At 72.0% G+C, this 57,048-nt stretch carries 53 protein-coding genes and 1 riboswitch (1 of these 54 only partly in view); of the genes, 26 read left to right on the top strand and 27 right to left on the bottom strand.

Annotated elements, in window-relative coordinates; all coding sequences use genetic code 11:
• Positions 1-399: 399 nt before the first annotated feature.
• The 10 genes from V6U86_RS26260 (at position 400) to V6U86_RS26305 (ending at position 13,957) form a co-directional block, all read left to right on the top strand.
• Positions 400-1,770: an L-serine ammonia-lyase gene (locus V6U86_RS26260; protein WP_334507639.1), complete on the top strand. Its 1,371-nt coding sequence runs from the start codon at positions 400-402 to the stop codon at positions 1,768-1,770.
• 71 nt (positions 1,771-1,841) lie between these two features.
• Positions 1,842-2,669 carry an ABC transporter permease gene (locus tag V6U86_RS26265; RefSeq protein WP_334507641.1) on the top strand — a complete coding sequence of 276 codons (828 nt, stop codon included), beginning with the start codon at positions 1,842-1,844 and terminating at the stop codon, positions 2,667-2,669.
• Between the two features lies 1 nt (position 2,670).
• A complete protein-coding gene (locus tag V6U86_RS26270; protein WP_334507643.1) occupies positions 2,671-3,417 on the top strand; it encodes an ABC transporter ATP-binding protein in 747 nt (248 codons plus the stop codon).
• On the top strand, positions 3,414-5,474 hold the full coding sequence (locus V6U86_RS26275; RefSeq protein ID WP_442935012.1) for a DUF5941 domain-containing protein: 2,061 nt from the start codon (positions 3,414-3,416) through the stop codon (positions 5,472-5,474). Before V6U86_RS26270 ends, V6U86_RS26275 begins: the two co-directional genes overlap by 4 nt.
• Positions 5,475-5,488: 14 nt before the next feature.
• Positions 5,489-7,699 (top strand): bifunctional glycosyltransferase/CDP-glycerol:glycerophosphate glycerophosphotransferase, encoded by a 2,211-nt coding sequence (locus tag V6U86_RS26280; protein WP_334507645.1) that lies wholly within the window; start codon positions 5,489-5,491, stop codon positions 7,697-7,699.
• A 125-nt stretch (positions 7,700-7,824) separates the two neighbouring features.
• Entirely contained in the window at positions 7,825-9,123 is a 1,299-nt protein-coding gene (locus tag V6U86_RS26285; RefSeq protein WP_334507647.1) for an ABC transporter ATP-binding protein, read from the top strand.
• A 94-nt stretch (positions 9,124-9,217) separates the two neighbouring features.
• Positions 9,218-10,198, top strand: a complete 981-nt coding sequence (locus tag V6U86_RS26290; RefSeq protein WP_334507649.1) for a hypothetical protein — start codon at positions 9,218-9,220, stop codon at positions 10,196-10,198.
• Positions 10,199-10,260: 62 nt separating this feature from the next.
• Positions 10,261-10,725: a DUF4442 domain-containing protein gene (locus V6U86_RS26295; protein ID WP_334507651.1), complete on the top strand. Its 465-nt coding sequence runs from the start codon at positions 10,261-10,263 to the stop codon at positions 10,723-10,725.
• Positions 10,726-10,784: 59 nt separating this feature from the next.
• Positions 10,785-11,588, top strand: coding sequence for an HAD family hydrolase (locus tag V6U86_RS26300; RefSeq protein ID WP_334507652.1), 804 nt, complete (start codon positions 10,785-10,787; stop codon positions 11,586-11,588).
• Positions 11,585-13,957, top strand: coding sequence for a glycoside hydrolase family 65 protein (locus V6U86_RS26305; protein ID WP_334507654.1), 2,373 nt, complete (start codon positions 11,585-11,587; stop codon positions 13,955-13,957). The genes V6U86_RS26300 and V6U86_RS26305 overlap by 4 nt, the downstream gene beginning before the upstream one ends.
• A 73-nt stretch (positions 13,958-14,030) precedes the next feature.
• Here V6U86_RS26305 and V6U86_RS33450 read toward each other — a convergent pair whose 3' ends face one another.
• Positions 14,031-14,399: a hypothetical protein gene (locus V6U86_RS33450; protein ID WP_442935013.1), complete on the bottom strand. Its 369-nt coding sequence runs from the start codon at positions 14,397-14,399 to the stop codon at positions 14,031-14,033.
• A gap of 22 nt (positions 14,400-14,421) precedes the next feature.
• Here V6U86_RS33450 and V6U86_RS26315 point away from each other — a divergent pair, with 22 nt between their 5' ends.
• Positions 14,422-15,075 (top strand): dienelactone hydrolase family protein, encoded by a 654-nt coding sequence (locus V6U86_RS26315; protein WP_334507655.1) that lies wholly within the window; start codon positions 14,422-14,424, stop codon positions 15,073-15,075.
• On the opposite strand, the gene V6U86_RS26320 is transcribed toward V6U86_RS26315, so the two are convergent.
• Positions 15,076-16,176, bottom strand: a complete 1,101-nt coding sequence (locus V6U86_RS26320; protein WP_334507657.1) for an AI-2E family transporter — start codon at positions 16,174-16,176, stop codon at positions 15,076-15,078.
• 214 nt (positions 16,177-16,390) lie between these two features.
• On the opposite strand from V6U86_RS26320, the gene V6U86_RS26325 reads away from it, so the two are divergent.
• Positions 16,391-16,561 (top strand): antitoxin, encoded by a 171-nt coding sequence (locus V6U86_RS26325; protein ID WP_442935014.1) that lies wholly within the window; start codon positions 16,391-16,393, stop codon positions 16,559-16,561.
• Between the two features lie 68 nt (positions 16,562-16,629).
• On the opposite strand, the gene V6U86_RS26330 is transcribed toward V6U86_RS26325, so the two are convergent.
• Positions 16,630-17,235, bottom strand: coding sequence for a hemerythrin domain-containing protein (locus V6U86_RS26330; RefSeq protein ID WP_334507662.1), 606 nt, complete (start codon positions 17,233-17,235; stop codon positions 16,630-16,632).
• A 172-nt stretch (positions 17,236-17,407) separates the two neighbouring features.
• On the opposite strand from V6U86_RS26330, the gene V6U86_RS26335 reads away from it, so the two are divergent.
• A complete protein-coding gene (locus tag V6U86_RS26335; protein WP_334507664.1) occupies positions 17,408-18,721 on the top strand; it encodes an FUSC family protein in 1,314 nt (437 codons plus the stop codon).
• A gap of 10 nt (positions 18,722-18,731) precedes the next feature.
• On the opposite strand, the gene V6U86_RS26340 is transcribed toward V6U86_RS26335, so the two are convergent.
• From V6U86_RS26340 to eccB, 8 genes are all read right to left on the bottom strand, one after another.
• A complete protein-coding gene (locus V6U86_RS26340; RefSeq protein ID WP_334507666.1) occupies positions 18,732-19,385 on the bottom strand; it encodes a C39 family peptidase in 654 nt (217 codons plus the stop codon).
• A 224-nt stretch (positions 19,386-19,609) separates the two neighbouring features.
• On the bottom strand, positions 19,610-20,017 hold the full coding sequence (locus V6U86_RS26345) for a pyridoxamine 5'-phosphate oxidase family protein (RefSeq protein ID WP_334507668.1): 408 nt from the start codon (positions 20,015-20,017) through the stop codon (positions 19,610-19,612).
• Between the two features lie 29 nt (positions 20,018-20,046).
• The gene (locus V6U86_RS26350; protein WP_334507671.1) at positions 20,047-20,388 is read right to left on the bottom strand and encodes a YkvA family protein; all 342 of its coding nucleotides are present in this window, start codon (positions 20,386-20,388) and stop codon (positions 20,047-20,049) included.
• Between the two features lie 33 nt (positions 20,389-20,421).
• The gene (locus tag V6U86_RS26355) at positions 20,422-21,240 is read right to left on the bottom strand and encodes a hypothetical protein (protein WP_334507674.1); all 819 of its coding nucleotides are present in this window, start codon (positions 21,238-21,240) and stop codon (positions 20,422-20,424) included.
• A gap of 154 nt (positions 21,241-21,394) precedes the next feature.
• On the bottom strand, positions 21,395-21,769 hold the full coding sequence (locus V6U86_RS26360) for a hypothetical protein (RefSeq protein ID WP_334507676.1): 375 nt from the start codon (positions 21,767-21,769) through the stop codon (positions 21,395-21,397).
• A gap of 206 nt (positions 21,770-21,975) precedes the next feature.
• Positions 21,976-23,268, bottom strand: coding sequence for a WXG100 family type VII secretion target (locus tag V6U86_RS26365; RefSeq protein ID WP_334507678.1), 1,293 nt, complete (start codon positions 23,266-23,268; stop codon positions 21,976-21,978).
• Complete coding sequence (locus tag V6U86_RS26370; protein ID WP_334507679.1) at positions 23,261-23,671, bottom strand: hypothetical protein; 411 nt, start codon at positions 23,669-23,671, stop codon at positions 23,261-23,263. The genes V6U86_RS26365 and V6U86_RS26370 overlap by 8 nt, the downstream gene beginning before the upstream one ends.
• Positions 23,672-23,735: 64 nt before the next feature.
• Positions 23,736-25,340 carry a type VII secretion protein EccB gene (eccB, locus tag V6U86_RS26375; RefSeq protein WP_334507682.1) on the bottom strand — a complete coding sequence of 535 codons (1,605 nt, stop codon included), beginning with the start codon at positions 25,338-25,340 and terminating at the stop codon, positions 23,736-23,738.
• A 161-nt stretch (positions 25,341-25,501) separates the two neighbouring features.
• Between eccB and V6U86_RS26380 the strand changes: the two genes are divergently transcribed.
• Positions 25,502-26,689: a type VII secretion protein EccE gene (locus V6U86_RS26380; protein WP_334507684.1), complete on the top strand. Its 1,188-nt coding sequence runs from the start codon at positions 25,502-25,504 to the stop codon at positions 26,687-26,689.
• Positions 26,690-26,711: 22 nt separating this feature from the next.
• Here V6U86_RS26380 and eccD read toward each other — a convergent pair whose 3' ends face one another.
• Positions 26,712-28,109: a type VII secretion integral membrane protein EccD gene (gene eccD / locus V6U86_RS26385; RefSeq protein ID WP_334507687.1), complete on the bottom strand. Its 1,398-nt coding sequence runs from the start codon at positions 28,107-28,109 to the stop codon at positions 26,712-26,714.
• A gap of 176 nt (positions 28,110-28,285) precedes the next feature.
• Between eccD and eccCa the strand changes: the two genes are divergently transcribed.
• From eccCa to V6U86_RS26400, 3 genes are all read left to right on the top strand, one after another.
• Positions 28,286-32,251 (top strand): type VII secretion protein EccCa, encoded by a 3,966-nt coding sequence (eccCa, locus tag V6U86_RS26390; protein ID WP_334507689.1) that lies wholly within the window; start codon positions 28,286-28,288, stop codon positions 32,249-32,251.
• A gap of 205 nt (positions 32,252-32,456) precedes the next feature.
• Positions 32,457-32,765 (top strand): WXG100 family type VII secretion target, encoded by a 309-nt coding sequence (locus tag V6U86_RS26395; protein WP_030329557.1) that lies wholly within the window; start codon positions 32,457-32,459, stop codon positions 32,763-32,765.
• A 25-nt stretch (positions 32,766-32,790) separates the two neighbouring features.
• A complete protein-coding gene (locus V6U86_RS26400; RefSeq protein WP_030329555.1) occupies positions 32,791-33,069 on the top strand; it encodes a WXG100 family type VII secretion target in 279 nt (92 codons plus the stop codon).
• A 92-nt stretch (positions 33,070-33,161) separates the two neighbouring features.
• On the opposite strand, the gene mycP is transcribed toward V6U86_RS26400, so the two are convergent.
• Positions 33,162-34,391: a type VII secretion-associated serine protease mycosin gene (gene mycP / locus V6U86_RS26405; RefSeq protein WP_334507694.1), complete on the bottom strand. Its 1,230-nt coding sequence runs from the start codon at positions 34,389-34,391 to the stop codon at positions 33,162-33,164.
• A gap of 50 nt (positions 34,392-34,441) precedes the next feature.
• Positions 34,442-34,777, bottom strand: a complete 336-nt coding sequence (locus V6U86_RS26410) for a helix-turn-helix transcriptional regulator (RefSeq protein WP_334507697.1) — start codon at positions 34,775-34,777, stop codon at positions 34,442-34,444.
• 227 nt (positions 34,778-35,004) lie between these two features.
• Between V6U86_RS26410 and V6U86_RS26415 the strand changes: the two genes are divergently transcribed.
• Positions 35,005-35,706 (top strand): carbonic anhydrase, encoded by a 702-nt coding sequence (locus V6U86_RS26415; protein ID WP_334507700.1) that lies wholly within the window; start codon positions 35,005-35,007, stop codon positions 35,704-35,706.
• Positions 35,707-35,762: 56 nt separating this feature from the next.
• Here the strand turns inward: V6U86_RS26415 and V6U86_RS26420 are convergent, their stop codons facing one another.
• Entirely contained in the window at positions 35,763-36,782 is a 1,020-nt protein-coding gene (locus tag V6U86_RS26420; RefSeq protein ID WP_334507703.1) for a coiled-coil domain-containing protein, read from the bottom strand.
• Between the two features lie 4 nt (positions 36,783-36,786).
• Positions 36,787-36,917: riboswitch (cyclic di-AMP (ydaO/yuaA leader) on the bottom strand.
• Between the two features lie 166 nt (positions 36,918-37,083).
• Positions 37,084-38,454, bottom strand: a complete 1,371-nt coding sequence (locus V6U86_RS26425) for a YibE/F family protein (RefSeq protein ID WP_334507706.1) — start codon at positions 38,452-38,454, stop codon at positions 37,084-37,086.
• Between the two features lie 312 nt (positions 38,455-38,766).
• On the opposite strand from V6U86_RS26425, the gene V6U86_RS26430 reads away from it, so the two are divergent.
• On the top strand, positions 38,767-40,836 hold the full coding sequence (locus V6U86_RS26430) for a heavy metal translocating P-type ATPase (protein WP_334507708.1): 2,070 nt from the start codon (positions 38,767-38,769) through the stop codon (positions 40,834-40,836).
• A 6-nt stretch (positions 40,837-40,842) separates the two neighbouring features.
• Here V6U86_RS26430 and V6U86_RS26435 read toward each other — a convergent pair whose 3' ends face one another.
• On the bottom strand, positions 40,843-41,139 hold the full coding sequence (locus V6U86_RS26435; protein ID WP_030329541.1) for a metal-sensitive transcriptional regulator: 297 nt from the start codon (positions 41,137-41,139) through the stop codon (positions 40,843-40,845).
• Between the two features lie 93 nt (positions 41,140-41,232).
• Between V6U86_RS26435 and V6U86_RS26440 the strand changes: the two genes are divergently transcribed.
• From V6U86_RS26440 to V6U86_RS26455, 4 genes are all read left to right on the top strand, one after another.
• Complete coding sequence (locus V6U86_RS26440) at positions 41,233-41,442, top strand: heavy-metal-associated domain-containing protein (protein WP_334507713.1); 210 nt, start codon at positions 41,233-41,235, stop codon at positions 41,440-41,442.
• Between the two features lie 13 nt (positions 41,443-41,455).
• Positions 41,456-42,388, top strand: a complete 933-nt coding sequence (locus tag V6U86_RS26445; protein ID WP_334507715.1) for a hypothetical protein — start codon at positions 41,456-41,458, stop codon at positions 42,386-42,388.
• Between the two features lie 12 nt (positions 42,389-42,400).
• Positions 42,401-44,647, top strand: coding sequence for a heavy metal translocating P-type ATPase (locus tag V6U86_RS26450; protein WP_334507717.1), 2,247 nt, complete (start codon positions 42,401-42,403; stop codon positions 44,645-44,647).
• Positions 44,648-44,721: 74 nt separating this feature from the next.
• Complete coding sequence (locus V6U86_RS26455; RefSeq protein WP_036410891.1) at positions 44,722-44,895, top strand: CsbD family protein; 174 nt, start codon at positions 44,722-44,724, stop codon at positions 44,893-44,895.
• Positions 44,896-44,953: 58 nt separating this feature from the next.
• On the opposite strand, the gene V6U86_RS26460 is transcribed toward V6U86_RS26455, so the two are convergent.
• The 4 genes from V6U86_RS26460 to V6U86_RS26475 all read right to left on the bottom strand — a co-directional run bounded on the left by V6U86_RS26460 (position 44,954) and on the right by V6U86_RS26475 (position 48,712).
• The gene (locus V6U86_RS26460) at positions 44,954-45,604 is read right to left on the bottom strand and encodes a class I SAM-dependent methyltransferase (RefSeq protein ID WP_334507722.1); all 651 of its coding nucleotides are present in this window, start codon (positions 45,602-45,604) and stop codon (positions 44,954-44,956) included.
• 91 nt (positions 45,605-45,695) lie between these two features.
• Positions 45,696-46,949, bottom strand: coding sequence for an RNA polymerase sigma factor (locus V6U86_RS26465; protein ID WP_334507725.1), 1,254 nt, complete (start codon positions 46,947-46,949; stop codon positions 45,696-45,698).
• Positions 46,946-47,302, bottom strand: coding sequence for a YciI family protein (locus V6U86_RS26470; protein ID WP_244219096.1), 357 nt, complete (start codon positions 47,300-47,302; stop codon positions 46,946-46,948). The genes V6U86_RS26465 and V6U86_RS26470 overlap by 4 nt, the downstream gene beginning before the upstream one ends.
• Before the next feature lie 147 nt (positions 47,303-47,449).
• The gene (locus tag V6U86_RS26475) at positions 47,450-48,712 is read right to left on the bottom strand and encodes a DUF2786 domain-containing protein (protein ID WP_334507727.1); all 1,263 of its coding nucleotides are present in this window, start codon (positions 48,710-48,712) and stop codon (positions 47,450-47,452) included.
• Between the two features lie 48 nt (positions 48,713-48,760).
• On the opposite strand from V6U86_RS26475, the gene V6U86_RS26480 reads away from it, so the two are divergent.
• Complete coding sequence (locus tag V6U86_RS26480) at positions 48,761-49,063, top strand: DUF2243 domain-containing protein (protein ID WP_334507729.1); 303 nt, start codon at positions 48,761-48,763, stop codon at positions 49,061-49,063.
• A complete protein-coding gene (locus V6U86_RS26485) occupies positions 49,060-49,923 on the top strand; it encodes a cytochrome c oxidase assembly protein (protein ID WP_334507731.1) in 864 nt (287 codons plus the stop codon). Before V6U86_RS26480 ends, V6U86_RS26485 begins: the two co-directional genes overlap by 4 nt.
• 26 nt (positions 49,924-49,949) lie before the next feature.
• Here V6U86_RS26485 and V6U86_RS26490 read toward each other — a convergent pair whose 3' ends face one another.
• The 6 genes from V6U86_RS26490 to V6U86_RS26515 form a co-directional block, all read right to left on the bottom strand.
• The gene (locus V6U86_RS26490) at positions 49,950-50,246 is read right to left on the bottom strand and encodes a hypothetical protein (protein ID WP_334507734.1); all 297 of its coding nucleotides are present in this window, start codon (positions 50,244-50,246) and stop codon (positions 49,950-49,952) included.
• A gap of 26 nt (positions 50,247-50,272) precedes the next feature.
• Complete coding sequence (locus V6U86_RS26495) at positions 50,273-51,391, bottom strand: CaiB/BaiF CoA transferase family protein (protein WP_334507736.1); 1,119 nt, start codon at positions 51,389-51,391, stop codon at positions 50,273-50,275.
• Between the two features lie 77 nt (positions 51,392-51,468).
• On the bottom strand, positions 51,469-53,625 hold the full coding sequence (locus V6U86_RS26500) for a 3-hydroxyacyl-CoA dehydrogenase NAD-binding domain-containing protein (RefSeq protein ID WP_334507738.1): 2,157 nt from the start codon (positions 53,623-53,625) through the stop codon (positions 51,469-51,471).
• A gap of 14 nt (positions 53,626-53,639) precedes the next feature.
• On the bottom strand, positions 53,640-54,854 hold the full coding sequence (locus V6U86_RS26505; RefSeq protein ID WP_334507740.1) for an acetyl-CoA C-acetyltransferase: 1,215 nt from the start codon (positions 54,852-54,854) through the stop codon (positions 53,640-53,642).
• Positions 54,844-56,010, bottom strand: coding sequence for an acyl-CoA dehydrogenase family protein (locus V6U86_RS26510; RefSeq protein ID WP_334507742.1), 1,167 nt, complete (start codon positions 56,008-56,010; stop codon positions 54,844-54,846). Before V6U86_RS26510 ends, V6U86_RS26505 begins: the two co-directional genes overlap by 11 nt.
• A gap of 758 nt (positions 56,011-56,768) precedes the next feature.
• Entirely contained in the window at positions 56,769-56,897 is a 129-nt protein-coding gene (locus tag V6U86_RS26515; RefSeq protein WP_334507744.1) for a hypothetical protein, read from the bottom strand.
• 90 nt (positions 56,898-56,987) lie between these two features.
• Here V6U86_RS26515 and V6U86_RS26520 point away from each other — a divergent pair, with 90 nt between their 5' ends.
• A protein-coding gene (locus V6U86_RS26520; RefSeq protein WP_334507746.1) for a TetR/AcrR family transcriptional regulator crosses the window boundary here: on the top strand, positions 56,988-57,048 show its start. 596 nt of this gene lie beyond the right edge of the window; 61 of the gene's 657 nt are visible here — the first part of the coding sequence; it begins with the start codon at positions 56,988-56,990; its stop codon lies off the right edge, out of view.

The following is a 57,048-nucleotide window of genomic DNA, read 5'->3' on the forward strand; positions in this document are numbered from 1 at the left end:
CCTCCCGCGCCCGCTGCCCGCCTCCCGCGCCCGCCGCTGACGCCTCCCGCGCACGCCGCTGCCCGCCTCCCGCGCCTGCCGCCGAGGCCTTCCGCGCCCCGCCGCGCCCGCTGCCTGCCTGCCTCCCGCGCCCGCCTCCTGCGCCGGCCGCGCCCGTCGCCGGCTGCTCGACCACCATCTCGCCCGCGTGCACGCCCAGCGCGGGCGGGAGATGGTGGTCGGGCGTTCACGTCCCGGACCGGGTGGGCGGTGAGCTGGGCGGGTAGGCTGGTGGATCGGCCTTCCACACCCCGGAGGGCCGGCACCCATACCCCGGACGGTCACGAGCGGGGCCGCCAGACCGGCGGTCGCGACCCGGCCGGGTCCCGTACGCCGGGACGACGGCGAGGAAGCGCAGCCATGATCAGTGTTTTCGACCTCTTCAGCGTCGGTATCGGGCCGTCCAGTTCGCACACGGTGGGGCCGATGCGGGCTGCGCGTACGTTCGTCGGCGGGCTGAAGGCCGACGGGTTGCTCACTGACACGGCGCGGCTGCAGGCCGAGTTGTTCGGTTCGCTGGGTGCCACCGGGCATGGTCACGGCAGTGACCGGGCGGTGCTGCTCGGGTTGGCCGGCGAGTCGCCGGAGACGGTCGACACGGACACGGTTGGTCCTCGGGTCGAGCGGATTCGGGCCGAGCGGCGGATCAACATCCTTGACGCGCACGAGATCGACTTCGACCCGGATCGGGACCTGACGCTGCACCGCCGCCGCTCGCTGCCGTACCACCCGAATGGGATGACCTTCGCGGCCTTCAACGCGGCCGGCGAGGAAGTCAGGAGCCGCACCTACTACTCCGTCGGCGGCGGTTTCGTGGTGGACGAGGCGGCGGCCGGCGCGGACCGGATCAAGCCGGACAGCACGCAGGTGCGGTACCCGTTCCTGACCGGGGCGCAGCTCCTCGACGTGACCACCCGCACCGGTCTGTCGATCAGCGAGGTGATGTTGGCCAACGAGCGTTCCTGGCGCAGCGAGGCGGACATCCGGGCCGGTCTGCTGGAGATCTGGCGGGTGATGCAGGAGTGCGTGCAGCGCGGCTGCGAGCGGGACGGCGTACTCCCTGGTGGGTTGAAGGTTCGGCGGCGCGCGGCGGAGCTGCGGCGTGGCCTGGAGGCGGAGGCCGGGACTGCCGACCCGCTGCACGCGATGGACTGGGTGACGCTGTTCGCGCTGGCGGTCAACGAGGAGAACGCGGCGGGCGGCCGGGTGGTCACCGCGCCGACCAACGGCGCGGCCGGGATCATTCCGGCGGTGCTGCACTACTACACCCGGTTCGTGCCGGGGGCCGATGACGAGGGTGTGCTGCGGTTCCTGCTGACGGCGGGCGCGATCGGTGTGCTGTTCAAGGAGAACGCCTCGATCTCGGGCGCCGAGGTCGGCTGCCAGGGTGAGGTCGGTTCGGCGTGTTCGATGGCGGCGGCGGGGCTGGCTGAGGCGCTCGGTGGCACTCCGGAGCAGGTGGAGAACGCGGCCGAGATCGGGATGGAACACAACCTCGGGTTGACCTGCGACCCGGTGGGTGGCCTGGTGCAGATTCCCTGCATCGAGCGGAACGCGGTGGCTAGCATCAAGGCGATCACGGCCGCCCGGCTGGCGCTGCGCGGCGACGGTGTGCACAAGGTGTCGCTGGACAAGGTCATCAAGACCATGCGGGAGACGGGCGCCGACATGAAGGTCAAGTACAAGGAGACGGCGCGTGGCGGTCTGGCCGTCAACGTGATCGAGTGCTGAGCCCGGTCGATTCGGGGCATTCGTTCACCGACTGCTAACCTGTCGTCCGTTTCAGGAGGCGGGAGGCTGCGGTGACCTCTGGCGTCGCGGCGTTGTGGTCGCACCGCAACTCGCTGCGCATCCTGGTCAGGCGGGATCTGGCGGTCAAGTACCAGCAGTCGGTGCTGGGCTACTTCTGGTCGTTGATCGAGCCGCTCGGCATGGGCGCCATCTACTGGTTCGTCTTCGGGGTGCTCTACTCCCGGGACACCGGTCGGCACCTCGGTGAGGCGGCCGGGTCGTACCCGCTCTTCCTGATCACCGGCATCTTCGCCTGGATGTGGACCAGTTCGGCGCTGAGCGAGGCGACGAACGCGCTGACCGGCCAGTCCCGGCTGATCACCACGATGAACGTGCCGCGTCAGGTCTTTCCGATCGGCCGGGTCACCGGCCGGTTCGCCGAGTACGCGGCCGGCCTGCCGATCCTGATCGCCATCGCGGTGGTCTACGCGGCGCATGGTCGGATCCACCCCGGTTGGTCGCTGCTGTCCCTGCCGCTGGCGGTGGCCGTGCAGGCCGTCCTGCTGACCGGGCTCGCACTGCTGCTGTCTGCCTGGAACGTGTTGATGCGCGACGTGGAACGGTTGATGCGGCTGATCATCCGGGTGCTCTTCTACGCCACGCCGATCATCTATCCGCTCAGCCTGGTCCGGGAGTCTGGCCTGCCGGGCTGGTTGAAGGTGGTGTACGAGCTGAACCCGCTGGTCGGGATCTTCCAGCTGCACCACGCGATCTGGTACCCGGACGAGTTCCCGGACGCCCGGCTGCTCGCCACCACGATCGTCGGCAGCCTGCTGGTGCTGGCCGCCGGTTGGTGGTCGTTCCGCCGGTTGGAGCCCGCCGTGCTCAAGGAGCTCTGACGTGGCCGCGCCGATCATCGAGGCGGACGGCCTGGGGATCCGGTTCGTCCGTAACCGTCGCCGTCAACTGCGGCTGCGTGAGTTGTTCATCCACCGGGGCGCCCGTGGTGCGCTGCCCGGCCAGTTCTGGCCGTTGCGGGACGTGTCGTTCACCGTGCAGCCCGGCGAGACCGTCGGGGTGATCGGGCGCAACGGCACCGGCAAGAGCACCCTGCTGCGGCTGATCGCCGGGGTGCTCATTCCGGATGAGGGCGACATCCGGGTGCACGGCGCGGTGGCGCCGTTGCTGGAGTTGTCGGCCGGTTTCTCCAACGACCTGACCGGGCGGGAGAACCTGCACCTGGTCGGTGGGCTGCACGGACTGTCGACGAGCTACCTGAAGCGGCACTTCGACGAGATCGTCGAGTTCGCCGGCGAGCAGGTGGAACGGGCCATCGACACGTCGGTGCGGCACTACTCGTCGGGGATGAAGGTGCGGCTGGGCTTTGCGATCATTTCGCACCTGCCGCATCCGATCCTGCTGATGGACGAGGTGACCGCGGTCGGGGACGCGGAGTTCCGCAAGAAGTGTTACGCGACGATTGATCGTCTGCTCGGGGAGGGGCGCACCTTGGTGCTCGTGTCACACAACGAAAAGGACCTGACCCGGTTCTGCCGTCGAGGGTTGTATCTCGACGCGGGCCGGTTGACGCTCGACGGCACCATCGCCGAGGCGCTCGACGCCTACCACGCAGCGGTTCCGCGGTGACGCTGGCGATCGTGCTCGCCGCCGGGGCGCCCGCGGCGGGCCTGACCACGGCGACCGGTGAGCCGCTGGCCGATCGACTGGCCGCCCAGTTGCGCGCGGCCGGGGCGGCTGAGGTGCGCTTCGCCGCCAACCTCGACGAGCTGGCCGACCTGGTCGCGGCGGCGACCGTACCCGTGCTGATCACCGGCACGGACCTGGTGGCGCACACCGCCGTGCTGCGGCACCTGGCCACCAGCCCGGTGGGGCCCACGGTGGCGTTGGTGCTCGGCGACCCGCCGGTGCCCGGTCGGGCCGCCGTTCGGGAGGAGCGCGGCCAGGTTGTCGACGCCGGCGCGTTGGACGCCATCGACGGGGACGCCACCGGCGTGTTCGGCGGTGCGCTGCGGGTCGGCGTGGACGACCTGCCGACCCTCGCGGCGGCCGCCCGGGCCGCCGCGTCCGGGATGCTTCCCGTCGCCGCCCCGATCGGCCCGGCCGGCGACGTGGCACCGCTGCCGGCAACCGCCGGGGCCGGTTCCGGGGGGTCGGTCGCGGCCGGTGGACCCGGGTCCGCCGTGGACCGGCTCTTCGCGGGTCTCGCGGGGCTCGGCACCCTGATCTTCGCCCAGCGGGTACGCCTGCTCGTCGCCCACCGGGTCGAGGACACGGCCGGGCTGACCGCTGCCGAGGCGGCGGTGACCGCGGTCGACGAGGACCGCGCCGAGTTGCGGTTGTCGGTGAAGGAGAAGGACGACTTCTTCTCCACCTACTTCGTCAGCACCTGGTCGCCGTACCTGGTCCGGCTGTCGGCGCGGCTCCGGCTCACGCCGACCGGGGTGACGGTGATCTCGGTGCTCTTCGCGCTGGGAGCGGCGGTACTGTTCGGGGTCGGTGGGCGACCCGCGCTGGTCGGTGGCGCGGTGCTGCTCTATCTCGGCTTCGTGCTGGACTGCGTGGACGGTCAGTTGGCCCGCTACACCAGGCACTTCAGCGCCTGGGGCGGCTGGCTGGACACGATGGCCGACCGGGCCAAGGAGTACCTGGTCTACGCCGGGCTGGGCTTCGGGGTGAGCCACGCCGGGCTGGGCAACGGGTGGGCGCTCGCGATCGCCGCGATGACGTTGCAGACGGTCCGGCACATGACCGACACCTGGTATGGGGTGCTGCACGACGAGGCGGCCCGTCGACCGCGTACGGCGACGAACGCCAGCGGCGGGATCGGTGACCGGCTCAACGCGGCGTCGACCCGGGTGCAGGCGGACACCGGGTCGGTGTCGTACTGGCTGAAGCGGACCGTGGTCTTCCCGATCGGTGAGCGGTGGGCGCTGATCGCGTTGACCGTGGCGCTGTTCAACCCGCTGGTCAGCCTGATCGCCGTGCTGGTCTGGGGCGTGCTGGCGTTCGCGTACACCGGGGCGTTGCGGACGCTGCGGGCCCGCTGGATGTGGGTGCCGGTGCTGGACACGGTCGATGCCACCCTGCACCGCGACGATGGGCCGTTGGCCCGCTGGTTGCCGGTGGTCCGCCCGATGGGGCCGCTGACCCTGGCGGTGATCGCCGCGCTCGGCCCGGCGGTGCTGCTGGTCGGGGCGTTGCTGAGTGACGCGCCCGAGGGGCTGCGCTGGGCGGTGCCGGTGGCGCTGCTGGTGCTGCTGGTCGGCGGTCTGGGCGCCGGGGCGGCGCACAACGGCCCGTTGGACTGGCTGGTGCCGGCGGCGTTGCGGGCCGCCGAGTATCTGTTCGCCATCGCGGTCGGGGTGGTCGGTGGGGCGCCCGGCTGGTTGATCTTCGGGTACGTCTTCGTGCTCACCGTGCACCACTACGACCTGACCGCCCGGCTGGAGAAGCGGCAGGCGGCACCGCCGCTGCACGCGGCGACGCTGGGCTGGGAGGGGCGTTCGGTGCTGGTGGCCCTCGCGGCGATCGCCGGTATTGCGGGTGTCGGTCTGGCTACACTCGGTGCGTACCTTCTCGTGGTTTTCGTGGTGAGCGTCGTCCTGGCCTGGTTCGTGCGACCGGCCCGTAGCGCGCGGGCGTCGGTCGCGCCGGCGGGCGCTGGAGGTGCCGCGCCGCGCTGACGGAGGGCGGCCGGATGACCCTGATCAGCTTCGTGGTGCCGGCTTTCCGGGTGCAGGGATACCTGCGGGAATGTCTGGACTCCATCCTCGGTCAGCCGGAGACCGACATCGAGGTGATCGCCGTCGACGACTGCTCGCCGGACGCCAGTGGCGACATCATCGACGAGTACGCGGCCCGCGACCAGCGGGTCCGCTCGGTGCGGTTGCCGGAGAACGTCGGCCTCGGTCCGGCCCGGAACATCGGGCTGGACCGGGCCGTCGGCGAGTACGTGTGGTTCCTCGACGGCGACGACTGGCTGGCGCCGGAGTGTCTGATCGAGGTCGCCGAACGGTTGCGGGTCACCCGTCCGGACGTCCTGCTGGTCGATCACGTCCGCACCCACTGGAACAACACCGCCACCCGCAGCGCGATGGCGGAGGTGTTTCCGGAGTCGCCGGGCTCGGGCACCTTCCGGTTGCGGGACCGGCCGCAGGCGATGCACCTGCTGCACACCGCGTGGAACCGGCTGGTCCGGCGGGATTTCCTCGTCGACCTGGGGCTGCGCTTCGCGCCCGGCTGGTACGAGGATGTCTCGTTCAGCTACCCGGTGCTGATGGCCGCGCGGCGGATCGGCGTCCTGGACCGGGTCTGCGTCAACTACCGCCAGCGGCGGGCCGGCGCGATCACCCGGACCCGGGGTGACCGGCACTTCGAGGTCTTCCCGCAGTGGCACCGGGTCTTCCATCTGATGGATTCGTGGGGGCCGGCGACCGAGGCCCTGCGGCCGGTGGTCTTCGAACGGATGATCTGGCACTACCTGACGGTGCTGGGCAACGGCCAACGGATCGCGCCGGAGCTGCGGGAGGCGTTCTTCGCGCAGATCACCGCCGACTACGAGCGCTGGCTGCCGCCCGGCGGCTATCCGGTGCCGGACGGGGTCGAGGGGATCAAACACAAGCTCGTCGCCACCGGCCGGTGGCGTACCTTCAGCGCGTTGCGGGCGGCCAGCCGGGCCCGCGACGCCGCCCGCCGGCGGGCCCGCACCGCCCGGCGCAAGGTCGGCCCGGTCGCCCGGCGAGGTGCCCGGTCTACCCGCGACCGGCTGCTGCGCGAGTACTACCGGGCCGAGTTGCGGCGGCCGATCGACTCGACTCTCGCGGTGTACGCGGCGTACTGGTATCGGGGTTACTCCTGCAACCCGGCGGCCATCTACGAGGTCGCCCGCCGGTTGGCGCCTGGGGTGCGCGGGGTGTGGATCGTGCGCCGGGACCGGGTGGACGCCGTGCCGGCCGGGGTGGAGTACGTGGTCGCTGGCACGCCGGCGTACTACCGGGTGCTCGCCCGAGCCCGGTGGCTGGTCAACAACGTCAACTTTCCGGACTTCGTCCGCAAGCGACCGGAACAGGTGCACGTGCAGACCCACCACGGCACGCCGGTCAAGGTGATGGGGCTGGATCAGCAGCGCTACCCGATCGGCGCGGGTCGGATGGACTTCGCGGGGTTGCTGCGCCGGGTGGACCGTTGGGACTACAGCGTCAGCGCCAACAGCTTCTCCACCCAGATGTGGGACCGGGCGTACCCGGCCACGTACACGACGCTGGAGGTGGGGTACCCGCGCAACGACCGCCTGGTCACGGCCGGCCCTGACGAGGTGCGCCGACTCCGCGCGGAGTTCGGCCTCGACCCCGACGAGCAGGTCGTCCTGTACGCCCCGACGCACCGCGAGCACCTGCCCGGCTACCGGCCGCCATTCGACCCGGACCGCTTCGTCCAAGCGCTGGGTGGTTCGGGTCGGTTGCTGATGCGCAGCCACTACTTCCACGACCGGGATCGACGTCCCGGTCAGCCGAAGGACTGGGAGCGGGTTCGCGACGTCAGCGGCCATCAGCGGGTGGAGGATCTCTACCTGGTGGCGGACGTGCTGCTCACCGACTATTCGTCGGCCATGTTCGATTACGCGGTGCTGGACCGGCCGATCGTGCTCTACACCCCGGACTGGGAGGCGTACCGGCTGGCCCGGGGGGTCTACTTCGACGTCACTGCCGAACCGCCGGGCGCGGTGGCCGCCACCTTCGCCGATCTGCTCGACCTGTTCCGCACCGACGCGGTGCGCTCGGACGCGGCGACCAAGGCGCGCGCGCATTTCCGGGCCCGTTTCTGCACGATGGACGACGGGCGGGCGGCGGAGCGGGTGGTGCGCCAGGTGTTCCTCGGGGAGCCGGGCGAGCGGTCGACCAGCTGTTGATCGGGCTTCTGTCGCTTAATAGCAGCGACATCGATTGAACATAAGACGTTTACCCGATGTCCTAAATCCATGATGCTGGTCACAGTCTTGGGGGGTTCGGCCGACGCGCGCTGGGGGGGAAGACGGTGAGCACCGTCACGCTCAAGGATGTGACCAAGGTTTTCCGGGATGGCACGCTTGCCGTTGACAACATCAATCTCGATGTCAACGACGGCGAGTTCATGGTGCTGCTTGGGCCGTCCGGGTGCGGCAAGTCGACAGTGCTGCGAATGATCGCCGGGTTGGAAGATCCCACCACCGGTGTGGTCATGCTCGACGGCGAGTTGGCGAACGACCTCCCCCCACGGGACCGCAAGATCGCCATGGTCTTCCAGGACTTCGCTCTCTACCCGCACATGACAGTTGGCGACAACATCGCGTTTCCGCTGCGGCTGGCCGGGATCGAGCCCGAGCCGAGGGGTGAGCGGGTCAGTGACGTGGCGAGCGCGCTGGGCATCGGTGACGTGCTGGCCCGCAAGCCCGGTCAGCTCTCCGGCGGGCAGCGGCAGCGGGTGGCGATGGGTCGGGCGATCGTCCGCCGACCCGGCCTGTTCCTGATGGACGAGCCACTGTCCAACCTGGACAGCGGTCTCCGGGCCGAGCTGCGTGCGGAGATCTCGGGCCTGACCCGTGAGCTGGGCGTCACCACCGTCTACGTCACGCACGACCAGGCTGAGGCGCTCACCATGGCCGACCGGGTGGCCATCATGCGCCGCGGCGTGCTCCAGGATGTGGGCACACCGACCCAGGTGTACGGCAGGCCGGCGACGCTCTACGTCGCGGCGTTCCTGGGCAGCCCACGGATGAACCTGCTGGAGGCGTCGGTCTACGTCCACCTTGACCGGTACGTCACGCTCAACCTCGGTGACCAGTCGCTCTACCTGCCCTGGAACGACATCCGCAGTCGGGCGGTGGCGCACTACCACGGTGAGCGGATCGTGGTCGGCATGCGGGCCGAGGCGCTCACCCCGGTCGCTCCGGACAGCCCCGGCGACGTGCTGCGCGGGCGGATCCGCTACCTGGAGCACCACGGGCACGAGTCGTTGGCGTTCCTCGACATCGGCGCCACCGCGATCATGGTCGACGAGATGGGCGCGCCGCTCGAGACGCCGCCGGTCGGCCAGCGTGGCCTTCGCCGGTTCGGCTCGGTGATGCAGCGGCTCACCGGTAAGCCGGTGGAGCCGCAGGAGCCCACTGTCGGTGGCGTCCAGACCAGCGTGCTCCCCGACCCGGGTCGGCACCACCGACGCCCGGCGGAGCTGGCGGTGCGGCTGGCGCCGTACCCGGCGGTCAGTGCCGGTCACCCGCTGGCCGTCTCGGTGCGGATGGATGCGCTGCACTTCTTCGACGAGCGTGGCGACCGGATCGACGTTGGTTGGCGCTGACGACGCGCCGGAGCGGGGTGGCGGGCTCGCCACCCGATGTCCTACCGTCTGCCCACCCAGTCCGCTGTGAAAGACCATCGAGAGGGGTCCACCCGTGTCGGGTGACCGTCCCAGCCCGCTCGTCATCGAGCGCATCCTGCGCGATCGCGAGGGCATCTGGCAGCAGATCGTGGCCGAGCGTGACCTCAACGCCCTGACCGGGCGGATGCTGACCAGCTCCGCCATCGCGTTGGCCTGCTACGGGGCGGTGCTGGGCTTCTTCCACAGCCCGCTGATGGCGCTGACCTCGGCGCTGAAGCTGCCACTGCTGTTCCTGGTCACGTTGGCCATCTGCCTGCCCACGCTCTACCTGTTCAACCTGGTCTTCGGCGCCCGGCTCTCGGTGCGGCAGTCGTTGGCGCTGGTGATGGTGGCGATCACGGTCACCTCGATGCTCGCGGTGGCGTTCGCGCCGATCAGCCTCTTCTTCCTGATCACCGCCAACGACTACGGGTTCTTCAAGCTGCTCAACGTGGCGATCCTGACCCTGTCGGCGCTTGTCGGGTTGCGCTTCCTGACCGGCGGCATGCAGGTGCTCAACGACCACGGCCTGCTCGCGCCGGAGGCTGCCAAAGCCACGGTCAACGAGCAGGTCACCGCACCGGCGCCGGTCCAGGCCGTGCCGGCCGCGGTGCCCGCCGGGGCGACGCCGGTCGCCGCTCCGGTCGCGGTGCCCGCCGCAGCGACGCCGGTCGCCGTGCCGGCCGGGGCCGCGGTGGCTGAGTCGACGTCGAACGGTGCGGTGACCACCGCGCCGGCTCCGGTGCCCGGGCAGCCGGCCGGTGCTTCGTTCCCGCCCGGCTACGGGCCGCAGCGCCCATGGGACGGCCGTCCGGTCCGCCGCGCCGAGCCGACCCAGCGTCCGGCCAGCATGACCCTGCTCTACATCTGGATCCTGCTGTTCGGTTTTGTCGGCACCCAACTGGCCTGGACGCTGCGGCCGTTCTTCGGCGACCCGGGCCAGGACTTCGCCTTCTTCCGCAGCATCGATGGCAACTTCTACGCCGAGATCCTGCGCACCATCGCCAACCTCTGAGCGTGTTCTCGGCGGCGAAATTGCTGGTTGCCGGCCTCGTTACCGGTTAGTAACGTCAGGCCATGACTATCGACTCCCGCCAGGTGGTGGCCGGCATGCTGGAAGCGGTGCCGTTCGCTCGTACGCTCGGTCTTGAGTTCGTCGAGGTGGCCCCCGAGGCGGCCGGGGGCGTGCGGGCAGTCGTCCGGCTGCCCGACTCGCCGGCCACCCACAACCACATCGGCGGTCCACACGCCGGCGCCATGTTCACCCTCGGCGAGACGGCCTCCGGCGCGGTCGTGCTGGCCGCCTTCGGGCAGCTGTTCGACCGGGCCGTGCCGTTGGCCGTTCGGGCCGAGATCGCCTACCGGAAAGTCGCCATGGGTCCGGTGCTGGCCACCGCGCGACTCGGTCGACCGGCCGCCGAGGTGATCGAGGAGTTGGAGGCCGGGCGACGGCCGGAATTCCCGGTCGCGGTGGAAATCGCCACCGAGGACGGCAAGCCGACCTCGGAGCTGACCGTGATCTGGACGCTGCGACCGAACTGAAACGCCTCGGGGCAGCCGAAACGGGTTTGCGGGCCCAACAGGGTGGATAGATTCGTAGCGTGCTGGGCCTACCTGCTCACGTGACCGCCTGTCTCTTCGATCTGGACGGTGTGCTGACGCAGACCGCCCGCGTACACAACGCCGCCTGGAAGCAGACGTTCGACGAGTTTCTTCGCCAGCGCGCCACGGTCTCCGGCGAGCCGTTCCAACCATTCGACCCGGGCCCCGACTACAACCGCTACGTCGACGGCCGACCCCGGGCCGACGGCGTCCGGTCGTTTCTCGCCTCCCGGGGGATCGTGCTGCCCGAAGGCGGGCCGGACGACCCGCCGGAGGCCGACACCGTCAACGGCCTGGGCAACCGCAAGAACGTCCTGCTGCTGCAACGGCTGCGCAGCGCTGGCGTCGAGGTCTACCCGGGCTCGGTGCGGTATCTGAAGGCGGCGGCAGCCGCCGGCCTCCACCGGGCCGTGGTCACCGCGAGCGCGAACGGGGGTGAGGTGGTCGCCGCCGCCGGATTCGAGTCGCTGCTGCAGGCCCGGGTCGACGGGCTGGTTGCCCGCGCCGAGGGGCTGCGCGGCAAACCACACCCCGACACCTTCCTCGCCGGGGCCAGGCTGCTCGGCGTCGACCCGACGCAGGCCGCCGTCTTCGAGGACGCGCTCTCCGGGGTGGCCGCCGGCCGCGCCGGCGGCTTCGGCTACGTGGTCGGCGTCGACCGGGTCGGGCAGGCGGACGAGCTGCTCGCCCACGGCGCCGACGTCGTGGTGAAGGACCTCGCCGACCTGCTCGACGTCGCCGAACCCCCGGCGCCGACCCGCACCGCGACCGACCCTCTCGCCGCCCGACGAGGCTCCGCATGATTCGTGAGCGCGCCTACCCGGTCGAGCCGTGGCATGTCCGGGAGATCCGGCTGGACATGGACGTGCTGGCCCAGTCGGAGTCGGTCTTCGCGCTCTCCAACGGGCACGTCGGTCTGCGGGGCAACCTCGACGAGGGCGAGCCGCACGGCCTGCCCGGCACCTACCTCAACTCGTTCTACGAGCTGCGTCCGTTGCCCTACGCGGAGGCGGGCTACGGCTTCCCCGAGTCCGGGCAGACCATCGTCAACGTCACCAACGGCAAACTGATCCGGCTGCTGGTCGACGACGAGCCGCTCGACGTGCGCTACGGAGAGCTGCTCGCCCACGAACGGATCCTCGACCTGCGGGCCGGCACCCTGCACCGGGAGCTGCACTGGCGCTCGCCCGCCGGCCGGGAGGTCAAGGTCCGCAGCACCCGTCTCGTCTCGTTCACCCAGCGTTCCGTGGCCGCCATCAGCTACGAGGTGGAGGCCGTCGACGGCCCGCTGCGGCTGATCGTGCAGTCCGAGTTGGTGGCGAACGAATCGCTGCCCGCGCAGAGCAAGGACCCCCGGGTCGCGGCGGTGCTGGAGTCGCCACTGCAGGCCGAGGAGGAGCTGACCACCCCCGACGGCGGTCAGCTGATCCACCGCACCAAGGTCTCCGGTCTGCGGGTCGCCGCCGCCATGGAGCACGAGGTGCACGGCCCGGACCACACCACGATCGAGTCCGAGGGATACCAGGACTGGGTGCGCACCACCATCGCCTGCGTGCTCAAGCCCGGCGAGAAGCTGCGGGTGATCAAGTATCTGACGTACGGCTGGTCGAGTCGCCGGTCCCTGCCGGCACTGCGCGACCAGGTCGGAGCGGCGTTGGCCGGCGCCCGGCTCGACGGGTGGGACGGGCTCCACCGGGAGCAGCGCAACTATCTCGACGCGTTCTGGGACGCCTCAGACGTGCTGGTCGAGGGTGACCCGGAGGTGCAGCAGGCGGTCCGCTTCGGCCTCTTCCACGTGTTGCAGGCCGGCGCGCGCGCCGAGCAACGGCCGATCTCGGCGAAGGGATTGACCGGCCCCGGTTACGACGGCCACGCCTTCTGGGACACCGAGATGTTCGTCCTTCCGGTGCTCACGTACACCCAGCCGACCGCGGTGCGCAGCGCGTTGCAGTGGCGGCACAGCACACTGGATTCGGCGCGGGAACGTGCCGAGACGCTCAACCTGCGGGGTGCCGCCTTCCCCTGGCGGACCATCGAAGGCCCGGAATCGTCCGGATACTGGCCGGCCGGCACGGCAGCCTTCCACATCGCCGCCGACATCGCCGACGCCGTGCGCCGCTACGTGATGGTCACCGGGGACACCCAGATGGAACGCGAGATCGGGCTGGAGCTGCTGGTGGAGACCGCCCGGCTGTGGCGCTCGGTCGGCCACCACGACCGGCACGGGCGGTTCCACATCGATGGTGTCACCGGCCCGGACGAGTACACCGCCGTGAAGAACGACAACATCTACACCAATCTGATGGCGCAGCGGAACCTGCTCGCCGCCGCCGACGCGGTCATGCGTTACCGGGACGAGGCGTTCCACCTCGGGGTCACCGACGAGGAGGCCGCGAGCTGGCGGGACGCCGGCACCTCCATGCACGTGCCGTACGACGAGGAGCTCGGCGTCCACCAGCAGGTGGAGAACTTCACCCGATTCGAGGAATGGGACTTCACGCACACACCGGCGGAGAAGTACCCGTTGCTGCTGCACTACCCGTACTTCGAGTTGTACCGCAAGCAGGTGGTGAAGCAGGCCGACCTGGTCCTCGCCATGCACTGGCGGGGGGACGCCTTCACCCCCGAGGAGAAGGTACGCAACTTCCTCTACTACGAGCGTCGCACCGTACGCGACTCGTCGTTGTCGGCCTGCACCCAGTCGGTGCTCGCCGCGGAGGTGGGCCACCCCGAACTCGCGCACACCTACCTGCGTGAGGCCGCGCTGATGGACCTGCACGACCTCAACGAGAACACCCGCGACGGCGTGCACATGGCGTCGTTGGCCGGCGCGTGGCTCGCCCTGGTCGGCGGGTTCGGAGGTCTGCGGGACCACGACGGGGAGCTGTCCTTCGCCCCCCGGCTCTCCAGCCGACTCAGCCGGTTGGAGTTCTCCCTGCAGTGGCGGGGGCTGGCGCTGCGGGTGGATGTCCGACCGCACCAGACGACGTACTCGCTGCGCCACGGCGGCCCGGACGACGTGGTGGAGCTGCGCCACCACGACCAGGTGCTGCGGGTGACCTGCGACGAGCCGGTGACGGTGCCGGTGCCGCCGGCCGAGCCGTCCGGCCCTCCGCCCGAGCAGCCACCGGGCCGGTCTCCGCTGCTGCGGTTGCCCGAGCCCGAACAGTGACGGGCGGGGCGGGAACCTTCCCGCCCCGCCCGCCGGGCCCGGTGAATCAGACCGGCTCGCCGGGCCTGGTGAATCAGACCGGCTCGCCGGTCGACGGGCGCCCGATCGCATCCCGGGGGGCCGCCGCCTTCGGGTCGTCGGGCAACCGGGCCGACGCGGCCTGGTCTCCGAAATCCTGGTCCCCGAAGTCCTGATTGCGCTCCGCGTCCTGTTCCCGCTGGGCCTGCTCGGTCAGCTGCTGCTGCCGGGAGATCTGCTGCTTGGCCATGGCGATCCTCGCGATCCGTCGGGGCGCGGTTGCGCCGATCACGGTCTGCGGTCGCTCGTCGCGTACCCGACGCCCCACCCGGCAAACGCGCTCCCGGCGGCCTGCCCACGGCCCCCGGGTGACACCGGCGTCGTCGGCGTGCGTGGCGCGCGGCGGGCGGGGTACCCGGACCATTGCCGAGCACCGGAGGTGGGGCATGGACGATCAGCAGCGCACGGTGACAGTTCCGATCGGGGACGTCCAGCTCCCCGCCGACCTGATGCTGCCCGCCCAGCCGGACGGCGTGGTGCTGTTCGCGCACGGCAGCGGCAGTTCCCGGCACAGCCCGCGCAACGTGGCGGTGGCCAAAACGCTCAACGACCGAGGGCTCGGCACCGTGCTGGCGGATCTGCTCACCCCGGTCGAGGACGAGTTGGACGCGCGAACCGCCGACCTGCGCTTCGACATCGGGCTGCTGGCCAGCCGGCTGGCCGGGATCGTCGACTGGCTCGCCACCGAGCGTCCGGCCGGTGACGTGCCGATCGGCCTGTTCGGGGCCAGTACGGGGGCTGCCGCTGCCCTGGTCGCGGCGTCGTCCCGCGCCGATCGGGTGACCGCCGTCGTCAGCCGAGGTGGTCGGCCGGACCTGGCAGAAGACGCGCTGACCCAGGTGCGCACCCCGACGTTGTTGTTGGTGGGCGGGCTGGACGAAGAGGTGATCGCGCTCAACGAGCAGGCGCTGGCCGAGTTGGGGGAGGTTGCCGAGATGCGGGTGATCCCCGGCGCCACCCATCTCTTCGAGGAACCCGGCACCCTTGAGCAGGTCGCCGACCAGGCTGGGACCTGGTTCGCCACGCACCTCGGTCGATGATCAGTCAGTGGGTAGGAGGGCCGAGGCCGAGCGGCGCTGTTGGACGGTGTCGATGACGCGCCAGAGGACGGCGGTTATCGGGACGCTGACGAAGGCGCCAGCGATCCCCGCGATCAGCGTGCCCGCGGTGACCGCCACCAGGATCACCGCCGGATGCAGTCGGACCTGCCGCTTCATGACCAGCGGCTCCAGCAGGTTGCCCTCGATCTGCTGGACGGCGATCACGGCCGCGAGGGTGAGCAACGCGGTGGTGGGACCGTTCGCGGCCAGTGCCACCAGCACCGCCACCGCACCGGCCACCGTCGCCCCGATGATCGGCACGAACCCGCCGAGGAACGTGATCAACGCCAGTGGCAGGGCGAGTGGCACCCGCAGCACAACGAGCGCCAACCCGATGCCCAGCGCGTCGATAGCGGCGATGAACATCGTGCCCCGGCTGTACGCGCCCAACGTCTGCCAACCGGCCCGGCCGGCCTCGGCCAGCACGGGCTGGTTGGGGCCGGACACCCGCGACAGCACCCAGTGCCACATCGACCGGCCATCCTTGAGCAGGAAGAAGAGCAGCACCAGAGCCAGCAGCGAGGAGCCGAACACCTCCGTGGCGGTCCGGGCGCCGGCCACCGGGTCCGGAGAGCTGCCACTGAGCCCCTGCCGGGCTTGGTCGACCAGCCGGTCCAGCTGTGCCTCGCTGACCGGCAGGGTGGACGTCACGAAGTCGCGGCTGCGTTCGACCCCCTGCGTCAGCTCCTGGCTGAGCTGATCGAACTGGCTGGCGGTCAGGTTCCACACCAGCGCGCCAACGCCGACCAGGATGCCGAGCAGCAGCAGTACGGTGCAGAGCGCGGCCAGCGCGGCCGGCAGGCGCAACCGGCGCAGCAGAAGCAGGACCGGATCGAGCAACGCGGTGAGGAAGATGGTGGCGGCCAGCGCGATGGCCAGCGGTGCCAACAGGACGGCGATCCGGCCCAGCAGATAGAGCCCGGCGGCGATCACCACCAGGCAGGCGCTCCACAACACCGCGGTTCGGACCAGCCAGGGCAACGCCGCCCAGGTCTGGCGCGGCCCGGGGCCGCCTGTCGATCCGGGTCCCTCTGCGGCCATGTCGGTCCTCCTCGATGTCGACGAGGTCGGTACCCGGTCGGTCGTACCCCGACACCCCGAATGGCGGGCCGTCGCCCGCGCGGATCGTACGCCGGCAGCAGTGTCGCGGGTAGGGGTTCGCGAATCGCCACCGGAACGACGGCGTTTGCGCTGTCCGGCCGAGGGAACGCGCAAGGGACGGACCGGACTGAGGGGGAACGCCGTGGGTGACTTCATGGACAAGGCCAAGAACTTCGCGGACAAGCACGACAAGCAGGTCGACCAGGGCGCGCAGAAGGCCGGCGACATGGCCGACAAGCGCACCGGAGGCAAGTACGGCGATCAGATCGACAAGGGCGTGGACCAGGCCCAGGCGCGTACCGGTGAGGGCGACCAGGTGCGCTGATCCGCCAGCCCCACCCGGGTCGCCGAGCCCTCGGCGACCCGGGAGTGGGCTCGGCCCGAACGGTGGGGTCAGGGCTGGTGCTTGTCGCGTAGCTCGTCCATCGAGGTGGGTCGGCCGCTCAGCGCGTCGCGCAGCCGGTCGACCAGACCGATGCCGGGGGCGAGCAGCTTGTTCGCCGCCGGGTGCTGCGGGCTTCCCGGATGGGGCCGGGTCGGCCCTGTCTCCTTGAGCGCCGTCACCTTGGCAGCCACCTCGACCAGCTCCTCCCGGGCCGTCGCCGCGCGCAGCCGCGGAAAGAGCTCCTTCTCCTCCTCCGTCACATGGCGTTGGACGGTGCTGGTCAGCTGGGCGACCAGTTCGTCGAAACGGGGGTCGGACGGGTCGGTGGAGTCCAACTCCTGCATGGTCCGCTCGGCGTCGGCGTGTTCCGCGATCGCGCGGTCGGCGATCTCGTTGCCGTCGGGCAGTGCCTTGCGGGCGATCGGGTACACATACGTCTCCTCGGCGACCGAGTGACGGACGAGTTCGGCGATCACCACGTCGGCGAGGTGCCGGCGGTGCTCGGGAGCGCCCTGCCGGGTCGCCAGGTCGACGAGGACTGCCTCGATCGCACGATGGTCGGAGACCAGGATGTCGACGGCATCGTGGTCGTCGTCGGTCGGTGAGTTGGTCATGTCACGGCCCCTTACCGGTTGCGGGTCGGTGGGAGGAAGTGCGGCTCTGGTACCCCCACGGGGCTGGGCAAACCTACGGTTGACGATGTGTTCGACGGTGTCGTTGGGGCTGGCGGGCGCGGTGGTGCCCGGCCGCCAAGATTGCCGCGCCGTTGCCTGGGTAACCGCCGCCATGGCCGAGGACCGCCCACCCGAGGACCGCCGACAGCGGCTCGATGAGACCGCCGAGCGGACGGTTCGGCGGATGCGGCACCGTGGTGGCCAGGCCAGCCGGATCCGAGCCCGGCAGTGGGAGGTCACGCTGGTGATCTCCATCCAGGCCGGGTTGGCCGCGGCGATCGCCGCCCTGCTCGCCAAGAACCTGCTCGGCCAGGGATCGCACGTCTTCGCCCCCGCCGCCGCCGTCGGTACGATCGCCACCGCAATCGGGCAGCGGGCTCGGCGCACCTTTGAGCTGTTGGGCGGCGTGGCCCTGGGCATCGTCATCGGCGACACGCTGCGATTCCTGCTCGGCTCGGGCCCGTGGCAGACCGGCGTGGTGGTCGCGCTGGCCATCGCCGCCGCGTTGCTGGTGGCTGGGAAGGGTGGTCCGCTGGTCGGTCAGGCCGGTGGTACGGCCGTGCTGATCGCCACGCTGGCCCCGATGGAAAGTGGCCTGGAGGTGCCCCGGATCTTCGACGCGCTCGTCGGCGGGGCGGTCGGCCTGGTGGTGGTCGCGCTGTTGTTGCCGATCAACCCGATGCGAGTGCTGGACCGGGCCGCCGCACCGATCTTCGAGATCCTCTGCGAGCAACTCGCTGAGCTGGCGCAGGCGGTAAGCGAGCGCGACGGCGCCCGGACCATGGGCGTCCTGGAGCGGCTCCGCGGCACCGAGGACGACCTGGGCCGCTTGCACGACGCGCTGAGCGGGGCCGAGGAGGTCGTGACGATCGCACCCGTGCGCTGGCACCGCCGGCAGCAGTACCACCGCTACGCCCGCAGCGCGGCCAACCTGGAACGGTTGTTGCTAGACAGCCGTGCCATGGCCCGCTGGTCGAGCACCGCCCTGCAGTACGACGAGCCGATTCCGCCGGAGCTGCCGGACGCGATGCGCCGGTTGGGTCAGGCGGTGACGGTGATGCGTACGGAGTGCAGGAGCGGCGACGACCCCCGGGGCACCCGCCGGCTCATCGAGCAGTGCGCCGAGTTGGCCGGGCAGGCGTCCGCGCGCGGGGTCAGCTCGTTCGGCGAATCCCTCGTCACCGGCCTACGTACCGCGGCCAGCGACCTGCTCCGGGCAGCCGGTTGTGAACCGGACGACGCCAATCGGATCGTGCGCCGGGCGGCCGGTGCCGGTGAGGCGGAGATCCACCCGCCGGTCCGGCGACAGATGCACCGGGCCCGACCAACGCGAGCCGCCCGGGCCCGTCGCCGCGCGCACCTCGCCGCCCGGACCCGTAACGACGGTCGGGCCGGCCTCCCCGCACGGGAGAGGCCGGCCCGGTGAACCGTCACGGTCAGGAGGAGTAGCCGCGTTCGGCGATCCAGTTGGCGACCTTCGGCAGGCTCATCCAGTACTCGCCCACCGCCGGGTCGGCCGGGTCGGCGACCCGGATCGTGTCACCACCGTCGCGGTAGCCGACCAGGGTCAGGTAGTGGCCGCCCTCGTACGAGTGCGGGTTGCCGTCGGTGTCCACGGTCGTGCCCTTGATGTTGGCCACCACCGGCCGGCCGGCGTCCACCGCGGCCAGCACGTCCCGGCGCAACTGCTCGACCTGGTCCGGGCGGGCCACCGAATCACGGATCTCGGTGGTCCGGTACTTGCCGCCGGTCAGTTCGTTCAGCACCCGCGTGGTGTCCAGGGCCGAGGGGGTACCCGCCTCGGTGGTGCCGAGCAGTCGGGCCACCTCGTCCTGGGAGAGCGCCTTGCCCTGGGCGGACAGCGCGATCCGGGTCGCGGCCGGGCCGCAGTAGTAGAAGTTTGGCTGGGCCTGGTAGTCGACGCCGAGGATCCGCTCGGCGTGCCGGTCAGTCTGGTTCGACGCAGCCGGGGCAGCCGGCGCGGCCGCTGCCGGGGCGGCCTGTGCGGCCACCGCCGGTCCGAGGGCGCAGCCGCCGGCGACGAGCAGGCCGACGACGGACAGACCGCTCTTCTGGACGATCGGGTTCATTGTCGAGTCTCCGTTCGGGGGTTGGCGCCTCCGACGAGCGGAGGACGGCAGCACCGGGAATGGCGCTCGGCGCAACACGGGGGCCGACCATCGGTGGTCTCGGCCCGGGGCGTACCGAGGGCGTAACCGCTCTGCTCCACCGAGAATTCCGCCGGATGCGGGCGCGCGGGATCGCGCGGCTTCCCGGCCCGGCCCGAACCCGTCATCGGGGACGCGCGGTCAGCTCACAGGCTCCCCAGCAGCCGGGTCACGGTGATCTCGATGACCACACGTTCCGGATTCGGGCGCGGTGTCCGATACCGCTCGGCGTACCGCCGCTCCGCCTCCGCCACGGCTGCCGGATCCGACCGCAGCACGGCGCGACCCTCGACGGTCAACCAGCGGCGGCCATCCACGTGGCACACGGCCACCGCCGCGCCTGCCGCGCCGGCTGCCGCCACCTGACGGGCCTTCTGGGAGGTGCCGGAGGTGATGACTCGGGCCAGCCCGGCCGCCGGGTCGAGGGTCACCCCGACCGGTACGACGTGTGGGGTGCCGTCCGTGCGCAGGGTGGTCAGCGTCGCGAGGTGACGTTCGGCGCAAAAGGCGACAACCCGCTCATCGTGCATGTCCAACCGGTGATCGCCCGCCATACCCGCCCCTGTCCCCGAACCGACCTCGATCATGGCACGCGGCGGCGTGCCCGACCCTGGCTCGGCGGGGCGTCCGGCTGACCGGGCAGCTGGCGACCCGTCGCCCGACGTTGGTGCACCAGCCGGGTCAGGTAGAGCAACGCGGCGGCCAGGACCCCCATGTCATCCAGGTAGATCGGGTCCGGCAGCACGTCGACCGGGAAGATCGTGTAGATCAGCGCCCCGTAGAAGGCGAACTTGCCGCCCGCGCCGAGCCCGGTCAGCAGTCGGCGGGTGCGCACCACCCGTACCGCCAGCACCACGGCACCGACCAGTGTGGCGAGCGCCAGGATGCCGGCGACCACCACGAGGACCCACGCCTGTCGGGACATGCCGTCACGCTAACCCACCCGACGCCGCAGGGCTCAGAACGCGGGCACCGTCGCCCGGCCGCGGGCGGCCACCTTGTTCTCCCGGGTCTGCTCGACGTTCTCCCGGGTCTGCGCGCCCAACGGCCAGGCGACCTCGCTCAGCGGCAGCACCGACGCCGACTCGGCGACCCGTCGTCCCGTCGCCGCGTGCGCCTCCTCACGCAGGCTGCGAGCCGCGGCCACCGCCAACTCCGCCGCCCGCCACGCGGCCTGCTCCCGCTCGCGGGCCACGGCATGCTTGGCCGCCAGATTGTCCCGGATCGCCCGCTGGAGCACCAGCTCCTGCTCGACCGGGTGCAGTCGCGGGTCCCAGCCGTCACGGTGCGCGAAGATGTCGCTGAGCTGCTCCACCGACAGTTCCCGCCGCCAGTACGCGTCCAGGGCCGCTCGGTGCAGGTAGCGCTCGCGGTCGGCGTACTCGGCGGGAGTCCGTGCGGTGTGCGGCAGCGGCATCGCGGCCGCCGCGTCGAGCCGCCGCACGCCGGCCTCGGCCGCCTCGTACGCCAGCCAGGCCGCCTCGACCTCCTCCTGCGCGGCCACCCACTCCGCCCGGCGACGACGCACCGTGGTGGTCGCCCGTTCCGCGGCCACCGCGACCTCCTGCGCGTAGCGGCTCTGCTCCCGCTCCTCCTGCACCTGCTCCAGTTGGCTCGGCATGGCCGCGCGGCGGATCCGGGCGCCCGGGTCGAAGCGGAGCCGGCCGGGTCGGAGCAGGAGCACAGAGACGGCGACAGCGACCACGCCGAGCAGGCTCAGCCAGATGACGACGGCTCGGGAGAGGTCTGGCAGGACGGCGGAAAGGATGGTTTGCATGATCAGCACCTCGCGGTCGAAGGCGGGTATCGACGGGCGGCAGGAGGGCACGGCGGCGCCGGTCGGCCCGGTGGCGGGATCGTCCCGTCGACGGCCACCTCAGGTGCCGTACGGGATCAGCCGGGATCGGGCCCCGGGGATTGCCGGGCCTGGCTCAGCGGGCGGGCGGGCCGCGGCGCGCGGGAGTGCCACGGCCGGGATCGATGGCCGGGGTGTGCAACGGGCCCGCCGCGACCGGACCGGTCGCCGTGGCGGTATCGGCGCTGGCGGTATCGAGCGGGCCGGCCGGCGAGGCGACAGCGGGCTGGCTGGCCCGATCGATGGCCGGGCCGGCGTCGGGGCGGACACTCGTCACCCGACTGCTCACGGCACTGGGTCGCAGCTGCGTGGGGGCGGGCGGTGGGGTCGCGGCGAGAGCGGCACCGAGGCCGACCGCGAGCACCAGCGCGGTGACCGCCAGGCGGGTCAGTTCCCGCAGTGACCGCAGCACAGCCCGCCGGGCTGGGCGGACAGACGCTGCGGACGACACCCGACCAACCTATCGCCCGTCCTGGCGTACCGCACCACGGCGACGGGCCGCGCTGGCGTGACCGCCACCACCATGGGCACTGTGGACGGCGCCGATCGGGGGCCGAGAACGGTGGTGCCCCCGACCGGATCACGTCCGATCGGGGGCACCGCGCACTGTCCGGGTGGCTGCGCCGGTGGTGGAGGCCGACCGGCGGTGGACCGTGGTCAGTCGCCGGTGCCGAGCACCGGGGGAGCGGGCTTCTCGTCGCCCTGCCACACCATCTCGTCCTCGGTCAACCAGGTCAGCCGCTCGTCGGAGTCGTCGTCCTGTGCTCGACCCTGGCCGCCCAGCACACCGGGACGACCGCCGGACCCCGGCCGGGCGTTGCCACCGCTCACGGCCGCGCGGCCGCCGCTCCCCGCCCGCTGGCCGTCAATGCTGCGCCCGACACCGTTGGCGGCGCGACTCTCCGCCGGGGGCGCACCACCGCCGGTCGGCCGAGCCGAGGCGGGCGGCGCGTTGCCCGAGCCCGCGAGCGCGCCGCTGCGCAACACCCCGCCGGCCGGTGCTCCGCCCTGTGCTCCGTAGAGCAGGCCGGGGCCGGTGCTCACCGCAGTGGGCCCGCCCGCCGGAGCGGACAGGCCGGCGAGCCCAGCGACACCTCCGCCCAGCAGCGCGCCGCCCACCAGTGGATCCGCCCCGGCGAGGGAGGTGCCCCCGCCGGTGAGGCCGCCGCCGACGCCGATCGGGCCGGTGGCGCCAGCCGGGCTGCCACCGGTGCCCGCGCCGACCTCGTCGGTAACGGCACCGTGGCCGGGCAGTTGCACGGCGTGGGCCGGCGTCGAGATGGTCGCGTCACCCGTGCGCACGAGGTGAGTGCCGGTGTTGGGGCCACCGGTCACCTTGGGGATGGCCGAGACACTGTGTGGCGTCGTCGGATCCTTGCTGCTGGTGTTGGGAGTGTCCGGGTCGGGCGGAGGCGGGTCGACCACCCGGTCGTAGGCGGAGATGTCGTAACTGCTGGCCAGATCGGCCACCAGGTTCACCATCCGCTGGTGGGCCTTCTCCTGCTCTGCCTTGTCCTGCTGGTGGCCCGCGACGCCCCCGACGATCAGGCCGGTCAGACCGAAGAGGGCGCCACCCTTGATCGCACCGCCGATCGCCTTGTCGTTGTCGTCGGTCTCCTCCGGGCTCTCGGCCTTCTTGTGGGCGGCCCGCAGGTGGTCGGCCATCAGGGTCAACCCCTGCTTGATGCCGGCCATCCCTTCGCCCAACGCGTCGGTGTGGGCGACGATCAGGTTGAGTCGCCGATGGAATTCCAGACCTGCCGAACCCGTCCAGGTGTTGGCGAGCTTGTCGAGGTCGCCGCTCAACTCCCGGCCGAGGCCGTCGAGGATGCCCTTGAGCTCGGCCCACTGGGCGGCTACGCCCTCGATCTGCTCGGGCTTGCCCGCCATCAGGCCGTCGTACAGCTGCTCGTGGCTGCTGCCCTGATAGCGCTGGGTGTATTCAGACACGCCCGTCCTCCTTCGGCTGGAACGCCCGGTCGACCGGGGTCAGCGCGGCGGTGACATCGTCGGCGTTGGCCGCGTTACGCGCCTCGGCGGTGCGGTAGTTGCTCAGGATCGTGCTGGTCGCCTGCTGTGCCGCCAGCACCGCCTGCCGGATCCGCTGCGCCTGCTCCACGTAGGACTGGTGGACCGTGCTGTAGCGACGCGCCATGTCGGTGGCGTCGAAGAACGAGCCCAGCGCCGGAGGGCGGCACTGCATCTCGGTGTTGAGCTTGCGTAGCACCGACTCGGCCTGACTCAACCGAGACGCCAGGTGCTTGTGGAAGTCCTCAAGGGACAACAGGTCGACTTCCGTACGCCCGGCCATGGCAACATCCCCGTCGTTCTGGTTGACAACCGTCAGCGACATCAAGGTTAGTCCACCAGTGCGACTCCGGGCGACCCGTCCAAGCTGCTCAGCCGTTTGCGTCGGTCTATTCCGTGGACCCTCCGCCGCCGGTCCCGCCGCTCGACGGGGCGCCACTGGCCGGAGCCGACGGTGTCGAGCCCGACGGTGGCGCGGTGGACGGCGACCGGGACGGTGGCGCGGTGGACGGCGAGCCCGAGGGCGGTGCCGCCGACGGTGAGCCTGACCTCGGTGCGGCCGACGGTGAGGCGGTCGGCGCCGGTCCGTCGGGAGCGAAGACGGCGAACGCGTCCTCGCGGTCCAGTGTCGGCCCGGTCGGGATCAGTGCGAGCAGGGAACCGGGCACCGCCAGCGGGGTGACCCCGCCGTAGCCGAGCACCTCCAGTGTCGCCGCCGAGCCCAGGGGATACCGGATGCCCTGCGGGCTGATCAGGTAGATCGTCGACCCGGCGGCACCCGACCCGCTGGTCCCGGCGCCGGGCGAGGCCTGCGCGATGACACCCTTGCCGCCGGGCAGCAGCACCGCCTCGGCGGTGCGTACGGCGTCGCGCCTGGTCTGGCGCACCGGCACCAGTCCCGGATCGCTGTCGGTCAGCTCATCCGGCACCCGGTCGAAGACCTCCAGGGTGGTGGTCGGCGGACCGCCCGCGCTGCCCTTCCGGTACGTCGCGCACAGCGTCGTCTGACCGGGCTGGGCCGGGTAGAGGGCGGGCACCGTCGCGGGCAGCCCCTCCTCCTCGATCCGCTGCTCCTCGAACGCCTCGCTGGCGTCGTTCGGCGTGATGTCGGTGATCCGACCGCTGCCGCTGGTCTGGAGCAACGCGGTGATCTCGCTGATCGGCACGAGCGCGTCCCGGGTCAGCACGTAGTGCCGCCCGGCCGCCTTGAACACCGAACCGACGTTGTACGACTTCCCTGCCACCTTGCGGTTGCTGGGCTCGCCCTCACCGGCGAGCGACATCCTGCGCAGCGGTGGCCCGGCAGGCACCGCGTTGAGCAGTTGCTGCCCGATCTGGAGTCGTTCGGTGCCGGCCATCCGCAGCGCCGTCATCGTGCGGGCCTGGTCGAGCAGCTGGAGTCGGCTGTTGTTGGTGACGAGGTAGCGCTGGTCGTCCACCGAGACCAGCACGCCCCGGTCGCCCAGCGGCGTGCCGCCGGGCAGCGCCCGGTCGATCACCAGCCGCGTGCTGGAGCGCCGCCGGTCGAGCGGGTCAGGCACGTCACAGACCGACCAGGGCAGCCCGGTCAGCGACTTACGGTCCGGCAGGGCGTCCGGTGCCCCGACGATGCCGACGGTGACGCCGCGGGGCCGGTCCCGCAGCGACGCCTGGGACATCGTCCGCACCTCGGCACTCGCATCGTTGACGATGAGGCGTGCCGAGGTGTAGTTGAGCGTCGGGTGCAGCTTTCCCTCGATGAAGACGTACGTCGCGCCGGTCTCCCGTTCGATGACCAGGGTCTTTTCGGCCAGCGGCGCCGCGCCGCCGGTCAACTGGCCGTAGGCGCCCACCCCGCCGAGCACGATGGCCGCGGCCAGGACGCTGCCGAAGACGGCCATGCCGAGCCGTCGCATCGGGAGGTTGGTGGTCTCCGGATCGCCTGACAGCAGAGCGGAGACGATGCGGCGGGTGACGAAGCGGTACGCCTGCACCTGATCGCGGCGGGTCCGCATGACTTACCTCCGGCGGGGTGTTTCCGCGACGATCAGGTCGAAGTGCCGTCGCGGGCTTCCCTACGATAAGGGGCCGACGGTGCGTCCTTGGGACCACCGCTCGTGGCCGGCACCGGACCGACCCGGCGCAGAGCCGTACCGTGCAGGAGGGACAGTCAGCGATGACGCAGGTTCAGGCGCCACCCGCCCGAGCGGTCACGGACCCGGTCGACGTTCCGACCCGACCGGCGTCCCCGGCCGAGCGGCCCGGCCGTGGACGGGTCGGTCCCGTGTTGGTCGGGCAGCTCGTCGTGCTGGAGTTGTGCGGGGTCGGCGTCTGGGCCGCCACGGCCGGACCCAGCTGGCTGGTCGCCGCAGCGGGGGCGGTGGCGCTGCTGATCGTTCTGGCGGCTTTCGCCCGTCGAGGCGGTCGCTGGTGGTTCGAGGACCTGCTGCTGCGCCGACGGCTGCGGCGACGCGGCGAGCGGGCGTCGGCCGCGCTGGCCAGCGGCACGGCGACCGACCCGCGGTTGGCGGCGCTCGCCCCGGAGCTGAGCATCATCGAGCTGACCGACCGAGGCACCCGGCTCGGCATCGGGCGTGACGACCAGGGCTGGTTCGCCGCCGTCGCACTGCAATCCGCCACCGGTGCGGCGGTCGGCTCCGTCGACGCCTCCGCGGTGGACCGTGCGCTGGGGGTGCTCGCGGACTTCAGCGCCCCGGTCTCCCGGACCCAGGTCGTCGCGCACACGCTGGTCTGGTACCCGGCCCCCGGTGCTCCGCCGGCGGCACACCGGACCGTCTGGGTGGCGGTGCGGCTCACCGTCCGGGACGCAAGGGCCGAGGCGGTGAGCCGGGGCGGCGGGCTGACCGGCGTGCACCGGACGGTGGCCGCCGGGATCGGCCGGCTCGGCAAGGCGCTGACCTCGGCGGGGCTGGCCCACCGCCCGTTGGGCCGGGAGGAACTGCGCGCGGCGATCGTCTCGGCCGCCGGCCTGGACCTGGTGCCCGAGGCGCCGGCGGAGAGCTGGCGAGGGCTGCGCGGCGGTGGCTGGACGCACCGCTGCATGGCGCTGCGGGGTCGCTCCGACGCGTCGCTCGGCCCCCTCGTGGACGCCATCACCGCCACCTCGGCGCCGTCGCACACGGTGGCGGTGACAGTCTCGACGGACGGTCGGGTGGCGGCCCCGCTGGTGCGGGTCGCGGCGATGGACAACCACGTCGAGGCCCTGGTCAAGGTGGTCCGCGAGGTCGCGGATCGAGCGGGCGCGTCCACCCGCCCGATGGACGGTCAGCATGCTCCGGGCGTCTACGCCACCGCTCCGGTCGCGTCGGCGCTGGGCGTCTCCACAGCTGCGCGGTCGCGCTGACCGGTGTGGTGACGAGACACGATCAGGGCCGGAGGTTGACGATCCAGCCGTAGAGGCCGCAGACCCAGAAGGCGAGCGGCACCAGCGAGATGATGAGCAGGATCTCGACGATGTCGAGCAGGCGGCCCCAGACCGGCGAGATGCGCTTGCCGGCGACGGTCAGACCGTAGATCAGGCTGATCACGGCGGCCAGCACCAGCCCGCCCAGGATCAGGCCGAGCCGGACCGGCAGCGACCCACCGGCGAAGGTGGCAGCGGCGGCCAGACCCAGACCCACGGAGCCGGCCAGCAGCACCGGGGTGCGCTGTGCCCGGCCCAGCAGGGGGCGAGCCCGCAGCAGCGCCAGCAGCGCCAACACCAGGCACAGCAACACCGCGGGCAGTCGCCCGTCCAGGGCCAGCACGAACTGTGCACCCAACACCAGCAGGGACACCGTCCACAGCAGCCCGGTGAGGAACTCGTCGGCGCGCTCACTCCGCTGGAGCACCTGCCGACCGTCCACCGACTCGCTGTCGGTCTTCAGGTCTTCCGGGCCGGTCGGGATCGACGGCACCGGCAGCCGGGCCAGCCGGTAGGCCATCATCGGCAGCGCCGGCACCACGCCGAACGCGACCGCGGCGACCACCGCGGCGGAGGCCGCCGCGTCGAGGCCGAGGACCAGGCAGAGCATCGCACCCAGGCCGGTCGCGGCCGCGACCCCGATCGCGGCGAAGAAGAGGGGGTGCCGGTCGCCGACCGCCAGCACGGCCACCGCGCCGGCCACCACAGCGGCGGTTGCCGCGAGCAGGACGTGCGGACTGGCCAGCTCGGTCAGCGGTCGATCGCCGGCGAGCAGCAGCAGGCCGCCGGTGGCCGCGTGCGCCAGGCCGACCAGAGCCAGCACCGCGCCGGTGCCGCTGTCCCCGGCGGCCCTGGACAGCACCGCCGCGCCCACCAGCAGCGCCACCGCGACCAGCAGCGCGGCCAGCGCACCGGGCAGGTGCGGCGGGCCGGCGAAGAGGGCGGCCAGCGCGCCGGCTCCGAGCGCCGCCGCCGCGAAGATCACCGCGAAGGAGCGGGTCGCGCCGACCTGCCAGGCGCCGGGGCGCTGGTTGGTCGCGGTGGCGACCGCGTCCACCACGTCGTCGAAGACGATCTCCGGCGCGGCGTTGGACCGGGGGTTGAAGTAGAGCACCTCACCGTCCCGGACGCTGAGCTGCGCTGCGGTACGACCGCCGTCGAGGGGCGCACCACCCAACCGCGACAGTGCCCAGCCGCCGTGCCGGGCACCCTCGTCGGCCATGTCCTCGCCGGCGTAGCGCAGCAGGGTGGGGAGCAGGTCGGCCATCGGCACGTCCGACGGCAGCGCCAGGTCCATCCGGGTACGCGGAGCCACGATGGTGATCCGGCTCAGACCACCGGTCGCCGTCTTCGTCGCCACAGTGGCCTCCAGGTGTGCGTCTGCGCTCGGCTGGCTGTGCTGTGCTGTGCTGCGGCGGTCCGGGTCCACCGCGCACACGGCAGATTACCTACGATGACGGGCACGTACGATGCCCACCCGCGGGCGGTGTTCCGCGGCGGCAGGTCATCACTGCCGCTTCTGGGGAGGAGACAGCCGTGAGCACGGTGGTTTTCCGCCGGCTCCCGCGTCAGCCGGGGCCGGCCTTACCGCGCGGCGAGGTGCTGCTGGAGTCGCCTCCCGAGCTGCCCGAGCCGACGCCCCGCGGGATGGGCCAGCTGCTCATGATCCTGCCGATGTTCTGCGGGGTCGGTGCCATGGCGTTCCTCTACGCCGGCAAGGGCGGCGGCATGATGACGTACGTCGCCGGTGGTCTGTTCGGTGTCTCGATGCTCGGCATGGCGATCGGCTCGCTGGCGAACAGCGGTGGCAAGGACAAGGCCGAGCTGAACGCCGATCGCCGCGACTACATGCGCTACCTGGCGCAGATGCGCAAGCGCACCCGGCGTGCCGCCGAGCAGCAGCGGGCGGCGATGGCCTGGCGGCACCCGGAGCCCGACGCGCTCTGGTCGATAGCCGCGTCCCGTCGGCTCTGGGAGCGGCGGATCACCGAGGACGACTTCGGCGAGACCCGGATCGCCCTCGGCCCGCAGCGGCTCGCCGTGGAGATCGTTCCGCCGGAGACGAAGCCGGTGGAGGACCTGGAGCCGATGAGCGCCATCGCGCTTCGCCGGTTCGTCCGTGCCCACTCCACGGTGCCTGACCTGCCGACGGCGCTGTCGGTGCGGGCGTTCAGCCGGGTCGTGCTGCGCGGCGAGCGCGAGCCCGTGCTCGACCTGACCCGGGCGACGCTGGGGCAACTGGCCACCTTCCACGCACCGGACGACCTGGTGGTCGCGGTGGTCGCCGCACCCGACCGGCAGTCGTCCTGGGGCTGGGTCAAGTGGCTGCCGCACGCCCACCACAGTGGTCGAACGGACGCGGCCGGTGCGCGCCGGCTGGTCTTCGCCAGCCTGGCCGAGGCCGAGGCGGCCCTCGCCGCCGAGCTGACCGGGAGGCCCCGGTTCGCGCCGGAGGCCAAGCCGCTGACCACCGCCCCGCACCTGGTCGTGGTGATCGACGGCGGGGAGATCTCACCGACCTGCCAGCTGGTGGGCCCGGGGTTGCTCGGCGCCACCGTGATCGACCTCTCCGGGACAGTGCCGCGCGACGCCGGCCGCTGGCTGCTCTGCCTCGACGTGGGCGACGGCGGCTCACTCGATCTGGTCCGGGGCAGCTCGTCGTCGACGTTGGGTCGGCCCGACCGGCTCAGCGCCGAGGCCGCCGAGGGGCTGGCCCGACAGATCGCCCCGTTCCGGCTCTCGCAGCAGCAGACCGGCGGCGACGAGCCGTTGGCCCGCAGCACCGAGCTGCCGGACCTGCTCGGCGTCGGTGACGCGGCGGCGGTGGACGTGCAGAACACCTGGCGTCCGCGTGGTCACCGCGATCGGCTGCGCATCCCACTCGGTGTCGGCCCGGACGGCAACGTGGTCGAGCTCGACTTCAAGGAGTCGGCGCACGAGGGCATGGGCCCGCACGGTCTGGTGATCGGCGCGACCGGGTCCGGCAAGAGCGAGCTGCTGCGTACGGTGGTGGCCGCGTTGGCGGTGACCCACTCGTCGGAGGAGTTGAACTTCGTCCTGGTGGACTTCAAGGGCGGTGCGACGTTCGCCTCGCTGGAGGCGCTGCCGCACACCAGCGCGGTGATCACCAACCTGGCCGACGAGCTGCCGCTGGTCGACCGGATGCGCGACGCGCTCGCCGGCGAAATGGTGCGCCGGCAGGAGCTGCTCCGGGCGGCCGGCAACTACGTCTCCCGTTTCGAGTACGAGAAGGCGCGTTCGGCCGGTGAGCCGCTCGCTCCGATGCCCAGCCTGTTGATCATCTGTGACGAGTTCAGCGAACTGCTCGCCGCCAAGCCGGACTTCATCGACCTGTTCGTGATGATCGGCCGGCTGGGTCGGTCCCTCGGCGTGCACCTGCTGCTGGCCAGCCAGCGCCTCGAAGAGGGCAAGCTGCGGGGTCTCGACACGCACCTGTCGTACCGGATCGGTCTGCGCACGTTCTCCGCCGTGGAGAGCCGGATCGTGCTCGGCGTACCGGACGCGTACGAGCTGCCGAACGCGCCGGGCCACGGCTACCTGAAGACGGACACCAGCACGATGCTGCGGTTCCGGGCCGCGTACGTGTCGGGGGCGTACCGGGCCCCGGGGCAGCAGGCCTCCGCCTCGCAGGCGCTGGTGCAGCGGCGGATCGTGCCGTACGGCCTCGACTTCGTTCCGGTGCAGGTCCCGCAGGTGCCGGTGGACACCACCCCGGAGCCGGAGCAGCAGGCCGACGGTAAGGCCGTGGCGATGCTCGACGTGCTGATCGACCAGCTCAAGGGCCGGGGTCGCCCGGCGCACCAGGTGTGGCTGCCGCCGCTGGCCGACCCGCCGGGCCTGGGTGAGCTGCTCGGCCCGCTGGCGGTCGACCCGACCTACGGGCTGTGCACCGCGTCCTGGCCTGGGCGTGGGCAGCTGACCGTGCCGGTCGGTGTCGTGGACCGCCCCTACGAGCAGCGCCGGGACCCGATGATGGTCGAGCTGGCCGGGGCCGGTGGCAACGTGGTCATCGTCGGTCGGTCGCTGAGTGGCAAGAGCACGATGCTGCGTACGCTGCTCGCCTCGCTGGCGCTCACGCACACGCCGCGGGAGGTGCAGTTCTTCTGCCTGGACTTCGGCGGGGGCGCCCTGCGCAGCATGGAGCGGTTGCCGCACCTGGCCGGGGTGGCTGGTCGACGCGACGTCGAGGCGGTCCGTCGGACGGTGGCTGAGGTGGTCGCCGTGCTCGACGACCGGGAGGGCCGGTTCGCTCAGCACGGCATCGACTCGGTGGCGAGCTACCGCCGTCGCCGGGCCGCCGGTGAGTTCGCTGACGACCCGTTCGGCGACGTGTTCCTGGTGGTGGACGGGTGGAACACGTTGCGCCAGGAGTACGAGGAGTTGGAGCAGACCATCACCACGTTGGCCAACCGGGGCCTCGGCTTCGGTGTCCACGTGGTGCTCACCGCCGTGCGGTGGGCGGAGATCCGCATCAACATGCGGGATCTGCTCGGCACCAAGTTGGAGCTGCGCCTCGGTGACGCCTCGGAGTCCGAGATCGACCGCCGCGCCGCGAACAACGTGCCGGAGAAGTCACCAGGCCGGGGCCTGACCCGCGACAAGCTGCACTTCCTCACCGCGATCTCCCGGATCGACGGTCGTCGCGACATCGACGATCTGAGCGAGGCCTCGTTGTCCCTGGCCGGGCACGTGGCGGCGAACTGGCCGGGTCGTCCGGCGCCGAAGGTGCGGTTGCTGCCCCGCCGGCTGCCGGTGGCGGAGTTGGCCCGGATCATCGACCGGTCGGCACCCGGGCTCCCGATCGGTGTCAACGAGTCGGCACTCGCGCCGGTCTACCTGGACCTGGCCAACGAGCCGCACCTGACGGTCTTCGGCGACGCGGAGTGCGGCAAGACCAACCTGCTGCGCCTGATCGCCCGGGGGATCACCGAGCGGTACACCCCGGCGCAGGCCCGGCTGGTGATCGCCGACTACCGGCGTGGCCTGCTGGGGGCGGTGGAGGGCGACCATCTGCTCGACTACGCCCCGTCGAACCAGGCGTTCGCCCAGGGGCTCGGGTCGATCCGCAGCGCCCTCTCGAACCGATTGCCCGGCCCGGACGTGACAACCGCCCAGCTGCGCGACCGGAGTTGGTGGAAGGGCCCGGATCTGTACATCCTGGTGGACGACTACGACCTGGTGGCCTCTGGCGGTAGCAACCCGCTCAGCGCCCTGCTGGAGCTGTTGCCGCAGGCCCGCGACATCGGTCTGCACCTGATCGTCACGCGCCGGGTCGGCGGTGTGTCCAGGGCACTCTACGAGCCGGTGCTGCAACGGCTGCGTGAGTTGGACTCGCCGGGCCTGCTGATGTCCGGCAACCGGGAGGAGGGCGCGGTCTTCGGCACGTTGCGACCGAGCCCGCAACCGCCGGGTCGCGGCACCCTGGTTCGTCGTCGCGATGGTCAGCAGCTGATTCAGACCGCCTGGTCTGAGCCGGCTTGAGCGCTGTCGGTCGTTCGGTGGATGGCGGTGGGCTGTCCCGGCCCGATTCACCAGCATCCATCGAACGGCACCGGCCAGGGCTGCGAGGGCTGGCCAGGTTCCGCTACGGTCTTCACAGGAGTGTCCGTCGGTGGGGTGTTGCTGCCTTGCCGCGGGGGAGGGGTGCGGCGAAGCCGCCACCACAACAGACGGAAGGGTGTGAAGCATGGCGTTCGAGGTCGAAGCTGCGACTCTGCATACCGCCGCGAGTGACGTGCGGTCCACGCGCAGCGAGGTTGACGGCGAGCTGAAGAAGCTGTGGAACGTGGTCGACGACCTGGCCATCGCGTGGAAGGGTCAGGCGTCCACGGGCTTCCAGTCGCTGATGACGCGTTGGAACGAGGACACCGTCAAACTGCTGACCGCGATGGACAGCATCGCTGACCTGCTCGACAAGTCGGGTACGACGCACCAGGTCAACGACGAAGAGCAGCAGCAGATGCTGGACAAGTTCCACTCTGCTCTCAACCCGTGATCAGTAGTCGGCAGAGGAGGAAATCGTGACGATCAAAGTTGACTATGCGGTCCTCGAGAGCAGCAACCAGCAGATGCAGGCCATCTCGAAGACCCTCGAGGAAAAGCTTGACACGCTGCGGTCGATGCTGACCAAGCTGCACTGGGACGGCGAGGACCGCGTTGCCTACGAGCAGCACCAGGCGAAGTGGGACGCGGCGGTCCGGGACATCAACCGGATCCTGAACGAGATCGGCGGTGCCGTGGGCATCGCCCGCGAAAACTACCTCACCACGGAGATGAGCAACTCCAAGGTGTGGAGCTGAGGCATTCGCACGAGCGGCTCCGGTCCGGTTGATCCGGCCCGGAGCCGCTTTGCGTCGGCGTGGGCGTCGGCACCGCGCCGCGGTGCGGCCGCTCAGCCGGCGGTTGGTGCGTCGCCGCGCCGGCCGGGGCGCCAGTCGCGTCGGCGGCCGAGGGCCATGATGGGTCGTGCGACCAGCAGTAGCCCGGCGAGCAGGGCGCCGATGACGGCTGCCCAGATCGCGGCGGAGCGCTGCCAGCTCAGCGGGTCGTCCCGCACGGCGGGTGCCGGGATCGCGCCGGCGGGCGGGTTGGTCCGGGTGCCGAGCAGGCTCGACACCGCCCGGTACGGGTTGACCATCCCGTGGCCGATGTCGGCGTTGTGACCCTCGGGTGGGTTGTCCGCGGTGCGTTGCAGCCGATCGGCGACCTGCTGTGGGTTGAGGTTCGGGTAGGCGGCCCGGACCAGCGCGGCCACTCCCGAGACGTACGCGGCCGCGTAGCTGGTGCCGCCCTCCGGCACGGTGCGGTAGCCGGAGTTTCCGGGCGCCGGCCCGACGATGTTCATCCCCGGTGCGGCGATGTCGACGTAGTCGCCGCTGATCGAGGTGCCGACGTGGCTCCCCTGCTCGTCCACTCCACCGACCGCGATCACCCCGGGGTACGCGGCCGGGTAGCCCGGCAGATTCCGGGAATCTTCCGACCGGTTGCCGGCGGCGGCGACCAGCACCACCCCTTTGTCCAGCGCGCGCTCGACGGCCGCGGTCAGTTCGGGGCGGGGGATCGTCGTCAGGGACAGGTTGATCACGTCGGCGCCCTGCTCGACCGCCCAGTCGATGGCCGCCGCGACCTGCGCGGGGAGCTGCGGGTTGTTGACCGCCCCGAGTTGCTGCAGAACCCGGATCGGCAGGATGCGGGCGGCCGGGGCGATGCCGGTGAAGGGGACGGCCGCGCCTTCCCGGCCCGCGATGATGCCGGCGATCAGTGTGCCGTGCCCGGCCTCGTCGCACTGGCCCTGCCTGGCCGGCAGGCTGTTGAAGTCGCGACCTTCCAGCACCTGCCCCTTGAGGAGCGGGTGGGCGGCGGAGACTCCGGAGTCGATCACGGCCACCGTGACGCCGGCGCCCCGGGACAGCGGCCACGCCGACGACGGCTCCAGCCGGCGTAGCGCCCACGGCATCTGGGGCAGGCTGTCGGAGCCGGTGGGACCGCAGAGGGGCGGTGCCGCGGTCGCGGGGGAGGGTGCCACCAGGCCGGCGCCGAGCAGGGCCGCCAGCGCTCCACTGAGGACGCCGCGAAGGGCACGTCGGGACGGGGTCGCGCTCAACGGCGGGCATTCGCGCACCCGCAAAGGTTACCGCCGGGGCTCCCGGGCAGCGGCCCCCGGTGACGAGGTCAGCCCTGGGGGTGCGCTTTCGCGGTGGGGGTGTCGGCGAACAGTGCGAGCAGGTCGCCGACCTGCCGGTCGGCCTCGGCCGGGTGCCGGAACCGGCCGGCCGGGTTGAGGGTGTACTCGTTGCGTCGTCCGACCCGGGTGCGGTGCAGGTAGCCGCCCGCCTCCAGGTCGGCAACGATCGCCTGTGCGGCCCGTTCGGTCACGCCGACCTCGGCTGCGACGTCGCGCAGCCGGGCGGTCGGATCGCGGCCGATGGCCAGCAGGACGTGCCCGTGATTGGTGAGGAACGTCCAGTTCCGCCCGCCGTCGGTGTCGCCCGTCACCGTGCTCGTCATCGTGTGACCGCCTTCCTGGATGTCCGCCTGCCCTCGCGAGAGTCTTGTCGGTCCCGCCCTGGGTTGGTTGCCCAGGGGGCGACCGGGGTCAACGTATGAAATCTAAATCACGTATACCTTGACGTATCTTAGGGTGCGTGTGACGGTGGAGCGCGAGTGAGCGCCCGCCACCCGGCCGGCGGAAAAGTCGGTTTGACCAGGTGAAATGCGTCGATACGAGGTGCGGGATGAGCCATATCGGGAGCGCCGGCGGTCAGCCGGGTTCGCAGCGGACCACCGACCGAGCGTCCGCGCCCAGCGAGCCGGCCCGGGCGTACGCGGAGCTGGTATCCGGCAATCGACGCTTCGTCGGCGGCACGCCACGCCACCCCAACCAGGATGCCGGGCACCGGGCCGCCGTGGCCGACGGGCAACACCCGTTCGCGGTGATCGTCGGCTGCTCCGACTCCCGGCTGGCCGCCGAGATCATTTTCGACCGAGGGCTGGGTGACCTGTTCGTGGTTCGCACGGCCGGGCACACCGCCGGCCCCGAGGTGCTCGGCAGCGTCGAGTACGCGGTGACCGTGCTCGGCACTCCGCTGGTGGTGGTGCTCGGCCACGACTCGTGCGGTGCGGTGCAGGCCGCCCGAGAGTCCGCCGCGACCGGTACCGCACCGAGTGGCCATCTGCGCGCGGTGGTCGACGCCGTGCTGCCCAGCCTGCGCCGGGCCGAGGCCGAGGGCGTGGATGACATTGACGGCATTGTCGACATCCACATCGCACAGACCGTCGCGACGTTGCTCGGGCAGTCCCCGGTGCTTGCCGACGAGGTGACGCGGGGGCGGTGCGCGGTGGTGGGGATGTCCTACCGGCTGGCCGCCGGAGCGGCACGCCCGGTGGCCGCCGTGCCGGCAGGCTTCGCGACGCTGGACTCCCCGGCCACCGTTTGACGCGACGAGGGCCGCTCCGCGTCACGCGGAACGGCCCTCGACGGGGATCGAGCGGGTCAGAGCAGCGACATGTGGACGTGGTCGGTGTGGTTCGATGGCCCGCTGTACGACTTCCAGCCGGTGGCCGGGAACCAGATCTGCCGGTTCCAGATCACGTAGTAGATGCCGAGCCGGTCGGCGTTACGGATGAGGAACGCGGCGACGTTGTTGCCGTACGTCCGGGTGTCTTCGTTGTGCCACGGCGAGAAGCCGCTCTTCTGGAGCGACCAGTCGCAGGCGCGGCCCTTTGGGTGCTCCCACGGCCCACCGGAGCGGTAGCAGCCGACGAACCGGTTGAAGCCGGCCCGCTTGACCTCCTTGTACGCGTGCAGCGTGCGGGGGGTGACGCAGCCGGACGTGGTGGGGTCGTTCTCGCTGCACGACTGGGCCTTCCAGTCACCGTCGGCCGTGCGACCCGGGCCGATCTTCGCGACCGGAGAGGTGGCGTCCACCAGGCCGCCGGTGAAGCCCTTACCGCCGACGAGGGAGAGCGCCTTGTCGGCCTCGCTCTTCCGCTTCGCCATCAGGGCGGTCTGCTTCTGCTGCTCCCGAACCTCCGTGTCGAGGGCCAGCTTGGCCTGCTCGGCGCGGGCCTTCACCTCGTTGACCTCGGAGAGCTTCTTCTCGTTGACCATGTTCATCTCGTCGAGCACGGCCGCGCGCTGGACGAACGAGTCGGGGGCGTCGCTCTCCAGCAGCATCGCGATCGCGCCGATCCGGCCGGTCCGGTAGGCCTGGGCGGCGATCTGCCCGACCTGCGGGGCCAGCGCTGCCAGGTCGGCGTTGGCCCGGTCGACCTCCGCGGCCAACTCGCTCTGCCGCTTCTTGGATTTGTCCAGCTTGGACTTGGCGGCGGAGTAGTCGCGGTTGGCCTGCTCGATGACGTCGTTGAGCAGCTTGGGCTCGCCGTCCTCCTCGTGCCCGGACGGTGTGGGGTTCGTCGGGGCGGCGACCGCCGGGATTGGCCCGGCGAGCACGGTCAGTGCGGCGATCACGGCCACCGCGGGTGTCAACCAGCGGCGTAGGGGTGCCGTCACAATGTTCCCTTCCGTCGACCGCCGACCGGGTTAGCTGACGGGTTCGGGGCGGAAGCGGCCCCTACCGCTGACGCGGATTCACCCCAGGTACCTGGGTCCCCGGCTCGCCGGTTGGCGATTGGGCGGTGGCACCGCAGGCGCCGCTTCGCGCCTTCATCGGTAACCGGCAGCGAGGTTACCCGAGAGTCGACCGGGTGAGCTACGCCTGGATGCCGATCAAAAGCGTCATTTCGCCATAACGTTAAGTGACCAGTGACGCGGTTCTCAGGGTGGATGCCCGATCTGGTCACGCTGAGGAGTGTCACCATGCCGTATCCGTGCTCCTGTTCGACTCCGGCCACCGGTCGGTGGCCTCGGATGGGGGTGCGGCCCGCGGCCGGTTCAGCTCGTTGGAGCCGGCCGTTCGCGGTGAGATGAGTGCGGCCAGTGCCTCCGTGCGACGCGGCTGGGGTCGCGACGCGGGCGTGTCGGCGGACGGCGTCGCATCGGTGCGCCCGGCGGCGGTCACGACGGCGGCCAGCCCGGTGGTCAGCGGCACGGCGGCGATCAGACCGAGGGTGGCGACCGCGCTGCGGACGATCTCCTGAGCGAGGAACTCACTGGTGAGGATCTGCCCGATCGGTCGCGAGTCGGCGGTGAGCAGGAGCAACAGGGGTAGCGAGGCGCCCGCGTACGCCAGGACGATGGTGTTGACGGTGGAGGCGATGTGCGCGCGGCCGACCCGGGTGGCCGCCCGGTACAGCTGCAACCGGGTCAGCCCGGGGTTGGCGTTCGCCAATTCGGTGACGGTGGCCGCCTGGGTGACAGTCACGTCGTCGAGCACTCCGAGCGATCCGATGATGATCCCGGCGAGCAGCAGACCGTGCAGGTCCACGTCGCCCTGGAACATCGACAGGGTGGTGGCGTCCTCGCTGCCGAAGCCGGTGAGGTGGGTCGCGGCCGTAGCGATGGTGGCGAGTACGCCGGTCAGCACCAGGCTGCCCAGGGTGCCGAGCACAGCGACAGAGGTCTGTGCGGTGACCCCGTGCGTCAGATAGAGCACCACGAACATGATCAGGGCGGCGCCCACCACCGCCACCAGCAGTGGTGACCTGCCGGCGCCGATGCCCGGCAGCACGAAGGTGAGCAGGATGGCGAAGCTGGCGGCCAACCCGGCGAGCGCGGCCAGACCCCGCCACCGGCCGAACGCGACGATCGCGGCCGCGAAGACCACCGCCAGCCACACCATCGGGGTGCCGCGCTGGTGCTCGGCGATGTTCCAGTTGCTGGTGGTGGGATCGGTGGGATCGGCCAGCTCGACCAGGATGACCTTGTCGCCGACCTCGACCCGTGGTGCGCCGGGTCCGTCCGGCACCGGGGTCCGTACCTGTTGGCCGGCGGTCGGCCCGTCGTCCACCCGGACGTCGACAGTGCCGCACCGTCGGTCGCCGACCCCCGGTGTGCCGTCGGGGACCGACGGCATCGGCGGGCACGGCTCGCTCACCACCCGGGTGACCGTGCCGGAGTAGCGCGGCAGGTCCGCGCCACCGTCGGTCTGCGGTGACCCGCTGCGCGGCCAGAGCAGCACCGCGGCGAGCACGGTGGCGACGAAGAGGGGTACCACCGTCACGACGAGGATCCGTCGCGCCCTCGGTGGGGCGGACGGAGCCGGGCGGGTGTGGTCGGAACCCAAGGCGAGACTCCCAACGATCCAGTGCGGGGTACGGGTCAGCGGGCCGGGCGGTTCACCGTTTCGGTGGGAATGCGGCGGGCGGCGGGGCGTATCGCTGCCAGACGACCGCTTGATCACGGACGGTCAGTGTTCGGCCTGGTCGGCCGGGGGGCGACGTCAGGTCGTGGCGGCGTCGGTGCCCAACTGTGCAGCGGCATACGGAGGGCCATCGCGGGAGATGCTAGCCAGCCCGCCCGCGGGTTGCAGGTCGTGGCGGAGTGTCGGGTGGCCGAACCACTCGCGTGACGGCCCCCGGGGCGGCATGTTGGAACCATGCCCGCTCCGTCACCGCCCGAACCCGATCACCCGCAGCGCGCCGGACCCACGCCGCACGACAAGCACGCCGGGCACGACAAGCACGCCGGGCACGATCCGGCGATGTTCCGCCGCCGGTTCTGGGTCTGCCTGGTGTTGACCATCCCGGTGGTGCTGACGAGTCATCTCGTGTCGAATCAGTTGGGCCTGGCCGGGGAGGGTGTTCCCGGGCGGCCCTGGGTGGGCCCGGTGCTCGGCTCGGTGGTGTTCTGGTGGGGCGGTTGGCCGTTCCTGGTCGGCGCGGTCCGCGAGGTGCGGGACCGGGCGCCCGGGATGATGCTGCTGGTCGCGATGGCGATCACCGTCGCGTACGCCGCGTCCCTGGCGACCAGCCTCGGCGCCTTCGACCTGGACTTCTGGTGGGAGTTGGCCGCGCTGGTCACCATCATGCTGCTCGGGCACTGGCAGGAGATGAAGGCCATCGGGCAGGCGCAGGGCGCGTTGGCGGCGCTGGCCGCGCTGTTGCCGGACGAGGCCGAACGGGTGGCGGCGGACGGACGGGTCGAGGCGGTGCCGGTGACCGGTCTGCGGATCGGGGACGTGGTGCTGGTCCGGCCGGGAGGTCGGGTGCCGGCGGACGGCCGGGTGGTCGAGGGCGGTGCCGAGCTGGACGAGTCGATGATCACCGGCGAGTCGCGACCGGTCGCCCGGTCGACGGGCGACCGGGTGGTGGCCGGCACCGTCGCCACCGACTCGGCGATCCGGGTACGCGTGGAGGCGGTGGGTGAGCAGACGGCCCTCGCCGGCATCGAGCGGATGGTCGCGCAGGCCCAGGCCTCCGGTGGACGGGCCCAGCTGTTGGCCGACCGGTTCGCCGCCGCGCTGTTCTACCTGGCCACCGGCACCGCCGTGCTGACCGTGCTGGTCTGGACCGCGCTCGGTCAGCCGGACGAGGCGGTGGTCCGTGCGGTCACCGTCCTGGTGATCGCCTGCCCGCACGCGCTGGGTCTCGCCATCCCGCTTGTCGTCGCGCTCTCCACCGCGCTCGCCGCGCGGTCCGGGATCCTGGTCAAGGACCGGTTGGCGTTGGAGCGGATGCGGACGGTCGGCGCGGTGCTCTTCGACAAGACCGGCACGCTGACCCGGGGCGAGCACGGGGTGACCGATTTGGTGGCGGCGCCGGGCATCGAACGGGACGAGGTGCTGCGGATCGCGGCCGGCGTCGAGTCGGAGAGCGAACATCCGTTGGCCCGGGCGATCGTGGCGGCGGCCGGGTCGACCGGCCCGGCCCGGGCCGCCGGGTTTCGGGCGATGCCGGGCCGCGGGGTGCAGGCGACAATCGACGGTACGCAGTACGCGGTGGGCGGGCCGGCGCTGCTGCGGGAGCTGGGCCTTCCGCTCCCGGCGGAGGTGGAGGCCGCGACCGCGCGGTGGTCGGCACGGGGTGCGGCGGTGTTGCACCTGGTGCGGCTGCCGGACACCGTGCTCGGTGCGTTCGCGTTGACCGACGAGGTGCGTCCGGAGGCCCGGCGCGCCGTCGACGAGTTGCGCGCCGAGGGTGTCCGGATCATCGCCATGATCACTGGTGACGCGCGGCCGGTGGCCGAGGCGGTCGCCGCCGACCTCGGCTTCCGAGCGGGCGTCGACGAGGTCTTCGCCGAGGTGCTGCCGGCCGAGAAGGATGATCGGGTGGCCGAGCTCCAGCGGCGGGGGTTGGTGGTGGCGATGGTCGGCGACGGGGTGAACGACGCGCCGGCGCTGGCCCGGGCGGACGTGGGTATCGCGATCGGCGCGGGCACCGATGTGGCGATCGAGTCCGCCGGGGTGGTGCTGGCGTCCTCGGACCCGCGCGGGGTGGCGGCGGTGGTCCGGCTGTCCCGGGCGTCGTACCGGAAGATGCGTCAGAACCTGGCCTGGGCGGCCGGCTACAACGTGCTGGCGCTGCCGCTGGCGGCGGGAGCGCTGGCCTGGGCCGGTGTGGCGTTGAGCCCTGCGGTGGCCGCGGTGCTGATGTCGGCGTCCACGATCGTGGTGGCGCTCAATGCGCAGCTGTTGCGCCGGGTCCGTCTGGATCCCGCGTCGGACTGAGGGCTGTCAGCCGCGCTTCATGAGCCGGCCGACCGCCGCCATCATCTCGGTGGCCATCTCGTCGGCCCGCCCCTCGGCGGCGCCCTCGTGCATGCAGTGCCGGGCGTGACCGTCGAGCAGCCCCAGGGCCACCTTGTCGAGGGCGGCCTGGATCGCGGAGATCTGGGTGAGCACGTCGATGCAGTAGCGGTCGTCGTCGACCATCTTCTCGATGCCCCGGACCTGCCCCTCGACGCGGCGGAGCCGCGCGAGCAGTTGGTCCTTGCTGGCGGTGTATCCGCGGATCGGGGTGGGTGCGGTCATGCCGACCAGGATAGCCTACCCCCAGGGGGTATGGTACGGTCCTCCTTGCGAGATACCCCCACCGGGTACCGGTACCGAAAGGGAGACGATCCGATGGTCAACACGACGTACCAGGTGCAGGGCATGACCTGTGGGCACTGCGTCAGCGCGGTGAGCTCCGAGGTCGGCGCCATCGAGGGCGTGCGTGACGTCCAGGTCGACCTCGCGGCCGGCCGGGTCACCGTCAGCAGTGATCAGCCGCTGGACACCGCGGTTGTCCGAGCCGCCGTCGACGAGGCCGGTTACGACCTCGTCGACGCGTGATCGGAGGGCCGGCGTGCGTACGGTGACCAAACTGGCCGGGTTCGCAGTCGGCCTGACGGCGGTCTTCGGCGCGACCTACGGGATCGGCCGGGTCGTCGACCCGACCCCGGTCGCCGAGAGCCGGCACGAGGCCGCCACCACCCCGTCGGCACCCGAGCACGGCGGGACGGCCGACCAGCTCCCCGGCGGGCTGCTCGTCTCCGAGCGGGGCTACACCCTCGAACCGGCCGACGCCCCGGCCGGCGAGTTCGCCTTCCGGATCGCCGGCCCGGACGGCCGCCCGGTCACCCGGTACGAGGTGGCGCACGACAAGCAGATGCACCTGATCGTCGCCCGCCGGGACCTCTCCGGCTTCCGTCACGTCCACCCCGAGCTGGGCCCGGACGGCACCTGGCGGGTCGACACCCCGCTGACCGGCCCCGGGCAGTGGCGGGCCTTCGCCGACTTCACCCCGACCGGGGGTGAGCCGCTGACCCTCGGCGTGGACGTGACAGTCCCCGGCGAGCTGACCGAACGGCCGTTGCCAGCCCCGGCGACCAGCACCACAGTCGACGGCTACACGGTCACCCTGACCGGTGCGCCGCAGCCCGGCCGCACATCGTCACTGACCCTGACCATCAGCCGGGACGGACAGCCGGTCACCGACCTGGAGCCCCACCTGGGCGCGTACGGGCACCTGGTGGCGCTGCGCCGCGGTGATCTGGCGTACCTGCACGTGCACCCGGACGGGACGCCGGGCGACGGGCGCACCCGGCCCGGTCCGGCCGTCACCTTCCTCGCCGAGGTGCCCTCTACCGGCAGCTACCGGCTCTACCTCGACTTCCAACACGGCGGGCGGGTGCACACCGCCGAGTTCACAGTCGTCCCCGGAGCCGCCCCCACCTCGAGCGGGCCGGCGCCGACCGGCGGGGCCGACCACGGCACCCCCGGGCACGGACACAACTGACGGGACCAGGCGATGACCACCACCAGCAGACCGCTGCCCGAGGCACCGAACCGGATCGAACTCGCGATCGGCGGGATGACCTGCGCCGCGTGCGCCGCCCGGATCGAGAAGAAGCTCAACCGGATGGACGGGGTGAGCGCCACCGTCAACTACGCCACCGAGAAGGCGACCGTCCGGTACGTCGACGGCGTCACGCCGGACGACCTGATCGGGACCGTCCAGAAGACCGGCTACACGGCGGCGCTGCCGGCCCCGCCCAGCGCGGAACCCCCGGTGGACCCGTTGCGGGGCCCGCGTACCCGGCTCTGGGTCTCGGTGGTCCTGAGCGTGCCGGTGGTGCTGCTGGCCATGGTCCCGGCCTGGCAGTTCGACTACTGGCAGTGGCTGTCGCTGACCCTGGCCGCCCCGGTGGTGGTCTGGGGTGGGCTGCCGTTCCACCGGGCCGCCTGGACGAACCTGCGGCACGGTGCGGCCACCATGGACACGCTGGTGTCGCTCGGCACCCTGGCCGCGTTCGGTTGGTCGCTGTGGGCGCTCTTCCTCGGTGACGCGGGGATGCCCGGAATGACGCACCCGTTCCGCTTCGACATCACCCGGACCGACGGCGCCGGCAACATCTACCTGGAGGCGGCCGCCGGGGTCACCGTGTTCATCCTGGCCGGCCGCTACTTCGAGGCCCGGTCCAAGCGCACCGCCGGCGCCGCCCTGCGCGCCCTGCTCGACCTCGGCGCCAAGGACGTGGCGGTGCTGCGCGACGGCGTGGAGACGCTGATCCCGGTGGACCGGCTCGTCGTCGGTGACCGGTTCGTGGTTCGCCCCGGGGAGAAGATCGCCACCGACGGGGTGGTCGACGAGGGCACCTCAGCGGTCGACGCCAGCATGCTCACCGGCGAGTCGGTGCCGGTCGAGGTCGCCCCGGGCGACGGTGTGGTCGGCGCCACGATCAACGCGGGTGGGCGGCTGATCGTCACCGCCACCCGGGTCGGCGCGGACACCCAGCTTGCCCGGATGGCCGACCTGGTCGAGCAGGCGCAGAGTGGCAAGGCGGCAGTACAGCGGCTGGCGGACCGGATCTCCGGGGTCTTCGTACCGATCGTCATCACCCTCGCCGTCGGCACGCTCGGCTGGTGGCTCGGCACCGGGGCCGGCCCGACCGCCGCGTTCACCGCCGCCGTGGCCGTGCTGATCATCGCGTGCCCGTGCGCGCTCGGCCTGGCCACACCGACCGCGTTGCTGGTCGGCACCGGTCGGGGCGCCCAGCTCGGCGTGTTGATCAAGGGCCCGGAGGTGCTGGAGTCGACCCGTCGGGTGGACACCGTGGTGCTCGACAAGACCGGCACCGTGACGACCGGTCGGATGACATTGGTGGACGTGGTCCCGGCCAGCGGTGTGGATCGGGCCGAGCTGCTCCAACTCGCCGGGGCGGTGGAGGCCGCCTCCGAGCACCCGATCGCCCGTGCGGTCGCCGCCGCCGCCACCGATGCGGGCGCGCTGGCCCCGGTGACCGGCTTCGGCAACCTCGAAGGGCTGGGGGTGACCGGCACTGTCGACGGGCGGGCCGTGCTGGTCGGCCGGGTCCAGTTGCTGCGCGAGCGCGACTTCGACGTACCACCGGAGGTCGAGTGGGCCGTGCGCGACGCGGAGGCCGCCGGCCGGACGGCGATCGTCGCCGGTTGGGACGGGCGGGCCCGCGGGGTGCTCGCGGTCGCCGACGTGGTCCGGCCGAGCAGCCGGGCGGCGGTGGCCCGGTTGCGCGCGCTGGGGCTGACCCCGGTCCTGCTGACCGGCGACAACACCACAGTGGCTCGCGCGGTCGCCGCCGAGGTGGGCGTCGACGAGGTGATTGCCGAGGTGCTGCCGGCCGGGAAGGTGGACGTGATCAAGCGGCTCCAAGCCGAGGGGCGGTCGGTGGCGATGGTCGGTGACGGGGTGAACGACGCTCCGGCGCTGGCCCAGGCCGACCTGGGGCTGGCCATGGGCACCGGCACCGACGTGGCGATCGAGGCGGCCGACCTCACCCTCATGCGGGGCGACCTGGCCGCCGCTGTCGACGCCATCCGGTTGTCCCGACGCACGCTCGGCATCATCCGGGGCAACCTGTTCTGGGCGTTCGGCTACAACGTGGCGGCCCTGCCGTTGGCCGCCGCCGGGTTGCTCAACCCGATGATCGCCGGTGCCACGATGGCGCTCTCCTCGGTCTTCGTGGTGGCCAACAGCCTGCGCCTGCGTCGCTTCCGGTCGGCAGCTGCCGATCTGTGACGGTGGTGATGGTTGGGCCGGTGGCGTCGGGGGTACCTCAGTGGTCGTAGCGACGCTTGCAATGGAGGTTGGCAATGGGTTTCGACGACAAGATCAACAACGCCACCGAGGACGCGACCGGCAAGCTGAAGGAAGGCGCTGGTCGGGCCACCGACAACGAGCAGTTGGAGGCGGAGGGTCGCGCTGACCAGTCCACCGCCAAGCTCAAGCAGGCGGGCGAGAAGATCAAGGACGCCTTCAAGAGCTGACGTACGACGTAACCGCACGCCGGGCCGGTGATCATCACCGGCCCGGCGTGCGTTGTGCTCAGGGGCGTCGGGTGGCGCGGACGACGACGTCGTGCAGCGTGGCCTCCCGGCCCGGCATCGTGCGACGCTGCTCCTCCGCCGTGATGATCTCCCAGGTGGCGCTGTCCAGGCCGGCGGTGATGTCCGCGAGGGTGACCGATGCCTCGGCCGGCGGGTGGTGGTCATGCCCGTGCCCGTGCCCGTGCTCGGTGGCGTCCGGGGTGTGCAGATGCCCGACGATCAGCAGGGTGCCGCCGGGCGCCACCCACCCGGCGATCCGGTCGTAGAAGGCCAACTGCGGCATCGCGGGGTGCGCATAGTGCGTCGTGACCAGGTCGAACCGTGTGTCCGGGGCCCAGGCCGTCAGGTCTGCCTCCACCCAGCGCACCCGCTCGGACACCCCGCTCTCCGTCGCGCGTTCGGCGGCGCGAGCGAGAGCGACGGGTGCGATGTCGACGGCGGTGACCTGCCAGCCGTGGGCGGCGAGCGAGATCGCCTCGGCGCCCGCGCCGCACCCGGCGTCCAGCGCCGAGCCCGGCACCAGAGCGCCGATCTCCCGGGCCAGGTACGGGTGCGCGGGACTCGTGCTCATCGCGCCGGGCCGGTCGTGGTGCGTCTGGTGCCAGTGCCGCTCCCAGTAGTCCTTGTCGAACTCGTGCTGCTCGGTCATCTGTGCCTGCTCCTTCGCGCGTCGCCCACGACTGTGACCGGCGGCCGGGCGATGCGCAAAGATTGTTGCCAGAACGGCAAGACGACTTAGCTCACCCCTGCCCGGTCAGCCGGGCCGCCCGCACCTCCAGGTAGCGCTGCTCGGGCCGGCTCGTGGTGTCCCGCGCCGCGGCCAGGTACGCCTCCCGGGCCGCACCGACGTCCCCGGCCAGCTCCAACAGATGGGCCCGGACAGCAGCCAGCCGGTGGTGCCCAGCCGTGCGTTCGTCGGCGTCCAACGGCGTGAGCAGGGCGAGCCCGGCCCGGGGCCCGTCCACCATGGCCACCGCCACCGCCTGGTTCAGGGTGACCATCGGGTTCGGCGCGACCCGGGCCAGCAGCCGGTAGAGCGCGACGATCTGCCGCCAGTCCGTCTCGGCCGCCGTCGAGGCCTCGGCGTGCACCGCGGCGATCGCCGCCTGAAGCTGGTACGGGCCCGGCGGCGACCAGGTCAACGCCTCGGTGATCAGCGCGATCCCCTCGGTGATGGCGGCGGCGTCCCACCGGGAGCGGTCCTGCTCGGCCAGCGGCACCAACTCCCCGTCCGGCCCCACCCGGGCCGCCCGGTGCGCGTCGGTCAGCAGCATCAGCGCCAGCAGCCCGGTCACCTCACCGTCGTCGGGCAACAGCCCGCGCAGGATGCGAGCCAGCCGGATCGCCTCGCCGGTCAACTCCGCCCGGTGCAGGTCCGGGCCACTGGACGCGGTGTAACCCTCGTTGAAGATCAGGTAGAGCACCCGCAGCACGGTCCGCAGCCGCTCGTCCCGCTCAGCCGGCCCGGGCATGCTGAACCGAGCCCCGGCGGCCTCGATCCGCTGCTTGGCCCGCCGGATCCGTTGGCTCATCGTCGCCTCGGGCACCAGGTGTGCCCGGGCGATCTGAGCGGTGCTGAGACCGCCGACCGCCCGCAGGGTGAGCGCCACCTGCGCCGATCCGGGCAGCGCCGGGTGGCAGCAGAGGAACAGCAGGGTGAGGGTGTCGTCGTCGGCCGGAACGGCGGGCTCCGCGTCGGCCGCCGGCGCCACCCCGGCGTACGCCGGCTCGCGCCGCGCCACCGCCACCTCGCGGTCCCGGCGCGCGCTCTCGCTGCGCCACTCGTCGGTCAGCCGGCGGGTGGCCACGGTGAGCAACCAGGCGCGTGGATTGTCCGGTACGCCCTGTGCGGGCCACTGCGTCGCGGCGGCGAGCAACGCCTCCTGGACCGCGTCCTCGCACCTGTCGAACTGTCCGTGTCGACGGACCAGCAGGCCGAGGACCTGCGGCGCGAACGTGCGCAGCAGGTCCTCGACCGTCCGGTCCTCGGTCACATCTCCGTCCCGGCCTCGTCCATGATCGGGCGGACCTCCATCGCGCCGCCGTACCTGACGTCCGGCCAGCGGGCGGCGATCTCGGCGGCCCGCTGCGGGCTGTCGCAGTCGACGGCCAGGTAACCGGCGAACTGCTCCTTGCTCTCCATGAACGGGCCGTCGAGGACCTCGGGGCTGCCGTCCACGAGCCGGACCGTCAACGTCTGCGACGGATTCGCCAACGCCTGGCCGCCGATCAGCTCGCCGGTCTCGGTCAGCTCCTTCATGATCTCGTCGACCTCACCGAAGAGGGCGGTGCGTTCCTGCTCGCTCAGCTCCTCGGTGAAGCCGGGCCGGTTCCAGATCAGCAGCATGTACTTCACGGCGATGCTCCTCAGACTCTGGTCGCACCCCGATCGGGGCGCGGCTCACCGGAGGGTCGGAGCCGTTCCCCCGATCCCTACCGCGTACCGAAGAAAATCGCAGAAACCTCAGTCGGGTGCGGTCCCACGCCGGATGGCTCAGCGCGGATCGGGTCGACCGGGCACCTGTCGCGGTTTCCGACCGCCGCCGACGTCCAGTGACGCCCGGTCGGCGGCCGAGGTGCCGGACGACCAGCCCTCGGCGTCGCGCACGCTGAGCCGGTGCCGGGTGACCCCGGGGAAGAGCGTCTCCAGCCGCTCCCGGACCGCCTCGCCCCGGGCCGCGAGCACCGGCAACAGCCGTTCCGCCCCGGCCGTCTCGGTCGCCGCCTGGTCCGCCGCGTCGGTCGCCGCCTCGGTGGCCGCCCGCAACCGCTCGCCGATCCGCAGCGCGAACGCGTTGAGGAAGGACTCGTCCCAGACCTTCGTCCGCCGCCCCGACCCCGGCCGCCGCTCCGCACGCCCGCGTAGCATCGCCGCCGTCGCCTGGACCAGCAGCGACGTGTAGAGCAACTCCACCGCCACCAGGTCGGCCGGCCAGCCCAGCACCGTGGCGAAGCCGAGATCGTCGGACCAGACCGCCTCGCACCGGTTCGCCGCCGCCACCTCCTGCACCAGCAGCGCCTTCGCGCCCGCATACGGGGTGTCGGTGCTCAGGCGCACCCCGCCCGGCAGGTCACCGCGTTCCGAACCGGCGGCCAGCAGCGCCTCGTCGATGCTGTGCCGGGCGATCAGCTCCTGGGCTTTGCCGGTCAGCGCCTCCGCCTCGGCCGGGAAGGTGGTCGACTCGGCCTTGGCCAGCAGCGCGCGTACCCGATCCAGCATGGGTGACCCGGTGCGGGCCGTACCGGCTGTGCGAGGCAGCGCCGCACCGGTCGCCCCGGGCGGCGGGCGCAGCACCGCGATCGGCGGCAGGCTCTCCACCAGCGCGAGAGTGTCCACGGCCGTGCGGAGCGCGTCGGCGCGGTCCAGGCCCTCCCTGGTCGCCCAGCCGGCCAACACCTTCCGGTCGTCACCACCCTGGCTGGCCGCCAGCTCGCGTAGCTGGTCGTCCCACCAGGCCGGGACCGGCTCGGCCTGGTCGCGCCGCTGAACCGCCATCGCCTCGCGGATCAGCCGGGCCGCGCGGGCGTCGAGCCGTCGACCGGTGATCCGGTCCACGTCGACCGGCTGCCAACCGCGCGGCCAGAGCCGGCCCAGGCCGCGGACCAGGCGACGCAGCAGCGCCGCGTCGACCGCAGTGGTGCCGTCCGCGGCGCCGGTACCGACCATCAGGTGGTCCAGCTGCCGTTCGGCCTGCCGTACGTCTGTGCCGCGTACCGCCGCGAGCGCGTTGGCGACGAGTTCGTCCGCGTCCGGCACGGGCACCTCCTTCTCCGAGCTTTGACGGTCGCTGCCTCTCCAGGCTCCATGATCATGCCGCCCGTGGCCGGAGAGTCGCGAAACGGGCATGTCATCCTCCTTGATCAACACGGCTTCCCCGGAACTCGCGGTGAACAGGTCAGCCGGACACCCCGGCTCGGCGCCGGCGGATTCCAACTCTTCGACGGGCTCGTCGACCACAAGGTGCTCCGGGTGCACCAGATCCGCTACGGCGTACACCTGGTGCCGTACGACGTGGTCTGGAACGTGGCCGGCGCGGTGCTGCTGCTGGCCGGCGTCGCCGTGCTGTGGTGGGCCCGGTCCCGCCGAACGGACGCCGGCGCCCGATGACGGCGGCCGTGCCGCTGGCGCACGCTGGGCACGGTGCGACCCTGCCGACCTGGTTCCCGCTGTTCCCGGTCGTGTTACTGGCGGGTGGCTACCTGCTGGCCGCCGTCCGCGACCCACGGGGTTGGGACCACCGGCGCACCGCCGCCTGGCTGGTCGGCTGCGCCCTGTTGGCGGTCGCCGTCGGGCCGCTGGCCCAGACTCCCGCTGATCCGCGCGGGCACATGGCGCAGCACCTGCTGCTCGGCATGCTGGCCCCGCTCGGGCTGGTGCTCGGCGCCCCGGTGACGCTGCTGCTGCACGTCGCGCCCGTGCCGATACGCCGGCTGGTGGGCCGGCTGTTGCGCGCCCGCCCGCTGCACCTGATCGCCCACCCGCTCAGCACCGCGCTGCTGAGCACCGGCGGGTTGGCGCTGGTGCTGCTCACCCCGCTGTACGCGGCAGCCGAACGGCAACCCGTCCTGCACCACGCCGTGCACCTGCACTACCTGGCCGCCGGGTACCTCTTCGCCTGGTCGTTGGCCGGGCCGGACCCGGCGCCGCGTCGCCCCGGACTGGCCGTACGGGTCGGCGCGCTACTGGCCGCCGCAGCCGGCCACGCGGTGCTGGCCAAGTACCTGTACGCCCAGGCCGAAACCCTCCCGCCCGGCCTCACCGACGCCGACCCGGAAGCGTTCCGCTCGGCCGCCCAACTCATGTACTACGGCGGCGACCTGGCCGAGCTGCTCCTGGCGGTGGCCCTCTTCGCCACCTGGTACCACCGCCCCCACCCCCACCCCCGGCCCCGCCCCCACCCCCACCCCTCTGCGGTGATCAAGAGGTTCGCGTCACCAGAGGACGGATCCTTGACGGAAACCTCTTGATCACCGCGGTGGATCACCGCGGTGGATCACCGCCGTGGAGCAGGGGGGCGGGGGTGGGGGGTGGTGGTCAGGGTGGCGGAGAGCTGGTGCAGGAAAGCTCGGATGCTGTCTTCGCTGTGGTGCGTCTCAAGCTCGTCGTTGAGGGGGCCGGGGTGGCGCAACGCCTGACCCAGCGCCTCCAGCGTCTCGGCCCGGCCCCCTGGGTAGAGCCCGTCGGACACCCCGCCGGCCACCCGAGTCACCACCGTGTCGTCGAGCACCCGGTCGAACTGAATCCCGTAGAGGATTCCGTTGACGTGGCCTTTCCACCTGTCCGCGCTCATGCTCGCCGACTCCCTCATCGTCCGGGTCAGGGCTGCGGCCAGCCGGTCAGGATCTCCTCGACCGCCAGGACATCCTGCATCGGATCTGGTGCCGGCGTTGGCCGCGCGGTCGGGGTGCGGTCGAAGCGGGGTGCCGGGGCCGGTTGGATCTCGCCGCCCACCTCGACGAACGTACCCCGTGCGGCGTTGTGCGGGTGCCCAGGCGCCTCGCCGGGAGCGAGCACCGGCGCGACGCAGGCGTCCAGGTCGGCGAAGACGGCCGTCCACTCGTCGCGGGTGCGCTCGGCGAACCGCGCGGTGAACCGGCGGCGCAGCTCGTCCCAGCCGCTCGGGTCGTACTGGGCGGGCAGGTCCGGGTCGTCGGCGAGGTCGAGGCCGGTGAGCAGTACGGCGTAGAAGGCCGGTTCCATCGCGCCGACGGCCATGAACCCACCGTCGGCTGTGGCGTACGTGTCGTAGAACGGCGCCCCGCCGTCGAACATGTTGCGCCCGCGCGGAGCGGCCCACAGGCCGGTGCCGAGCAGCCCGTGCAGGAACGAGGTGAGCAGCGCGGAGCCGTCCACCATCGCCGCGTCGACCACCTGACCGAAGCCGGAACGCTCCCGCTCCAACAGCGCGGCCAGCACACCGACGGCGAGCAACATGCCGCCGCCGCCGAAGTCGCCGAGCAGGTTCATCGGCGCGTACGGGCGTTCGCCGGCCCGTCCCAACGGCTCCAACGCCCCGGCCACCGCGATGTAGTCGATGTCGTGCCCGGCTCGGGCGGCCAGCGGACCGTCCTGACCCCAGCCGGTCATCCGCGCGTACACCAGTCGGGGGTTGCGGGCCTGGCACACCTGCGGCCCGAAGCCGAGCCGCTCGGCCACCCCCGGCCGGTACGCCTCGACCAGCACGTCCGCGCGTTCGACGAGGCGCAGCAGGTCCGCCACCCCGGCCGGGGATTTCAGGTCCAGCGCGGTGACCCGCCGTCCGCGCTGCAACGGCCCGCTGGTCGGTGCGGCCAGCCGGCCCGCACCGGGTGCGCCCGGCCGGTCCACCCGCACCACGTCCGCGCCGAGGTCGGCGAGCACCATGCAGCCGAACGGCGCCGGCGCGAGGCTGGCCAGCTCGACCACCCGCACCCCGGTGAGCGGCCCGCCGCGCACCGGCTCGCCCGACCCAGGGCGCGTCGCCGCGTCCGGCTCGTCTGCCGTTTCCGAACCTCCCGCGGGCCAGGACGCCATCACTGGACTCCGGCGGGTTCGGCGGGACGGGCAGCGAGCCGGTCGACCAGGTCGGCAGGGGGCGTGAACCGGTCACCGTAGCGGTCGGCCAACTCGTTGGCGCGGGCCGCGAAGCCGGCCGGACCACCCGCGTACTGGCGGACGTAGCGGATCACCCCGCCGGTCCACGCGGGGAAGCCGATGCCGAAGATCGAGCCGATGTTGGCGTCGGTCTCGGTACGCAGCACTCCCTCGTCGAGGCAGCGCAGCGCGTCCAGCGCCTCGGCGAAGAGCATCCGTTCCTGAAGGTCGGTGAACGACACCGCCCGACCCGCCTCGGTGGTCAGGTCCGCGAGACCGGGCCACAGCCGGCCGCGGGTGCCGTCGTCGTAGGAGTAGAAGCCGCGTCCGGCAGCGCGCCCCGGCCGGTCGTACGCGTCGACCAGCTCGTCCACCAGGCGGTGCGCCGGCAGCGGCCGGAACTCCTCGCTGGCCGCCTCGAACTGGCGGCGGATCCGCTGGATCAGCGTGAGACTGACTTCGTCGGCCAGCGCCAGTGGCCCGGTCGGGTAGCCGGCCTGAAGGGCGGCCTGTTCCACCGACGCGGCGGGGACACCCTCGGCGACCATGCCGACCGCCTCGTCGATGAACCGGCCGATCACCCGGCTGGTGAAGAAGCCCCGCCCGTCGTTGACAACGATCGGGGTCTTGCCGATCCGCCGACCCAGGTCGAACGCGCGGGCCAGCGCCACGTCCCCGGTCCGCTCGCCCACCACGATCTCCAGCAACGGCATCCGGTCCACCGGGGAGAAGAAGTGCATGCCGATGAAGTCGGCCGGCCGGTCCACGCCCTCGGCCAGCCCGGTGATCGGCAGGGTGGACGTGTTGGAGGCGAGCAGCGCGTCCGGCGCCAGCACCGGTAGCACCTCGGCGAACACCGCCTTCTTCAGCGCCGGGTCCTCGAAGACCGCCTCGATGACCGCGTCGCAACCGGCGAGGGCGTCCACCCGGTCGGTGGTGATGATCCGGTCCAGTACGGCACGGGCGTCCACCTCGGTAGCGCGGCCCTTGCGTACCTTGCGGGCCAACAACCGCTCGGCGTGGTCCCGGGCCCTGCCGGCGGCCTCCGGGGTGACGTCCTTGACCACGACGTTCAGCCCGGCGCTGGCGCAGGCGTACGCGATGCCCGCGCCCATCATGCCGGCCCCGAGCACCGCCACCCGGCGCACCGGTGCGGCGTCCACACCGGTCGGACGGGCCGCGCCACCGTTGACGGCCTTCAGGTCGAAGAAGAACGCACCGATCATGTTCTTGGCGACCTGCCCGGTGAGCAGCCCGATCAGGTGCCGGGTCTCCACGGTGAGGGCGGTCTCCAGGTCGACCTGCGCCCCCTCGACGGCGGCGGCCAGGATCGCCTCGGGCGCGGGCAGCCGGGCACCCTTGAGCTGCTTGCGCAGTGTCGCCGGGAAGGCGGGCAGCTGGGCGGCCAGTGAGCGGCTGGCCGGGGTGCCGCCCGGCATCCGATAGTCCGGGCGGTCCCACGGCTGCGCCGGGTGCGGGTTCGCCGCGATCCAGGCCCGTGCGTGGTCCAGCAGCTCCGTCGGCGTGGCCACCACCTCGTCCACCAGCCCGGCGGACAGGGCGTCGGCGGGGCGCATCCGTCGGCCGGTGAGCAGCACGGTGGTCAGCGCTCCGGCCAGGCCGAGCATCCGTACCGTGCGGGTGACGCCGCCGGCCCCGGGCAGCAGGCCCAGGGTCACCTCGGGCAGCCCGAGCCGGCTGCCCGGGGCGTCCAGCGCGATCCGGTGGTGGCAGGCGAGCGCGATCTCCAGGCCACCGCCGAGCGCGGAGCCGTTGATCGCGGCGACCACCGGTCGGCCCAGCGTCTCCAGCCGACGCAGGTCCCGTTTCATGGTGCCGAGCAGCTCGGCCAGCGCGGGCGCGTCGGCGCGGGTGGCCCGGATCATCTCGGGCAGGTCGCCGCCGGCGAAGAACGTCGACTTCGCGCTGGTCACAATGACCCCGGCGAGATCGCGCTCGGCTTCCAGCCGATCGAGCACCACGCTCATCGACGCGGCGTACGCCCGGTTCATGGTGTTGGCGGACTGGGTGGGGTCGTCCAGGGTGAGCGTGACGATGCCGTCGGCGCCGCGGTCGTACCGGATGGTGTCGGTCATGGTCGTCCTCCGGGTCAGCAGCGCTCGAGAACGGTGGCGACGCCCATGCCGCCGCCGATGCAGAGGGTCACCACGGCGCGGCGCAGATCGCGGCGCTCCAACTCGTCCAACGCCGTACCGAGCAGCATCGCTCCGGTCGCGCCGAGCGGGTGGCCGAGCGCGATCGCGCCGCCGTTGACGTTCACCCGGTCCGGGTCGAGGCCCAGGTCCCGGACGTACTTGAGCACCACCGCGGCGAAGGCTTCGTTGATCTCGAACAGGTCGATGTCGTCGAGGGTCAGCCCGGCGACGGCGAGCGCCTTGTGGGTGGCCGGGATCGGGCCGGTCAACATCAGCGTCGGATCGGCGCCGCTGACCGCCGCGCCGACGATCCGGGCGCGCGGGGTGAGGCCGAGGTCGCGACCGACGTCGCCCGAGCCGATCAGCACCAGCGCGGCACCGTCCACGATGCCGGACGAGTTGCCCGCGTGGTGGACGTGGTCGATCGCCTCCAACCAGTGGAACTTCTGCAACGCGACCGCGTCGAAGCCGGCCGCCTCGCCCATCGTGGCGAAGGACGGGGTGAGCTCGGCCAGCGCCTCCCGGGTGGTCTCCGGGCGCGGGTGCTCGTCCACGGTGAGGATGTCCAGCCCGTTGCCGTCGCGCACCGGCACCACCGACCGCGCGAAGTGCCCGCCGGCCCACGCCTTGGCGGCCCGCTCCTGCGACCGCACCGCGTAGCCGTCCACGTCGTCGCGGGTGAAGCCCTCCAGCGTGGCGATCAGGTCGGCGCTGACGCCCTGCGGCACGAACGACGTGGCCAGCGCGGTCTGCGGGTCAGTGGCCCAGGCCGCCCCGTCGGAGCCCATCGGCACCCGGGACATGGACTCCACCCCGCCGGCGAGCAGCAGATGCTCCCAGCCCGAGCGGATCCGCGCGGCGGCCGAGTTGACCGCCTCCAACCCGGAGGCACAGAACCGGTTGAGCTGCACCCCGCCCACCTGGTCGGGCAGCCCGGCCAGCAGCGCGGCGGCCCGCGCCAAGTCGCCGCCCTGCTCGCCGACCGGGGTCACGATGCCGAGCAGCAGGTCCTCCAACCGGCCGACGTCCAGGCCGGGGTTGCGCTCACGCAACGCGTCGATCAGGCCCACCACCAGGGAGATCGGTTTGACGCCGTGCAGCGCGCCGGTGTTCCGACCGCGTCCGCGCGGGGTCCGGACCGCGTCATAGACGTACGCCTCAGAGGGCACGGGCGATCAACTCCTTCATGATCTCGTTGGTGCCGCCGTAGATCTTCTGGACCCGGGCGTCGGCGTACATCCGGGCGATCGGGTACTCCGTGGTGTAGCCGTAGCCGCCGAAGAGCTGCAGGCACCGATCGACCACCTCACACTGCCCGTCGGTGAGCCAGGACTTCGCCATCGCGGCAGTCGCCACGTCCAGGTCGCCGCGCGTGTGCCGGACGATGCAGTCGTCCAGGAAGACCCGGCTGACCCGGGCGCGGGTGGCGCACTCCGCGAGCACCATCCGGGTGTTCTGGTGGCCCATCAGGGTCTTGCCGAAGGCGGTGCGCTCCTTGGCGTACGCGACAGTCAGCGCGACCGCCCGTTCCATGGCCGCTACCGCGCCGACGCCGATGACCAGCCGTTCCTGCGGGAGTTGCTGCATGAGCTGAACGAAGCCCAGCCCCTCGGCGCCGCCGAGCAGGTTGGCCGCCGGCACCCGGAGCTCGTCGAAGAACAACTCCGCCGTGTCGTTGGCGTGCAGGCCGATCTTGGACAGCAGCCGGCCGCGTCGGAACCCCGCCGGATCGCCACCCACCTCGCAGACCAGGAGCGAGACACCGGACGCCCGCTGCTCGGGGTCGGTCTTCACGGCAACGATGACCAGATCGGCCAGGCCGCCGTTGGTGATGAAGGTCTTCGCGCCGGTCACCAGGTAGTCGTCGCCGTCGCGAACCGCCCGGGTACGCATCGCCTGAAGATCGGAGCCGCCATCCGGCTCGGTCATCGCGATGGCGCCGACCAGCTCACCGCTGCACAGGCCGGGCAGCCAGCGCCGCTTCTGCTCCTCGCTGCCGTACGCCACCAGGTAACCGGTGACGATGCCACTGTGGACGGCCAGGCCAAGGCTGCCCTCCCCGGCGTACGCCTGTTCGTGCAGCAGCACCGCCTCGTGGGTGAACCCTCCACCCCCGCCGCCGTACTCCTCCGGGACCGACAGGCCGAGCAACCCCAGCTCGCCGGCGCGGCGGTAGTGCTCGCGGTCCGGGTGGCCCTGCGCCAGCAGGCGCTCGGCGTGCGGCAACACCTCCTTGGTGAAGAAGGTGCGGGCCAGGTCGGCCAGGTCGTCGTGCTCCGGCTCGCGCCAGGGTGAGGGTGAGCCGTCGGGCGGGGGAGTCGGCATGTGCACCACCCTCGCGCGCTGTTGGCAGCCTGTCAATAAGCCGTGATCAGCTACCGGCACGGGGGTCGCCAGGCCGCCTCGGTGTCGCCGCCCGGGACTGCCGCCCAGGGGGCCGCCGGGGGCCGCCTCGGTGTCGCCGCCCGGGACTGCTGCCCGGGGGTCGCTGGGGGTCGCTGCCCGGGACTGCCGCCCGGGGGTCGCTGGGGGTCGCTGCCCGGGACTGCCGCCCGGGGGTCGCTGGGGGTCGCTGCCCGGGGCCGCTGCCCGGCGCCGCTGTCCGGGGCTGCTGCTCGGGGGTCGCTGCCGGGGCCGCGGCCCGGCGCCGTCGGGCCTGATCGGGTACGCCTGCCCGCCCGCGTGCCACCCCTGGCCTAGTAGTCGCCGATCATGGACTTGTGGTGCCTTACAAAAGCGAATTTTGCTGCTATATCGCCCACCATTAGTCCATGGTCGACGATTGTGGGGTGGCACGTGGGCGGGCCGGCGTCGCGCCGACGCGAGGCATCGACCACCGTGACCGGATACGCGGAGATCTTGGACAGTTTCCGTTACGAGCTAACGGAAACTGTCCAAGATTGCGAAAACCTGCCCCGCCGCTAGGCGTACGCCTTGGTGGACGCGGGGGTTGGGTGACGGGTTAATCGGGCGAAGCCGCTGTTGTCAGACACCGCGGGCGGGCGGCGAGTGGGTGGGCGGCGAGTGGGTGGGCGGCGAGTGGGTGGGCGGCGAGTGGGTGGGCGCGAAGCGGGGAGTGCGAACTACTCGGCCTCGTCGCCATCGGTGGGGCGCGGCGGGCGGTGTTCGGCGATCCACGCCTCCACGTCGGCGCGCAGCCACACCGTCATGCCGCGCAGCTCCTGGTAAGGCTTCGGGAAGCTCGGCCGCATGGCGATCTGCTGGAACCGGATTGCTGAGCGTCGAGTGATCAAGGTGAGGAACGACGGTCGATCCGGTGAGCGGTCGCTAGGGTCGGGCAGATGAGTGTCGAGACGGCTCCGCGCCGCCGCCGGTTGGAGCCGGACGCCCGGCGCGGGCAGA

The sequence above is a fragment of the Micromonospora sp. CPCC 205558 genome (assembly GCF_036902955.1).
Classification (GTDB): domain Bacteria; phylum Actinomycetota; class Actinomycetes; order Mycobacteriales; family Micromonosporaceae; genus Micromonospora.

Bases quoted from the DNA above. Each gene is read 5' to 3' on its own strand.
- V6U86_RS26455 (WP_036410891.1), top strand. From the start codon at position 44,722: ATGGGTTTCGACGACAAGATCAACAACGCCACCGAGGACGCGACCGGC.
- V6U86_RS26460 (WP_334507722.1), bottom strand. From the start codon at position 45,604: ATGACCGAGCAGCACGAGTTCGACAAGGACTACTGGGAGCGGCACTGG.
- V6U86_RS26320 (WP_334507657.1), bottom strand. From the start codon at position 16,176: ATGGCCGCAGAGGGACCCGGATCGACAGGCGGCCCCGGGCCGCGCCAG.
- V6U86_RS26415 (WP_334507700.1), top strand. From the start codon at position 35,005: ATGAGCCATATCGGGAGCGCCGGCGGTCAGCCGGGTTCGCAGCGGACC.
- V6U86_RS26355 (WP_334507674.1), bottom strand. From the start codon at position 21,240: ATGCAAACCATCCTTTCCGCCGTCCTGCCAGACCTCTCCCGAGCCGTC.
- V6U86_RS26325 (WP_442935014.1), top strand. From the start codon at position 16,391: ATGGACAAGGCCAAGAACTTCGCGGACAAGCACGACAAGCAGGTCGAC.
- V6U86_RS26345 (WP_334507668.1), bottom strand. From the start codon at position 20,017: ATGGCGGGCGATCACCGGTTGGACATGCACGATGAGCGGGTTGTCGCC.
- V6U86_RS26260 (WP_334507639.1), top strand. From the start codon at position 400: ATGATCAGTGTTTTCGACCTCTTCAGCGTCGGTATCGGGCCGTCCAGT.
- V6U86_RS33450 (WP_442935013.1), bottom strand. From the start codon at position 14,399: ATGGTCCGGGTACCCCGCCCGCCGCGCGCCACGCACGCCGACGACGCC.
- V6U86_RS26490 (WP_334507734.1), bottom strand. From the start codon at position 50,246: ATGAGCGCGGACAGGTGGAAAGGCCACGTCAACGGAATCCTCTACGGG.
- V6U86_RS26370 (WP_334507679.1), bottom strand. From the start codon at position 23,671: ATGTCGCTGACGGTTGTCAACCAGAACGACGGGGATGTTGCCATGGCC.
- V6U86_RS26450 (WP_334507717.1), top strand. From the start codon at position 42,401: ATGACCACCACCAGCAGACCGCTGCCCGAGGCACCGAACCGGATCGAA.
- V6U86_RS26470 (WP_244219096.1), bottom strand. From the start codon at position 47,302: ATGCTGCTGATCTGGAACCGGCCCGGCTTCACCGAGGAGCTGAGCGAG.
- V6U86_RS26515 (WP_334507744.1), bottom strand. From the start codon at position 56,897: ATGCGGCCGAGCTTCCCGAAGCCTTACCAGGAGCTGCGCGGCATGACG.
- V6U86_RS26440 (WP_334507713.1), top strand. From the start codon at position 41,233: ATGGTCAACACGACGTACCAGGTGCAGGGCATGACCTGTGGGCACTGC.
- V6U86_RS26350 (WP_334507671.1), bottom strand. From the start codon at position 20,388: ATGTCCCGACAGGCGTGGGTCCTCGTGGTGGTCGCCGGCATCCTGGCG.
- V6U86_RS26410 (WP_334507697.1), bottom strand. From the start codon at position 34,777: ATGACGAGCACGGTGACGGGCGACACCGACGGCGGGCGGAACTGGACG.
- V6U86_RS26380 (WP_334507684.1), top strand. From the start codon at position 25,502: ATGACGCAGGTTCAGGCGCCACCCGCCCGAGCGGTCACGGACCCGGTC.
- V6U86_RS26510 (WP_334507742.1), bottom strand. From the start codon at position 56,010: ATGCCGACTCCCCCGCCCGACGGCTCACCCTCACCCTGGCGCGAGCCG.
- V6U86_RS26500 (WP_334507738.1), bottom strand. From the start codon at position 53,625: ATGACCGACACCATCCGGTACGACCGCGGCGCCGACGGCATCGTCACG.
- V6U86_RS26305 (WP_334507654.1), top strand. From the start codon at position 11,585: ATGATTCGTGAGCGCGCCTACCCGGTCGAGCCGTGGCATGTCCGGGAG.
- V6U86_RS26430 (WP_334507708.1), top strand. From the start codon at position 38,767: ATGCCCGCTCCGTCACCGCCCGAACCCGATCACCCGCAGCGCGCCGGA.
- V6U86_RS26435 (WP_030329541.1), bottom strand. From the start codon at position 41,139: ATGACCGCACCCACCCCGATCCGCGGATACACCGCCAGCAAGGACCAA.
- V6U86_RS26335 (WP_334507664.1), top strand. From the start codon at position 17,408: ATGGCCGAGGACCGCCCACCCGAGGACCGCCGACAGCGGCTCGATGAG.
- V6U86_RS26295 (WP_334507651.1), top strand. From the start codon at position 10,261: ATGACTATCGACTCCCGCCAGGTGGTGGCCGGCATGCTGGAAGCGGTG.
- V6U86_RS26340 (WP_334507666.1), bottom strand. From the start codon at position 19,385: ATGAACCCGATCGTCCAGAAGAGCGGTCTGTCCGTCGTCGGCCTGCTC.
- V6U86_RS26480 (WP_334507729.1), top strand. From the start codon at position 48,761: ATGATCATGCCGCCCGTGGCCGGAGAGTCGCGAAACGGGCATGTCATC.
- V6U86_RS26280 (WP_334507645.1), top strand. From the start codon at position 5,489: ATGACCCTGATCAGCTTCGTGGTGCCGGCTTTCCGGGTGCAGGGATAC.
- V6U86_RS26395 (WP_030329557.1), top strand. From the start codon at position 32,457: ATGGCGTTCGAGGTCGAAGCTGCGACTCTGCATACCGCCGCGAGTGAC.
- V6U86_RS26315 (WP_334507655.1), top strand. From the start codon at position 14,422: ATGGACGATCAGCAGCGCACGGTGACAGTTCCGATCGGGGACGTCCAG.
- V6U86_RS26330 (WP_334507662.1), bottom strand. From the start codon at position 17,235: ATGACCAACTCACCGACCGACGACGACCACGATGCCGTCGACATCCTG.
- V6U86_RS26485 (WP_334507731.1), top strand. From the start codon at position 49,060: ATGACGGCGGCCGTGCCGCTGGCGCACGCTGGGCACGGTGCGACCCTG.
- eccB (WP_334507682.1), bottom strand. From the start codon at position 25,340: ATGCGGACCCGCCGCGATCAGGTGCAGGCGTACCGCTTCGTCACCCGC.